The sequence below is a fragment of the Desulfonema magnum genome, from assembly GCF_017377395.1.
GTDB lineage: Bacteria > Desulfobacterota > Desulfobacteria > Desulfobacterales > 4be13 > Desulfonema_C > Desulfonema_C magnum.
Genome location: NZ_CP061800.1, coordinates 4,267,692 through 4,325,362 on the forward strand (window position 1 = coordinate 4,267,692; position 57,671 = coordinate 4,325,362).

The window sequence follows — 57,671 nt, forward strand, 5'->3', positions numbered from 1 at the left end:
TCTCATCCTGAACCCCGTCTCTGTCTCTGTCATACCAGACAAAATCACCGATGCTGGCAGGCTGAGTATTGGGAATAAACATGCCCGCATCAATGGTCATATTGTTCTCACCGGATAACAGCGTGACGGTCTGACTTCGCCCGGTGTCGGTATCCGCATCACTGTCCGAGGCATCATCCGTCTCCTGATTCTGCGAAGTAAATTCATAACCCGGGGGCAGCTTAAATTTTACCACATAATCACCCGGGGGCAGCCCGGTAAATTCGTAGAAACCATCGCCATCTGTGATACTTTCGGCGATGAGTTCGTTTGTCACAGGATCACGCAATTTTACTGTGACACCGGCAATGCCGCGTTCCTCCGCGTCCTGGATCCCGTCCTCATCAGCGTCATACCACACAAAATCGCCAATGCTGGCAGGCTCGGTATTTGGAATGAACATGCCCGCATCTGCCCGCATTTCTCTTTCACCCGGGGACAAGGTGATCACGTCGGTCTGACCTGTGAGAACATCCGCATCACTGTCAAACGCGTCCTGCAACAGGCCTTCACCTATGTTCCGAGCGGTGAACATATAGGCATCCGAAGGCAGCACAAAGTCAACAATATAGTCTCCCGGGGGCAGGTCTGCAAACTCGTAAAATCCTGAACCATCTGTGTTTGTCGAGGCAATGAGGTCGCCTGTAAGCGGGTCTCTTAATTTGACTTTCACACCGGCAATGCCTGACTCATCCGCATCCTGAATCCCGTCCTGGTCTGTGTCATACCACACATAATCTCCGAGGGACGCGTTTTCTGTCTGATAGCCAAAATCCACGTCAACATTGTCAATGATCTGGTCAATGACATCTGTGGCCGAATCTGGCACGCCGTCAGGGTCGAAGAAAGGCTTCGCACCCTGGGGCAAAGTCGCTGTATCCACCTCCGCACGATAATCTCCGGGCGGAAGATTCGGAAAACGGTAATTGCCGTTTGTGTCTGTTATTGTGGTTCCAAGCACATTCCCATCCCGGTCATACAGAAGCACCGTCACACCGGGCAGCCCCTCATCTTCGGAAGGTACGCCGTCGTTATTCGCATCCAGCCATACCAAATCTCCTAATGTGACGGAGGAAAGCGAATGCAGCCCCGCGTCCGCATCCCTGACAGCATCTCCCGCATTCAGAGAAATGACATGGGTTTGCCCGGTTGCCATGTTCGCATCACTGTCCAGATTGTCATTATCTCCCTGATTCTGGGCACTGAATCTGTAATTCCAGGGCCGTTCAAATTCCACCATATAGTCGCCCGGAGGCAGACCTTCAAATATATAGAACCCATTGGTATCTGTCTGGGTTGTTCCCAGCAGGGTCGTTCCTGCGGCGTCATACAGTTTTACCGTTACGCCGGAAACACCCGGCTCACCTGCATCCTGAATGCCGTCGTCATTGGCATCATACCACACAAAATCGCCGATGCTTGCAGGCGGAGTGTCAGGAATGAACATTCCCGCGTCCGCGTCCATGTGGTTCTCACCAGATGAAAGAGAAATAGTGTCGGTTTTGCCTGTGGCATCATCCGCGTCACTATCTGACGTATCATCGTCACCCTGGTTCTGCGGACTGAAACTGTATCCCGGAGGCAGCTTAAATTTGACGATATAATCATTTGGAGGCAATCCTGTAAAATTATAAAAACCGGAACCATCAGTCGTTGTTGTGGCGATGACTTCGTTTGTTATGGGATCACGCAGTTTTACCGTGACACCGGTGATTCCCTGTTCATTCGCGTCCTGAATGCCGTCATGATTCTCGTCATACCACACAAAATCCCCGAGGCTCGCAGGCTCGCTAGCAGGAAGGAACATGCCCGCGTCCGCCCGCATATTGTTCTCACCCGCTGAAAGGGCTATTATTTCAGTCCGGCCTGTGCTGACATCCGCGTCACTGTCAAACGCGTCCTGTAACGAATCGCTTTCCGCGTTCTGTGACGTAAATACATAAGCATCCGAGGGCTTAACAAACTCGACAATGTAATTTCCAGGAGCCAGGTCCGTAAATTCATAGAAACCGTTTCCGTCTGTGTTTGTTCTGGCGATAATGTCGCCTGTGACCGGATCAATCAGTTTCACTTTCACTCCGGCAATGCCTGATTCCTCGGCATCCTGAACGCCGTCCTCATTTGCGTCGAGCCACACAAAATCGCCAAGAGAAGCTGTGGCATTCCGATAGCCAAAATCCGCGTCAAAGTTATCCGCAGACTGGTCCGTCAGATCGGTAACTGAATCCGGAACACCGTCAGACTCTGAGAAAGGTTCCAGACCCTCTGGCAGTGTGGCAGTGTCCACCTCTACGCGATAATCACCCGGAGGCAGATCATCAAAGCCATAAATGCCGTTTTCATCTGTTTCTGTAGTCTCAAGGATGCCTCCCTCATCATCGTACAGCGTTACGGAAACACCGGACAAGCCTTCGCCCGGAGATGGCGCACCGTCATTGTTCGTGTCCAGCCATACTAAATCTCCCAGCGTGATGGGCTGTTCCGCGTCCCGCACAGATAATCCGGCATCTGTGCCTGTATTGTTCTCACCCGGAGAAAGGGAAATGGTCTCTGTCTGGCCTGTTGTCGTATTCGCGTCACTGTCCAGTGTGTCATCATTTCCCTGATTAAGCGGTGTAAAGCTGTATCCCGGGGGCGGATTAAACTGAACCACATAATTTATCGGGGGCAGACCTGTAAACGCATAAAAACCAGAATCATCTGTGGTCATTGTGGCAATCAGCTCTCCTGTAACCGGGTTTCGTAATTCCGCGTCCACACCGGGAATTCCGGACTCATTCGCATCCTGAATACCGTCCTGATCCGCGTCGTGCCACACATAATCACCGATGCTCGCCGGAGGTGTATCCGGTATAAACATTCCTGCATCGAGCGTTACATTGTTCTCTCCTGATGAAAGCGTGACCGTCTGACTCCGCCCTGTGTCAGTATCAGCGTCACTGTCCAGTGCGTCATCACCGCCCTGATTCTGCGAAGTAAAATCATATCCGTCCGGCGGATCAAATTCCACAGCATACTCTCCGGGAGGCAATCCGGTAAATTCATAGAAACCAATGCCGTTTGTGCGCGTGGTTCCGATCACGGTGTTTGTCGCGGGATCAAGCAGATTCACCGTGACACCTGCAATTCCCGGCTCGTCAGCGTCCTGAATTCCGTCCTGATCTGAGTCGTACCATACATAATCACCGAGGCTTGCCGGTTCTGTTTCCCGAATAAATATACCCGCGTCCATCTGTATGTTTCGCTCACCTTCGGAAAGCGTGATGATTTCAGTGCGGCCGGTGATCATGTCCGCGTCGCTGTCAAACGCATCCTGTAATGCGCCCACACCTGCGTCCTGAAACGTGAATGCGTAGTTCTCAGATGGCGGAACAAATTCAACGAGATAATCACCCGGAGAGAGATCGGTAAATTCGTAAAAACCTGAACCATCTGTCATCATGGTGTTGATAACCTCGTCTGAAACCGGATCAATGAGATTTACCGTGACACCGGAAACACCGGACTCATCCGCATCCTGGATGCCGTTCCGGTCTGAGTCATACCAGACATAATCACCAAGCGATGCCCTTGCGATATAATAGCCAAAATCAACATCAAGATTATCCTCGGACTGGTCAGTGAGCGTTGTTGCTGAATCCGGAACGCCGTCAACGTCCGAGAAGGGGCTTACACCATCCGGCAATGTATTGCTATCTATCTCCACCCGATAATCTCCCGGGGGCAGATACTCAAATCTGTAGTGACCGTTTTCATCTGTTGTCGTGTCAGAGAGCTTATTTCCATTGCCGTCATAAAGTATTACTGTTACTCCGGCCAGCCCTTCGCCTGAAGACATCTCGCCGTCTCTGTTTGCATCCAGCCACACCAAATCTCCCAGTGTAACAGGTGTTGGCACATAGAGACCTGCATCCACATCTCTGACAGAATCCCCGGCAGCAACACTGATGATATCGGTCTGCCCCGTGACGGTATTTGCATCACTGTCCCGCCGACCATCCTCATGCTGGTGTTGCGAAGTAAACTCGTAGCCCGGGCGCGGATTAAATTTGATGACATAGTCTCCCGGGGGCAAATCCGTGAACTCATAAAATCCCTCAGCGTCGGTTACGGTTGTGAGCAATAACGTGGTTCCCGCTGCGTCATACAGATTCACCACGACATTGGGAATCCCTGTCTCCTCTGCCTCCTGAACACCGTCCTGATTTGCGTCTTGCCATACAAAATTACCAATGCTTGCGGACGGAATGAACATGCCAGCGTCTGTTTCTGTGTTGTTTTCACCTGATAAAAGGGTAATGGTTCCGGTTTCTCCTGTGACGGTGTTCGCGTCGCTGTCCAGAGATTCATCTCCGCCCTGGTTCTGCGGGGTGAAATCGTAACCCGGAGGTAAGTCAAATTTTATGGCATAATCACCCGGAGCCAGACCGGTGAAATGGTAAAATCCGGAGTCATCTGTGGTGGTCTGGGTAATCACTTCTCCTGTCAGGGAATTGAGAAGGCTTACCTCCGCATTGCCAATGCCCGATTCGCCAGTATCCTGAACCCCGTCCTGATTTACGTCATACCAAACAAAATCACCGAGGCTCGCAGGTTCCGCATTTGGCATGAACATTCCCGCGTCCAGGGTCATGTTATTCTCACCTGGTAAAAGCGTGACCGTTTCAGTTTCCCCTGTGCCGATGTTTGCGTCACTGTCAGCGGAGTCATCATCTCCCTGATTTTGTGAGGTGAATTCAAACCCCTCCGGCAGTTCAAATTCTACGGAATAATCCGAGGGTATCAGATCCGTAAATTGATAAAATCCGGAACCGTCCGTGGTCTTCGTCGCTATCAGATTTTTCCCGCCATCATATAAATTCACCTTTACACCCGCGATTCCCGGTTCATCATTGTTCCGGATGCCGTCCTGATTTGCATCATACCACACAACATCACCGAGGCTTGCGAGGGCAGGAACATATATCCCCGCGTCCAGCGTCATGTTGTTCTCACCTGGTGAAAGGGTAACGGTTTCGGTTCGGCCTGTTGCGGAGTCAGCATCGCTGTCCAATGCGTCATCATTGCCCTGATTTTGTGAAGTGAACTCATAATGTTCCGGCAGCTCGAATTCCAGCAGATAATCTCCCGGAGTAAGCTCGTCAAATACATAAAACCCCGTGTCGTTTGTGGTGGTATTGGCAATTACGTCTCCCGAATCAGGATCAATCAGGTTCACCGTCACGCGAGAAATGCCTTGTTCATCCGGGTCCTGAACACCATTCTGGTTTGCGTCATACCAGACAAAATCACCCAGGGTCGCAGGCTCGGAAAAGAACAGACCTGCATCCACCGTCATGTTGTTCTCAGCCGGAGAGAGTGTAATGGTTTCGGTCCTGCCGGTTTCGGTATCTGCATTGCTGTCCAGCGAATTATCATCGCCCTGTTTCTTTGAAGTGAATTCGTAAGCCGATCCTGGTTCAAATTCAACAACATAGTCACCGGGGAGCAGGTCTGTAAAAACGTAAAATCCTGAATCGTCGGTGGTGGTCGTGCTAATCACAGTGTTTGTTGCCGGATCAATCAGGCTCACGGTTATGCCGGAAATACCGGGTTCATCAGAATTCTGAATGCCATCCTCATCATTGTCAAGCCACACATAATCACCAAGAGATGCCCTGACCCACTGGTACGAGAAATCCGTGTCAAGGTTATCCGAAGTCTGGTCAACAAGGTCTGTAACAGAGTCCTGAACATCGTCAGGATCGGAGAAAAGCTCAGTGCCTTCGGGCAAAGTGGCTGTATCCACTTCTATCCGGTAGTCCCCCGGAGGCAATTCTGCGAACTGATAATGGCCGTCCTCATTGGTTGTTGCCGTGGAAATGAGGCGTCCTTCTCCGTCATAAAGCGTTAGTGTCACTCCGGCAACACCTTCGCCCTCAGAGAGCGTACCGTCTCCGTTTGTATCCAGCCACACCGTATCTCCCAGCGTAATGGAATCTGACGCGTACAACCCCGCGTCCGCATCTGTCACAGACTCGCCTGCGTCCGCACTCACCAGATGGGTTCGTCCTGTGGCTGTGTCCGCGTCGCTGTCCAATGCGTTATCCCCGCCCTGACTTTGGGACGTAAAGTTGTAACCCGAGGGCTGTTCAAATTCCACGATGTAATCACCGGGCGGCAGACCGGCGAATTCATAGAATCCGTTTGCATCTGTAATGGCCTGGCCTATTTTTGAAGTGCCGGTGCTGTCGTACAGATTCACCGTGACATCAGATATCGGCGGCTCGTCACTGTCCTGCACGCCATCCTGATCCGCGTCGTACCAAACAAAATCACCGATGTTCGCAGGTTCCGTATCTGGAATAAAGATACCGGCATCCACTGTCATGTTGTTCTCATCTGCGGAAAGGGAGATGGTTTTTGTCCGTCCTGTCAAAGTGTCCGAGTCACTGTCCAGGGCATCATCTCCGCCCTGATTCTGCGGAGTGAACTCGTATGGATCAGGGAGTTGAAATTCCACAACATAGTCGCCCGGCGTCAAATTCGGGAAAACATAGAAACCAGAGCCGTTTGTGGTGGTGGTTCCAATCACCGTGTCCGTGGCGGCATTGATCAGGTTCACCGTGACCCCGACAACCCCCGACTCATCCGCGTCCTGAACCCCGTCATGGTCTGTGTCATACCAAACAAAATCACCGAGGCTCACCGGCTCGTTATCCGGCATAAACAGACCTGCATCGGCTGTCATGTTGTGTTCGCCTGCGGAAAGGGCAATGGTCCCGGTTCGGCCTGTGGCCTCATCCGCATCGCTGTCAAACGCGTCCTGCAAGGGGCCGGTTCCCTGGTTAGGAGAAGTGAACACATATTCGTCTGAGGGCGGTTCAAATTCCACGATATAATTCCCTGCCACCAAATTTGTAAATTCATAGAAACCGGAAGTGTCTGTGCTGGTTGCTGCGATGACGGTGTTGGTATCCGCATCCGTCAGTTTCACCGCCACACCGGAAACAGGTGATTCGCCCACATTCTGGATCCCGTCCTGATTTGCATCATACCAGACATAGTCCCCGAGAGAAGCAGTGCTGTCTCGGTAGCTAAAATCAGCGTCATTGTAGTCCTCGCCCTCTGCGAGGGTCACATCATGAGGTTCTGTGCCGCGAGTCGGTGTATAGCCGGTCAGCACGCCGTTGGTGTCAGTGACATTTACCAAATAATCGCCGGAGGGCAGTCCGATGAAATCATATGCGCCGTTGGTGTCAGTGGTCTGGACGCTGATAAGCGTATCCTCGGCATCAGTCACCCCGTCGTTGTTGTTGTCCCGGTATAATTCAATTGTGACGTTTGGAATTCCATTTTCTCCGTCATCCTGAACGCCGTCGCCATTCAGATCATGCCACACAACATCGCCGATGGAGGCATCGCCGCCATAATATCCGAAGTCCGCGTCATTGTAATCCTGTCCGTCCGCCAAAGTGACATCATGAGGATCCGTGCCACCGGTCAGAGTGTAGTCAGCCAGCACGCCGCTGGTGTCGGTCACATCCACGAGATAGTCGCCCGGAAGCAATCCCATGAAATCATACCCGCCGTTGGTATCGGTGGTCTGAACGCTGATAAGCGTGTCATTGCTGTCAATCACTCCGTCGTTGTTGTTGTCCTGGTATAATTCAACGGTAACATTTGGAATTCCGCTTTCTCCGTCATCCTGAACGCCGTCTCCATTCAGATCATGCCACACAACATCGCCAATGGAAGCGTCTCCGCCATAATATCCAAAATCAGCGTCTTTGTAGTCCTGATCAGTCGCCAGAGTAACATCATGAGGATCATCGCCGCCAGTGCGGGTGTATCCGTCAAGCACGCCGTTGGTGTCTGTGACATCTGCCAGATAGTCTCCCGAAGGCAGACCAACAAATTCATAGGCTCCGTTGGTATCCGTGGTCTGAGTTCCGATAAGCGTATCGCCACTGTCAACCACACCGTTATTGTTGTTGTCACGATACAGGTCAACAGTGACGTTTGGGATGCCAGTTTCGCTGCCGCTGTCCCGGATACCATCGCCATTCAGGTCACGCCATACAACATCGCCGATGGAAGCCTCGCCGCCATAATACCCAAAATCAGCGTCCTGGTAATTCTGATCGGTCGCCAGAGTGATATCATGAGGATCATCGCCGCGGGTGCGGGTGTAATCGGTGAGTACGCCATGAGTATCCGTGACGTCCGCGAGATAATTTCCGCCAGGCAGGCTGGTAAAGAGATAAGCCCCGTTGGTGTCAGTGGTCTGGGTTCCGATAAGCGTGTCGCCGCCATCAACCACACCGTCATTATTGTTGTCGCGGTATAAATCAACTGTCACGTTTCCAATTCCGCTTTCTCCCGCGTCCTGAACACCGTCACCGTTGAGATCATGCCATACAAAGTCGCCGATGGAGGCTTCAGGCTCACGATAGCCAAAATCTGCATCTGAATACGCATCACTTAAAGCCACGGTGATCGGTGATGTGGGGTCGGTGCCGCTGGTCAGAATGTAGCTGTTTAACGCATTGTCGGTGTCGGTGACATCAACAATGTATTCACCCGGTAAAACAGTCGTGAAAAGATAGGAACCGTTTTCATCTGTGGTGGCAGTGGCTTCCGGCACATCGTCAGCCGTGCCAAAGGTATCGTCAGGTCCCGCGCTGAGAAGATTCAGAGTGACCCCGGCAATGCCTGGTTCATCAGTATCCCGAACCCCGTCCCCGTTCTTGTCATTCCAGATCAAATCGCCGATGACAGCCTGTTTTTGATAGCCAAAATCAGCCTCCTGATAGTGTTGGCTTGCGGTGAGTGTCACTGTCAGGGGAATGTTTTCAGTGGTCTGTTTGTAACTCATTGGCAGCGTACTGGTATCCACTGCCACGGTGTGACTGCCTTCAGACAGTCCGCTAATATTGTACGCACCGGACCCATTTGTGGTGGCAAAGCCCTCTTCAGGATCACGGATTCCGTCGTTATCCTGATCAATAAACACGATGACACCGGAAAGACCAGGTTCCCCGGGATCCTGATTGCCGTCGCCGTTCAGGTCATCCCATACAACGTCGCCGATACTGGCACTCCCGGGATCTCTGTAGCCGAAATCCGCAGCATTGTAGTCCTGGGCCGCATGGATACGCACTGACAGGGGGTTGTTATTGGTCGTCAGGGTATAGCCTGCGGGTGCAGTACTGCTGTCCACCCTTACGATGTAGGAGCCTCCTGCCAATCCTCTGAAATCATAAGCTCCGGAACTGTTCGTGGTGGTGGCAGGCTCCCCCCCGTCCTGAGCCCCGTTGTTGTTCAGATCGAGCCAGACCGTCACGCCGGACAGACCCGGTTCCCCGCTGTCCTGAACCCCGTTGCCGTTCAGATCCTTCCATACCCGGTCTCCGATGCTCGCTGTTCGCGGGTCTCTGTAACCGTCTTTACCCGCGTCAACTGTGCTGTTGGCTGTCACATTGACGGACGTGGGATCAGAACCTGCTGTCTGAACGTAGCCCACAGGTAATGTTGATTCGACCACATCAGCAGTCACGCTGCCCACGGGAACAACTGCCGCGTAATCGCCATTGCCGTTGGTTCTGACCGTTCGAACGCCGCCCTGACTGTCGCTGATGGTCACGCTCACTCCGCTCAGACCAGGTTCGCCGGCATCTTGTGTGCCATTGCCGTTGCTGTCTATAAAGAGGCGGCCGGTGACAGTGCCTTGCTTTCGATAGCCAAAATCAGCATTTTCATAAGTCTGGTTCACGCCCAGGGGGATGCTTGTGCTGCCGCTGACCAGGGTGTAGTCGTCAAAGTCTGATATGCTGGTTATTTCTGCGCGATAACTGACCGCGGCCAGACCGGTAAACGCGCTATAAATACCCTCACTGTCTGTTGTCCGGGTGCCGATCTCAATGTCCGTACCGCTGTCGTACTCGCCATTATTGTTGAGGTCACGGTAGAGCCGGATGGTGGCATTCTCAAATCCGGATTCTCCGTCATCCTTTACTCCGTTCGCATTCAGGTCTTCCCATATGAGATCGGAAATACTGGACGTATGCGGATCTGTATAACGGAAGTCAGCATCGTCATGGTCATCACCAACGTCTAAGGTTACAGATATGGGATTCGTGGTTTGAGATATGTAACCCTCCGGAACCGTATCGCTATCCACTCTTACTTTATAGGTATCCGGCGATGTGATTAAAAAGTCATAGTAGCCGGAAGCGTCGGTGGCGGTGGAAGGCTCGTCAGGGTCCCGGATGCCGTCCTCATTCAGATCAAGGTAAACGACCACGCCAGACAGACCGATATCAGTATCATCCTGAGTGTTATTCGCGTCCAGATCAACCCAGACACGGTCCCCAAGATGGATTTGCGGAACCAGGCCCATGTCCCATGTTTCGTCAAATTCCCCCGAATCCAAGGTTGTGAAAGGCATCACACCGGTACTCGGGTCAGCATCAGAATCCTTATCATCATCGCCTGCGTCTCTGGGAGAGATGATATAATCTGCTGGCGGATAAAATTTGGCATAATAATCCCCGGGTGCCAGCCCGGGAAACAGGTAAAAACCGGGATCTCCGTTGAAATCCCTGGCAGTGAAAGCTGTGTAAACCGGATCGGAAACACCTTGCTGGTAAAGTTCCACCTTTACCCCGCTGATGCCGTTTTCGCCATCGTCCTGGATGCCGTTTGCATTTGTATCCATCCAGACATAATTACCGTAACTTGCAGTTGTCGGATCCGGGTTACCGATTTTAATCCCGACCTTAAATGGCTCCGCAGGCAGAAGAAAAGAACCGCTGCTCACTGATTTTGCCTTGAATCCGAAAGAGTTCCACGCTACATAATCTTTGGGGGTGCCAATGGGGGCACGCATGGGCCAACTGAGTTCAATGGATGCCAGCGGGTCAAGCACCAATGTATCACCAAAATCTATTTTAAGAGACTGCACCTGAGTGATGTCATCCGGCGTAGTTTCTGACCAATTGGGCGGGGAACAGCCGGCTGCCCCTGATGGCCTGATTCCGTCGGCAGTACGGCAGGGATTGCCTTCAACACTGTAATAAACTTTAGCACCCGCGGGTACTGTCACCGGTCCCATGAGCTGTGGCTGCCATTCACTGGCTCTGCTTTCTGCAACAGTGACGCCAGTGTCACCGATAAAAGGCAGAATATCAATCAGCATCACCTCAGTCATCTTGACGTTGCCTGTATTGGTGATGGTTACCCGATAATCCGCAGTGCCGCCAGGTATGGTATTCCCCTTGTCAGGGTATTTGTGCCATACATCATCCAACTGGCCTTTGACGGTTTTGACCGAATCCATCTGAGCGACCTCGTTCACTTTGACCGTGCGATTTTGGGAAAGACATACATTTTCCTCTTTGTCACCATCATCGTCTATGTCATCCTCATCCGCGGCTGAAGACACACAGTTGTAAAACTGAACATTGTCGCCGGTCCAACCAGCAAAACCGGCCTTGTTGCCAAAGTTCATGCCCGAGGTCCCGGGTTTGACTTTAACCTCAAACTCAATATACATATATTCCTGAGGTTCTAAATCATAGGCAGAAGACTCTTCCCATCGCCAGCGCAGCAATGTTCGTCCTGTCCCCTTGTAGTCATCCACTTGTTCAAAAATAGGAGCAGGGGCAACAGGATCCGTGGCATCTGTATTCCCCTTATCAAATGACCAGGAAACATACTCCAAATGCTCTTCCAACAGGTCTGCAACAACCGGGTTTACCAGGTTTGCCTGTTCTATGCCGGAACTGAAGCGGTTTTCCACCTTGAGTCTGTATGTGACGGAGTTTCCCGGATTGACAGAACTGCCGCTGGTGACCTCTTTTTCAATACGGGGTCTGGCATAGGGTTGAACGATTGTTGTATCTTTCGTGGAGTCAAGAGGATAAGTGGTACTGTCATGTTTATAAGTGGCGTTACCTGTATTCTTGATTACATCACCCACATCCACCGAATCGCCGTTACGATCATTTGCCAGTACGGTGGCAGTGAAACCACTGTTGCTGTTGGTGTCAGTGAAACCAATGGGTAGCTTTATCCATGTGGCGCCGTTGTAACCGTACTGCCATTGCAATTCCGTAATATATTCCCCGGCACCTAGCCCCATGGTTGATACATCCACGTCTTTATAAGGAGGAGCTAAAGCAGGACTGAGTCCCGGCACAAGTGTCCATGTGCTCTTTAAATTTGTCTTGTAACTGACGAATATGGGAAAGTCAGTGCCAGCGGGCTGGTTTGTTCTGCCTGCACGGATAGTTGTCACCTCAATTTCAATGGGAATGGTATCTGTGACGGTAAATTCTTCCAGAGGCACATTGCCGGTGTTATCTATATTAAAATAGTAATTCACCGCTTCCCCTATCATTGCATTTGAGGTTCCTTCCTTTTTAAAACCCGCTCCCGGGGTCGGAGTTTCCAGTGTAATGCTCTCCGGATCCGTGGGGATGACTTCGTCTGTTTCTCCAACAGGCGTACCTCTGATCATTGCTGTATTTTCAACTGTATCACCAGCATGAAAGCTATCTGAGGGATAACGGACAGTAACAGTGCGTCTGGTACATACTTCATTTTTATTAACCGTGTGAACTGGCAATAACCAAGTCACTTCACCAGTGCCTGAATCATAGGTTCCGCTGTCGCTGGCACTGACAAATTCAGCATTTGCCGGCAGGGTATCCACCATCGTGATATTGGTCAGGTTCAATCCGCCGATGTCACCATTGCTGGGAGGATTGCAGACTTCGACATGATAAATTGTGTCTTCGCCAACAGCACCGCCCGCTTTCTTGTATTTCTTAGCAACCATTTTGTTCGCTGCTGTGGCTGTAATTAAGGGCGCAGTACCGCTGGCCGGATCAGAGTTATCCGCGTCTATTGTGGCGATATTCGTAAATTGCGTGTCATTCGGGGTGGTGCCCGGCGCAAACTTGACCTTCAGTCTCACCTCACCGCTGGAGCCGGCCGGCAAAGGGTTTATGAAGTTCCAGGTAACCGTCCTTGTGTCCGCGTCATAACTCACATTCTCAATATGAGTAGTGTCAATTGTGCTGTCATAGAGCAATTCTGATGGCAGCACATCTGTGATAACGACATTCTGTCCATTTTCTGTTGTGCTGGACCAGCGGTACTGTAAAACATAGGTAAAAATATCTCCCGACTCCACCACCTTGTCAGAAACACCCTCCACGGTTTTAATGAGTTCCAGGTACTGCGCCCGGGCAAGCGGTCCTGTTATAAAGACTGACAACAGAATGAGTATTATGATAACACTTTTTTTCATATTTATTCTCCTTTAATTTTATCTACAAAAAAAATTAGGATATTTAAAAAATCTCTTTGTTTTCCCATTGCTGAAACATGTCGTTTCGGTGAGATTACCAGGGAGTTTTATAATTTTATGTATGATCTTTTTATGCTAATAAGAATAATCTCTTTCTTTTGCTGTTTAACGAGCCAGAAAGAGATATATTCGAGGAATCTGTTACATTCCAAATACAATTATTGGATAAGTTATTTACATTTCATTTCTGAAAAAGAATAATTTTGAATATCATGCCATAAAAATATCGTTTGTGCAATAAAAATATAACTTGTTATATCAAAGTACTATAAGATTTAAACAATACTGAAAATAAAATGAGATGTTTAATTTTATCATCAATAAAAACAGAAAGATATATTTTTTAACTCTTATAATAAGCCGCATAATATCAGACAGAATGAAAAAATAATTTTCTCTGAACTGCTAATCTTGACAATAATATGGCGTGTAAGCTATGGATGTATCTGTGTGTTAAAGGAAAAATATGTGATTATATTATTTTTTTCATCATACAGAAAATTATAACAACTACATGAATTTGATTTAATAAGGATTACAAAGCATTATAAAACCAAATCCCTGTGGTTCTAATCATATCGGAAAAATATCTTTGTCAGCAATGCTACAAAGATGCCGTCCCTACGGGACTTGAAAAAAACACGGGGGCATATCTCTGCTACAAAGATGCCGTCCCTACAGGACTTGGAGAAACACGGAGGAATATCTCCGCAAAAACGCCGTGCATAGGTGTGGGAGGGGACTCTGCGGAACTCGGAAACACTTGCTACTCGTTTTCAGGCGGTATTTATGCGAATCATCGGCTGTACAGTGACACATGAGGCAGAGCCTGGGAACAAGATTTTCCTCGTTTTTGAGAATGCGAGTTGGTGGATATCCGGTGACAATACATCAGATAAGAAATCACAAGTCACAAATCACAAATTACAAATCACAAATCACAAATCACAAATCACAGGAGATATTTATGAAAAAAATTCTTGGTATTATCGCTTCTCCCCGAAACCTTGGGAACAGCGAAATGATGGTTAAAGAGATAAGCAGCCACATTCCCCTTGCCCATGAACTGAACCTGCTGAGACTTTCCGATTTTAACATCCGGCACTGCACAGGATGTTATCAATGCCTGTTCAAAAAGGAAGGATGTGTCTTAGATGATGATCTTCATATCATACAGAATGCAATTCTGGATGCTGATGCGCTCATTGTGGCTGCCCCTGCCTACTTCCTTGGCGCAAATGCCGCTCTGAAACTCCTTTTGGACAGGGGGCTCAGTTTCCTGAACCATGTTGAAAAATTATGGGGCAAACCTGCTGTGGGAATCGCTGTGGCAGGTATTGAAGGCAAAGAGGGCAGCACACTTTTAGGAATAGAAAGCTTTCTGAAACTGACAATGACAGAAGTGAAAAAAACTGCAATCGCTTATGGTGCGCTCCCGGGAGAAGTATTTTTTAATGAACAAAACAAAAAAACGGCCGCGGAATTAGGCGAATCGCTTTTTGCCCCCGCACCTGAGAAAAAAGCGTATGCCTGTCCTTTATGTGGCGGAGATACGTTCCGTTTTCTCGGAGATAACAAAGTAAAATGTATGTTGTGCAGCAATTCCGGGACAATGCGCATGGAATCAGGCTCGCCTGTGTTTGAAATAAACAAAGGTGAACATGAACTGTTTTTAACCAAAGAGGAAACCATACAACACGGTGAATGGCTCCAAAAAATGAAAGGGCGGTTTAAAGAGCAGAAGAGCAGATTAAAAGAGATAAGCATGGCGTATAAAGAAGGGGGAAACTGGATTAAGCCCTGAAAGGATCGCTAAGAAGCATAAGAGAAGTCCGTCCCTCTACTGAGTCCCGTAGGAACGGCATTTTTGTAGTAATGATATGCTCCGTGTTTCTGAGTCCTGTGGGGACGGCATTTTTTATGGTAATGATCTGTGTACAGGACAACAAAAGAAACCCGGCTTTTTCCGGCACGAGGAAATCATTCTGTCCGAGAAAAAAGCCGGGTTTCTTCCCCTGTTCAACTTTTTCTCCTGTACACAGGGCAATGAAATTCCCCGTATTTTTGAGTCCTGTTTTACAGCCCGGATATGCCGTCCCTACGGGATTCAGGAGAGGGGCGGACTCTCTTATGCTATAAATATGCGGTCCCTACGGGACTTTTCATTTTCGACCACGCTATTTTAAAGAGGATACATATCATGGAAAAGGATTATTACCAGATTTTAGGGGTGGGGCAGAATGCTGAGACAAAGGAAATAAAAGAAGCCTATCGTCAAATGGCTTTTAAATACCATCCGGATCGAAATACGGAAAATCCGGACGCGGCTGAAAAAATGAAAGCCGTGAACGAAGCTTATGCAGTGCTTTCTGACCCGTCAAAAAAAAGAGAATATGATTCACTCAGACAGCAGTTCGGTAATTCCGCCTACAATCAGTTCAGAAAAACCTATTCTGATCAGGATATTTTCAGTGGTTCGGATATTAATCAAATTTTCGAGGAAATGGCAAAAGCCTTTGGTCTCCGAGGGTTTGATGATATTTTTAAGGAATTTTACGGCCAGGGATATCGGACAACCTTTGAATTTAAAAGTACGGGCCTTTTCAGCGGCGATTTTATCTTTTCCGGGAATTTTGGTAAAAAAGAAAACAAATCTGCGGAACAACCTCCCAAAATCAGCTACCTTAACAAGCTTTCCCGATTTGTTATAGAAAAAGTTACTGGTGTCGAACTTCCTGAGAACGGGGCCGATCTGACCGATATGATTCTCTTATCCCCTCAGCAGGCTCAGGAAGGAGGGCCTTACGCATACTTTCATAAGAAAAAGTCCAAAAAGCTGGTGGTGAAAATCCCCCCGGGTATCAGGGAAGGGCAACATATCCGCCTCTCCGGAATGGGAGAAGATGGGAAAGGCGGAGGAAATCCGGGAGATTTGTATCTGAAAGTTCAGATCAGAAAGCCTTTTATTCAGAAAGTACAGGATTTCATCTTTGGGCCTCACAAATAACAAAGTGTCAGACGTTTCGATGTCAGAGATAGAGCTGACGAATTATTTTTATAGCTAGTTTTATTATGTAAAATATTATAAAATATGGTTATAAGAGACCAATATCACAGATTAAAATATTTGTGCAATCCTCCCGAGCGTGCGAATTTAAGATTCGGACGCTTTTATTTTGCCTAAATAATTTGAACAATAAAAACAGAATTTTAATAATTAAAAACCGATTCCGAACTAAAAATTCGACATTATTTTTCGCTTTTAATGAGACAGCAAAGTGTAAGATATTACGATATAAGGGTGTAACAGTATTATTATAAATCATCAGATTTTTATGCCCTGTGAAGCTGCGGAATCTGACAGGTCATATTACTTCTAACTTATTTTTCAGGAGGAAATACGAATGACTGACAAAAAAGATAAATTATTACAAGGCGTATTCAATAAATCTTTGCCTTATCTGTTTCTTATTTTTTGGCGCGTGTGGCTTGTAATCCTATTCGCGGCAGGGGTTACAGGGGGCATATCTGCTTCACCTGCCTATGCGTTGCTTATTGAAAATGTCTCGCCTTCGCCAAATACCCTTAAAGTGAGTACCAGTGCCAACATTGTTGTGAGCTTTAACAAAGATATTTCACCCGCGACAGTTGACGGCAAATTGTTTATAAACGGTTCAGTTTCCGGCTCACACCAGACCACTGCCAAACCCTCAGGCAAAAAGGTTACTTTCGATCCTGTTACCAATTTTGTTATTGGTGAAATGGTGACAGTGACATTGACAACAGGTATAAAAAGCACGGCCGGTGATTCCCCGGAATCCGCCAAGACATGGCAATTTTTCACGACTGGCTCCCAAAATACAAATCCCTATTTTTTTGACAGCAGTCAAAGCCTGAATTCATCCGGTGGCGTGGCTTTCGGAGATGTTGACAATGACGAAGATATCGACGTTGTGCTTGCAAATACCGGAACGACCAGGGTATGGTTAAATAATAATGAGGGAATATTTGCTGACAGCGGCCAGAATTTGGACGCAGGCGCTGACGTCGTTCTCGGAGATGTTGACGGTGACGGTGATCTCGATGCCGTGCTTGCAGCGAGTCCGAACACAAAAATATGGCTGAATAATGAAGGAATATTCACAGACAGCGAGCAGACCCTGGGGCCGGGCATCCGTGTGGTTCTCGGAGATATTGACGGCGACGGCGATCCCGATGCTGTCATTGCAAATTCGAGTGAAGACAGCACGGTGTGGAAAAACAACGGAGGAAGCTTTACTGACAGCGGGCAGACACTGGCTTCGGTCAGTGACATAGCCCTGGGTGATGTGGATGATGACGGTGATCTTGATGCGGTGGTTGTAAATTCAGCCGGAGGCAGCACAGTCTGGATGAATCAGGGCGGAATATTTAGCGAGAGCGATGAAAACCTCGGTTCAGGCTCGGGAGTGGCTCTCGGCGATTTTGACGGGGACGGCGATCCTGATATTTTTGTGGCAAACAGCAGTGTCAGCAAAGTATGGTTAAATGACGGAGGAACCTTTGCAGACTCTGATCAGAGCCTGGGGTCATGCACTGATGTGGCACTGGGAGACCTTGACGGAGACGGATATCTTGATGCCGTGTCAGCGGGAAGTTCCGCCACCGTTTGGATAAACAATGGGGAAGGAATTTTTACCAAAATTGAAAACAGCAAAAGACCAAGCGAATCAGGCTCCGGGGCGGCAGTGGGAGATATTAGCGGTGACGGTCTTCTCGATATTATCCTAGCGAATTCGAGTTCTGCCAGAGTGTGGCTGAACAACACGCCTCCGAAAATTAAAGAAGGTGGAAACACCACAGAAGCCATGGAGGAAAACGGTCCTCCGATTATTGTGACGCTTAACGCCAGTGATTCTGATGGCAGCGCGCTGAGTTGGCAGATTATCACCTCTCCCCGGCATGGTACGGTCAGCGGGGGCGGTGCAGGTTCATCTGTTTCCGTGACCTATGACTCGGATACGGATTACACGGGAAATGATACGTTTGTGGTTCAGGTCAGTGACGGTCTTGACACCGCTGAAATTACTGTTACGGTGAATATCGGAACCATTCCGCCCGTGATTGAGCCGGATGAGGACTCTGTCAGCGTTGTGATGGATGAAGACAGTTTTCCCCAGGAATTCAGCCTGGAACTGAGAGCCAGCACACCCAGAAAGCCCGGGGACATGATGACTTGGAGTATTATCACAGTTCCCAGACATGGAACAGCCAGCATCATTGGTGGCAATACCGACAATCCTGTGAGTTTTGATTACAAGCCGGACGAAAATTTTGATAAAACAGACAGCTTTGTGGTTCAGGTTACAAATTCCAAGGGCGAAACCGACACGATCACTGTTTATGCTGATATTACGTCTTATAATGACTCGCCTAAGATTACCGGGCAGAAGATTCTGAAAACTGAGGAGAAAAGACCCCTGTCCATCGAATTGTATGATCTGATGGTAACGGATCCGGACAGCTTTTTTCCAGGCGATTTTACCCTGACGGTTCAGGACGGGGAAAATTATACCCGTTCAGGCAACACCATAACCCCTGTTGACGGCTTTGTTGACGATATTCTCTATGTGCCGGTGATCGTCAATGACAGCAAACTTGACAGCAATGTATTTGATCTCGAAGTTGATGTTCGTCCCTTTGGCGAACTCACGGCCGAGGAAAATGGAGATATAGATGGTAACGATAAAATTGAGATCAAAGATGCACTCCTGGCACTTTGGATTATGACGGAAACAGATCCAAATGACCCTGCCCTTGATCCTGATCTGAATTTGGATGCTGATATCAACGGAGATGGCAGAATCGGCTTAGAGGAGATCATCTTTATTTTAAATTCGCTTCGTCCCGGAGACATTAATGGGAGCGGACGAGTTGATGTGAAAGATGCTGTCCTGGCGCTTCAGATCCTGACAGGAACGGCCCCGGGTGATGTTTCTGTCAATCTGAACGCGGATGTCAACGGAGATGACAAGATCAGCATACAAGACGTTATTTTTATATTAAAATTAATAGGGATGTCAGATTCATGAACATCCGTTGTCACAGCTTTCTAATTATAACGGATTTGGGGGAGAACATAACTTTCTGAAATTATCAGATCAGAACATGCTGTTCTCTCCGAATGTCATTCCGGGAAAAACTGGTGCGTTGTTCGATTTGCAATGCCACGAAGGCACAAAAACACGAAGTCTCACAAAGGCTCTCTGTGTCTCCCTGTCTTTGCGGCGGCATTCTCTTTCCGGTTAAAAAAAAAGCCGCACACGGTCCGGCTTTCTGAGAATGTCACGGTTTTCCCCGGAATGGTGTGGCCTCCCCTGAATCCATTATAATCAGCAGTTTTTTTTTCAAGCCCACGAATTTTTTCCGGAGTGCAAAAATAGAGCGAAGCGGTTTTTTGCATAAGCCCACGAATTTTTTCCGGAGTGCAAAAATAGAGCGAAGCGGTTTTTTGCATAAGCTCACGAATTTTTTCCGGAGTGCAAAAATAGAGCGAAGCGGTTTTTTGCATAAGCTCACGAATTTTTTCCGGAGTGCAAAAACAGAGCGAAGCGGTTTTTTGCATAAGCTCACGAATTTTTTCCGGAGTGCAAAAACAAAGCGAAGCGGTTTTTTGCATAAGCTCACGAATTTTTTCCGGAGTGCAAAAACAGAGCGAAGCGGTTTTTTGCATAAGCCCACGAATTTTTTCCGGAGTGCAAAAAACAGAGCGAAGCGGTTTTTTGCATAAGATCACGAATTTTTTCCGGAGTGCAAAAAACAGAGCGAAGCGGTTTTTTGCATAAGCCCACGAATTTTTTCCGGAGTGCAAAAAACAGAGCGAAGCGGTTTTTTGCATAAGCCCACGAATTTTTTCCGGAGTGCAAAAATAGAGCGAAGCGGTTTTTTGCATAAGCCCACGAATTTTTTCCGGAGTGCAAAAACAGAGCGAAGCGGTTTTTTGCATAAGCTCACAGGCAAAAAATCAGACCAAAATTTTTTGGGAGAATGCCCAAAAACGCTTCGTTCTGTTTTTGCTCTTTTTTTTGTCCCAAAAATTTTTTAATATGCTGATAGTTCGAAATAATTTGCAAAATTATTCCCCAGGCAAAAAACCGTGAACTGCTTTTCAGATTCTGTGAAGAATGCTTGATTTTAAATAATTTTATGTTGTTTGAGGAGATGACTTTGAACCTGTCAGAAGCGTTGAATGTGACCCGGACAGCACATGGCTCACCTGTCTGAATCTTGACTAACAGATTAAAAAGATTATTATGATTCTTTCATTATGTAATCGGTCCCTGAATCAGATGAATCAGGGCTCGGATGACTGATGTCAGGGAAGCGATCCCCGGATAAAAGCGAAACTACTACACAACCAAATAAATTCTGAGGGGTAAGTACCGCCGAGGTTTTGGAAACCTCGGAGGTCTGATGTCCTGTTTATCCGTCAGAATTAATTTGGTCGGGTAACTACTACAACAACTTGGAAATCCGTCTCCCTCCGGCGCTTAATAAATTAAGGGGGTTATCCCCGGAACAGGGGGGGACGAACTTGTAAGTTGCTGTACTACGCTAAAGCGCATCACGATGGATTGAAGTGGGTTATGAGAAGATATGGAATAATGAAATATATTGAAGCTTGCATGAGTAAGGAGAATAAACACCGGATAAAAGAATTTTGAGAAATTGTCTTGACAATGTGGATTAAAGTAATTAAATTTCATCTTCTGAGTATAATCTCATAAAAGGAGAATTCATGGTAAGACCCAAAAAAAATCGTATTGTCGCGTTCAATCCGGAGATCAGTTATTTCAAGCCAAGAGGTATCCCGATGGTTGAACTGGAAGAAGTTCACCTTACTGTTGATGAGCGTGAAGCCATACGCCTTTCTGATCTTCTTGGCATGCCCTATGAAGAAGCAGGCCGTGAAATGGGAATATCCAGAGCCACTTTCGGACGGATTATCCAACATGCACGAAAAATTGTCGCGGATGCCCTGATCAACGGAAAGGCCATTAATATCGAAGGTGGAAATTATACCATTGCTGATGAAATGCGAATATTCATATGTGAAAAATGCAATCACAAATGGGTAGAAGCCTGGGGAACCGGAAGACCTCAGAAATGCCCTTCATGTAATCATGAATATTTTCAGCGTGTTCCGGAAAAAAAAACAGCTCAGACATAAGGTTTTAGTTAAAAAATTTTTGGGGTGTTGTTGAATTTTGCGGTTAAATATGTCCGCACGGCAACATATCCAAAACATTAGAACGGAGTTCTGTCCCGCTGTGAAGAAGAACGCTTTCCTGAATTTTACCTGAAAATCCAGGAATAATACAGATCAGACTGTCCAAGCCAAGTTTTTTTCAAGGAACTGGTTTCTCAAAAAATTATTAAAAAAATTAAGGAGATAAAATTATGAAAATTGGGATTACATCAACAGGCAAAGATTTGTCATCTGAACTGGACCCGCGATTTGGAAGAGCCAGCTATTTCCTTATCGTTGACCCTGAGACAATGGCTTTTGAGGTGATTGAAAACACACAGAATCTCAACCTTCCGCAAGGAGCGGGGATACAGGCAGGCAAAACCATTGTTGATAATCATGTGGATGTGCTGATTACAGGCAACTGCGGTCCCAAAGCGTTTATGGTATTGGAGAGCGCCGGTGTAAAAATCATAACCGGTGCAAAAGGCCGGGCTGAAGATGTTCTTTCATTATATAAAAAAGGCCAGTTAGAATCTGCCCGGGGAGCCAATGTGGAAGGACATTGGGTGTAGAAATTGAGAATTGAAAATTGAGAATTGAAAATTGAGAATTGAAAAATGAGAATTGAAAGTTTTTTCAATTCTCATTTTTAAATATAAGGGGGTATTATGGTAGAATTACAACAAGGGGGAACCTGTGATGCAGCCAAACAAAAAAAAATAGCTGATCAGGATGCTGCTGTAAAAGGTTCTTTGGAAAAAATTAAAAATAAATTCATTGTAATGAGCGGCAAAGGCGGGGTGGGAAAAACAAGCGTATCTGTTAATGTTGCCATTGCCTTGGCAAAAAAAGGGCATAAAGTGGGAATCATGGATGTTGATATTCATGGGCCTGATGTGCCAAGAATGCTGGGTATCCAGGGAATGCTCGGACTGAACGGAGACAGGAAACTTGTCCCTATGAAGTATTCGGAAAACCTGGGAGCAGTTTCAATTGAATCTCTCAGCGCAAGCAAAGATGACGCGATTATATGGCGAGGTCCCGTCAAGCATGGCGTGATCAAACAATTTATCGGGGATGTGGAATGGGGTCAGCTTGATTATCTGATTATTGACGCCCCTCCCGGCACAGGAGATGAGCCCCTTACCGTTGCCCAGGTCATTCCCGATGCAAAGGCAATTATTGTCACGACTCCCCAGGAAGTGGCCCTCGGAGATGTCAGGAAATCCATTAATTTCTGTAAAACTGTAAATATGGATATTTTCGGACTGATAGAGAATATGAGCGGTTTTTCCTGCCCTCACTGCGGCAAAGATATTAGGCTGTTCGGATCAGGCGGGGGAGAAAAAACAGCCTTGTCAGCAGGCGTGGTATTTTTGGGCAGAATTCCTTTTGATCCCAATGTGGTTGCATGCGGAGACTCCGGAACTTCTTTTCAGGAAACTTATACAGATTCACCGGTGACAAAAGCTTTTGCTCATACTGCGCAAAAAATGTCCGAACTCCTGTCATAACATGATTTTACAATGCCTTTGCCAAACAGAAAAGAGACTGCTACGGTTTTGTAAAAATTTGTAATATGGACTTTAATTCGTAGGGTGGGGTTCTGCCTGGGGTGATGAAAATGTTTCCAAGGCTCTGAAAAAGCTGATCCCGTTTTTGTTCCCCGCATTTTTTAACTGCCTGATTTTTAAGTCATAAAAAATTTGCGGAATAAAAATGGGATCGCAATTGTCAGCCCGGTTTGTGACATTTTCATCACCCCAGGTTCTACCCCACCACAGCTATGGCATGACTCATTTGATAAGATAGAAAAAAGGGTGTGTCCCACCTTTTACACAAAACGGGTCGTCTCCCGCCTTCGGTCGGAATGAGGATGCCGCAGGCGGAATATCAGCTCATTATGCCGAAAATGCTGACAAAAAATGCTTTCCGTCCGGCACCTGCGAAATCCGGTCTCCCCCGGCGGACAGATATGTGACATCCGCCTGTGCAAAAGGCGGGATATCATTTAAAAGTCTGAATATATTTCCAATTGTCATTTCCGAGTCACAGCGTGATCCGAAGCGGCAAAATCTGAAATCCGCTCTCTGTGTAAAAGGTGGGACACACCCGCAAAAAATGAATGGCTTATTTCCAATAAACAAAGCTTTAAGAAAATTTTTTTGTATCTCTTTAATCGGGTCAAGCCATAGGTATAAAAAAACTCAAACGGGCATCAAAATTTTTCATATTAACTCTTAATTTTACTAAAGTATAACAGGTTTTTATTTCTACCTATTGTGTTATCAATAAGTTACAGATCATATTTTAGACAGATTTACTTCAAGTTGCTGATAATATTTGTCTAAGGTTAGGTTTTAATTAAATCAGCCATGACATAATTCGGACATCTGAGAGAAATTTTTCGGTTTTCTGAGGGATTTCCATGATTACTTTTTGCGCTTATTTTCATATCATATATATCTTTAAATAAAAGATATTTTTATCAAAATCCGTATATTATAAGTAATACATAAGTAATTCGAAGTCCGCCGGACAAATAAAGACGGAGGAAAATCTCAGGATTTTCATCCGGGGCTGTTTCGATTTTAACTGTCCGTAAAATAAAATAATATTAATATATCATTTAAAATAAGCAACTTGCACTAAAATTACCCGAAATATGGTTCATAACCAATTGAAAATATAACATGTAGAATTATAAAGCCGATATACTTTAGTTGATTTTAGGGTTGCTTTATTAAAGCTCAACCCTAATTTTTAGATTTGATGATGTAACTACTCTCCGGGGTAGGGATTCTTTATTAATTTTTATAAATTTAGGAGGTTGTGTGAATTCTTTAGTTTTGGCTTTATTGGTCATGATAGGATACATAATTGCTTACCATACTTACGGAAAATTTATGGCACGCAAAATTTTCCAAATTAATCCCGATGCTATCTGTCCGAGTAAAGCACTCCAGGACAATCATGACTTTGTTCCCACTAAAAAGGAGATGCTTTTTGGTCATCATTTTACTTCTATCGCCGGCCTCGGCCCTATTGTCGGACCTGCCATTGCAGTTATTTGGGGATGGATTCCTGCTATGATCTGGATATTTGTAGGTTCCATTTTTTTCGGTGCCGTGCATGATTTTAGTTCCCTTATTATATCCATGAGGGCTGAGGGCAGATCAATTGGCGATGTAGCATCCGATATAGTTAATAAAAGGGTCAGAACTCTTTTTTTATTGATAATTTTTTTTGAGCTTTGGTTAGTGATAGCTGTTTTTGCCCTTATCATAGGTCTTCTTTTTAACATGTATCCGATAGCCGTAATTCCGGTATGGTTTGAAATTCCAATTGCTATTTATCTTGGTCATCTGTTTTATAAAAAGGGGGTAGATATTTTATGGCCGAGTATTGCTGCTGTATTTGTAATGTATATAACCGTGGCAATTGGGGCTTATTTACCCATTGACCTCCAAGCTATATTTGGTATGAGTAAGCAGGCTTCGATTATATTCTGGATACTTATGGTTCTTATTATTGATGCGTGGCTGGCTTCGAGTCTGCCTGTACAAACCCTGCTTCAACCCAGGGATTTTATAAACTCTCATCAACTTGTAATTGCCATGTTTCTGCTTGGTCTTGGTGTCGTTGTCGCTCATCCTGCGATTGTTGCCCCTGCTGTAAATGCTTCTCCTAAGGGCGCACCGGCACTATTGCCTTTTCTTTTTGTAGTACTGGCCTGTGGCGCTATTTCAGGATTCCACAGCGTTGTAAGTTCCGGAACTTCATCAAAACAATGTGATTCCGAAACAAACTCACTATTTATTGGTTATGGCAGTATGCTTTGGGAAGGCTTTCTTGCTACTCTGGCAGTGATAGCTGTAGCTGCCGGAATTGGCCTTGGAATGCCGTGCGGCGGAGAAACTTTATTCGGAGCCGAAGCTTTTAACTGCCATTACATAGACTGGCAAGCTGCCCAGGGACTGGGTTCAAAGCTCGGAGCTTTTGTGCAGGGTTCGGCTAACATGATTGAAAGCTATGGTATACCTGCAAAAATAGCACTTTCCGTAATGGCTGTATTTATTGTTTCATTTGCAGCTACAACAGTTGATACTGCTACCCGTATTCAGCGTTATGTTATCGTTGAACTTGCAAATGCCTATAATTTCAAGCCATTAAAAAAACGACAGGCTGGAACTGCATTTGCGGTTATTTCAGCAGGAATTTTGGCTTTTTATGATGGCAGCGGTAAAGGAGCTTTAAAACTTTGGCCTCTTTTTGGATCCGTAAATCAGCTTCTTGCCGGTCTGGCTCTTCTTGTTGCAACAATTTATCTTGCAAAGCGCAGGGTGAAAATTGCTTATACCGGAATTCCAATGATTTTTATGATTTTCATAACAGGATGGGCCATGATTCTCAATATTCAAAAATTCTTCAGTTCATCTAACTGGCTTCTTTTCATAATTGGAGTTCTCGTATTTATATTAGAAATTTGGATGATTATAGAAAGTGTGATTGTTCTGAAAGATGTTTATGGAAAATCAGAGGAAGAAAAATTTGTAACAGCAACAAGTGGGATTGATAATTAACCCTGCAACGCTATTTAATCAAAAACGACACCTTGGACCGTCTATCCTTAGAGCAGTAAGGATTTGCAAGGATATTTCGTTTTAACAATAGCTGAAGCAGGTTGGAAAAAATTGCTTCGAAATTCAGGAGCAACTTGCTGAAAATACAAGCCCTGATTTTTAAATCGAAACATCAGCGCAAACACACGGCTATATGAGTTTTGCGACAAGAAGGTGTTGCTTTTGAATATTTATAAATATTAGCTTGCTTTATAATGTATGGCATGCCAAACTATCTCAGAAATTCTTAAACAGAGGAGGAGTGCCATGCTACCCAACTACCTAAATTGAGCGATTCTCTGAGTTGAATGTAACTCTCATTCACTAATATCAATGAATCAGCAATTTTTACACAATCACCCAATGGGTGATAGCATGAAAATCGACAAAATCAAGCATATCAACGTATCAACAAATTTTGCTGAAAAGAATCGCTCAACTTACGGCATGGCTCATTTGATAAGATACAAAAAATGAATGGCTTATTTCCAATAAACAAAGCTTTAAGGAAATTTTCTTGTATCTCTTTAATCAGGTCAAGCCATAACTATGGTGGGGTAGAACCCCATATGCATCAGGCTAAGAATGCCGGACGGGGTTTGCAACCCCGTCCGAAACGTTTGTTTTCGGGGGTCGGAAAATATTTCGGACGGGGTTGCAAACCCCGTCCGGCAGATCACGGATTAATAAAAACAATGAGTTACGATCTTAGCCTGATGCATATGGGGTAGAACCCCACCCTACGAATTGCGGATTCGAAGACAGTTCTTTTTTAGCCCGTAACCTTTATGTCTTATTTAAATGATAAAGAAACAGCTTCAGATAACAACACTTTCCCTTGAAGAAACTCAGCTCCTGGGACAAAAAACAGGTGAACTGATCAATGGCGGGACCGTTATCGCGCTCACCGGGGACCTTGGCAGCGGAAAGACTTCTTTTATTCAGGGATTGGCCAAAGGGCTCGGAGTTCCGAATGAATATTATGTCACAAGCCCTAGTTATACGCTGATAAATGAATATCCGGGCAGATGCCCGCTGTTTCATGCTGATCTTTACCGTCTTGAACACGTTGAGGATATTGAAGAAATCGGCCTTTATGAAATCCTTGACAGTGAGGAGGGTGTGGTTGCTATCGAATGGGCGGACAAGTTCAGGGAAATCTTACCCGATCATATTGCCATACATCTTGAGATAGCAGATGATGAATCGCGAAAAATCTCTATTTCTGCGGACAGCCCTGAGAATATCACACTGACAGAACGTATTTCCGATATTTATAATCAGCAGATCGAAAAAATTTCGAGATCAAAAGGAGTGCAAAAATAGAGCGAAGCGGTTTTTTGCATACGCCGCAAAAGGTTTCTGCAAAAAACCGCTTCGCTCTATTTTTGCACTCCGGAAGGGTTTCTGCAAAAAACCGCTTCGCTCTATTTTTGCACTCCGGAAAAGGTTTTCGAGCTGCTGATAATGCGAAGCGGTTTTTTGCATACGCCGCAAAAGGTTTCTGCAAAAAACCGCTTCGCTCTATTTTTGCACTCCGGAAGGGTTTCTGCAAAAAACCGCTTCGCTCTATTTTTGCACTCCGGAAAAGGTTTTCGAGCTGCTGATAATGCGAAGCGGTTTTTTGCATACGCCGCAAAAGGTTTCTGCAAAAAACCGCTTCGCTCTATTTTTGCACTCCGGAAGGGTTTCTGCAAAAAACCGCTTCGCTCTATTTTTGCACTCCGGAAAAGCTTTTCGAGCTGCTGATAATGCGAAGCGGTTTTTTGCATACGCCGCAAAAGGTTTCTGCAAAAAACCGCTTCGCTCTATTTTTGCACTCCGGAAGGGTTTCTGCAAAAAACCGCTTCGCTCTATTTTTGCACTCCGGAAAAGGTTTTCGAGCTGCTGATAATGCGAATCGGTTTTTTGCATACGCCGCAAAAGGTTTCTGCAAAAAACCGCTTCGCTCTATTTTTGCACTCCGGAAGGGTTTCTGCAAAAAACCGCTTCGCTCTATTTTTGCACTCCGGAAGGGTTTCTGCAAAAAACCGCTTCGCTCTATTTTTGCACTCCGGAAGGGTTTCTGCAAAAAACCGCTTCGCTCTATTTTTGCACTCCGGAAAAGGTTTTCGAGCTGATGATAATGCGAAGCGGTTTTTTGCATACGCTGCAAAAGGTTTCTGCAAAAAACCGCTTCGCTCTATTTTTGCACTCCGGAAAAGCTTTTCGAGCTGCTGATAATGTTCTGATCAGGAATATCAAACAGTTCCCGCCTTTCATGTTATGTTCTTCCTATCCCAAATCCCGAATCCTGAATCCTGAATCCCAAACCCCGAATCCCAAATCCCAAATTTTCAAAACACGATTCCCACATACCCCACAAAGCTGTCTCCGGGATGTTTGTCATAGCTGCTGGCATAAGCAATGGATTCTGCCCGGTCCGCGCCCAGGTGTTTCGCAGTGGCAATGGCGGTTGCCGCGGCCCCGGCACAGCAGGCGTTCTGGCTTTTCAAGGCTTCGTTGATGACTCCCAAAGGATCCATAGCAAGCATTTTATCAATAATTCTGCGGTCATTTTCATTACGCACCCAGTCAATGGCTCCTGAACCTGTTCCTTTGGGCGTAAACCCATAATTAAGACCGTAATGAGTAAGGTCAGTGGAACCAATAACTTTCATTTGCAGACCCAGGCGGGTTGAAATCTCTGCAACCGCCCTTCCGATTTCAAGGGAACTTGCCGCGGGAGGCACGCCTATGGGAATGATTCTCACATCTTCAAAAAAATATTTTATAAACGGAAGCTGAAGTTCAATGGTATTGTCCTGGGTGAACCTCTGAGCGGTTTCAATTTTAAACGTAAATTTTTGGGTGAGTTCATCTGCCAGGGATTTTTCGATCTGAATCTCGCCGAACGGGGTTTCCCATGCGCCTTCTGTCATAATATAACAAGGAGAGCCCGGCCCAAGGTGCATTCCGAAAACAACAATAACATCCGGTGGTTCTTCTTCTGCAAGACAATGAATGACGTTGCAGGCGATACTGCCTGAAAAATACCATCCGGCATGAGGTACAATTCCTCCGCTCAGCGTTCTGTCTGAAGTGAGTCTGACTTCACCTGCTTTAAGGAAATTATTAATTTCCTTTTCACATTCAGCCGCGTTCCCCGGGTACCAGGTTCCTGCAAAAACTGATCTTCTTGCATTCATGGATATCCCTCCTTTTTTAAATGAGTTAAGACCTCTCAGGTTTTGAAGTTTCAGAAAAAAGAGATCGCCCGATATTACACAAATATACTGATTATAACGGATTTAGGGGAGGGCCGACCAAGCCCTGTAAGGGCGGCATATTTGTAGTAATTTAGGCAATTCCGAACGGATCCGGAGTGCAAAAATTTTATTTTTGCGCCTGCGAAAAAGCATTTTTCGCACTCCGGAGAAAATATCGGAAAACCCGCTTATGCTTAAGTCAGCCGTATTGCCCCCCCCTGCCAGGCCCCGTAAGGGCGGCATATTTTCAGCAAACCTGCTGTTGCAAATATGCCGCCCTTACGGGGTCTGGTCGGCCCGGCATGATGAATGCTACAAATATGTCGCGTCCACGGGGCTTTAACAGCCTCCCCTAAATCCGTTATAATCAAAAAATAAAATAGAAACATATCCAGTGGCTTTATTCAATATTTTTTTGGGAAACTGGAGGTTTCTCGTGAGTATTTATATGAAAATTAATAAAGTTAAGAGTTCTTTCATGTTTCGTTGTAAGCGAACCGCTCATGACCGTTTATTTGAACTTCCCTTTACTGAGGATATTTTTCTTGCATATAAGCTGATATTATAGTAAAAATTTTCTGTGTTTTTTCATACAGGTGTCAGGTGTCAGGCGTTAACTATCAGAAAAAACACTGAAAATTTCATATTTTCTTGCCACCGAAAAACCATGGCTGTCTGAAAAAAAGCGTCAGGAGGGATGTAAAGAATTTATCAGGTTGTTGTAATTAGAAACAAAGGGCTAATCTGTATGTTGACTCTCCTTTTTTGAGTTTCAACTGATTTTTATTAAGAAAGGGTGATTTGCAATGAGAGATAAAATAATAAAATTTATCATAGTGATGCTTGTTTGCGGCAGTGTATATTTCCTGCTGACCAATCATATCATATTTTATACAGGCGGCGAAGAACTCCAGTGGGAAATATTGCCAAAAACAACCATCAGTTTTGAAGAGACATTCGTAAGTTTGGAAACAGGTGAGTACGGAGGTCTTAAAAGCATTCTGGAAAAAGGCACATTACAGGAAGACGGTCTCGGAGCTATTCTTGTGGAATGGGAGCTTATATCTGAGGACGGGTTGCGTCGTTTGGAAGAAGAAATCGCTGCTGAAGAATAACTAAGTTTTTATTTTAATAATATCAGGAAAATTTCATACAAAGATTCTGTCTTTTAAAAAAGTCAGAATCTTTTTTTTTGGACATTCACTTTAAAAATATTTTTCGCCTGCGGAGCCATTCGGATATTTTTGAAATTGGAAACTGAAAAACTGAAACAAGCAGAGTGATGACAAGGCAAATCATGGCAAACAGATCTCCGAAACAGGTATAAAATGTTTTTTGGTTCAGCACCGGAACAGAACAAGTCATAACCGCATCTTCAAAAAGCGGGGTGGTGCTGATAACTCTGCCCGCAGGGTCGGCAAATCCGCTGATACCCGTGTTGGCTGACCGTATTAAGGACCGCTTGTTTTCCACTGCTCTGAATATGGTCATGGAAAAATGCTGATACGGCGCGCTGGTGTTGCCATACCATGCGTCATTGGTAATATTGATCAGCAATCCCGCGTTATTCTTTGCCATCATCCGGGAAAGATTTGGGAAAATAATTTCATAGCAGATTTGCAGACCCAGGCTGTAATTATCAAACGGAATTGTGTTACCCTCTTTTCCTTGTGTGAAATCACCGACATGCTCCACAATTTTACCCAGAAAAGGCAGCCACTTTTTTAATGGAACATATTCTCCGAACGGAACCAGATGGGTCTTGTCATATTGCCCGGAAATCGTTCCGTCCGGGTTTATCAGATAAACGCTGTTATAGTATTCTGTGTGATTTTTGTGCATAAAGGACGGGCTTCCGATCAGGAAGCCTGCCCCGGTTTTTTGCATGCCTTTTAAAACCATTTCAGTCAGTTTGACATTATACAGAAAATAAAAAGGTGTGGCAGTTTCAGGCCATACCACAAGGTCAGGATTATCTTTTCTGGCAGAAAAAGACAAATCAATATATTTTTGTATGGTCTCCATTCGAAATTCAGGGTCCCATTTTTTTGCCTGATCAATATTTCCCTGGACAATTGTAACCCGTGCGGACGGAGCATCAGAGATCATTTCATCAACGGAACTTACACGATATTTTCCATAAGACCAGACCACGCTGAAAACAAAGACAAATGTAAATGCTGATATGGCTGCAACACGTTTTGAAATTGTCATTCCCTGCCATTCTTTCCCTGTCAGACAAAGAAATATCAGAAAAATTGAGCTGTTGGATAAAATAATCAGAAAAGACACACCATATACGCCCAATATATCTGAAATCTGTATCAGATACAGATTGTTAAACTGGGAATATCCCATCAGTTCCCAAGGAAATCCTGAAAAAAGAAATGAGCGCACATATTCCAATGAGACCCATAAGACAGGGATCAAGGTAAAACCCGCAACAGGTTTGGAAAACAGCCTGATGATCCCTGTTGAAAAAACAGCCACATAAAGGGCAAGATACGCGGAGAAAAGGAACAGTACAGGCACACTCACATATAAAGGAAGGCCTCCATATGTTTTCATTGTATAAGCAAGCCAGTAAGTAAGGGTGAGATAATGGACAAGTCCTGTGACAAAGCCAAGACGAAATCCGTCCTTTAAAGAGACATTCTTTAATGCCAGCAGTAACGGAACAATGGCAAACCAGGCAAACCCGGCAATGCCGGTCTTGGGAAAAGCGCCGGTCAGCAGCAAACCGCTTGACACAGCTAAAATGAAATTGAAAATTGAAAATTGAAAATTGAAAATTGGTTTTGAATGCCAAATGTCGGGCCTATGTCCTGATTTTATTTTCATGTTTGGAATGTCCAATTTTAAATTTTCACCGTCTTTTTTACGGCCCTTATAATTTCATCAGGCTCGTCAGCAACTTGTAAGATATTCATATCCTGAGGAGATATCCGCTTTTCAGCGAGGGGGGCGGATTTAATCCACTCCATGAGCCCTGACCAATAATCAGAACCGACCAGGATGACCGGAAGCGGCTTTATGCAACGGATTTGAACAAATGCAACTGTTTCGAAAAGTTCATCCAGCGTTCCGAAGCCTCCCGGCATGATGATATAGGCCATTGCATATTTGATGAGCATCACTTTGCGGATAAAGAAGTAGTTAAAATCAAATCTGACATTGGCATATGGATTGGGTTCCTGTTCGACAATATTCAGGCCCACGGAAGTTCCTCCGGCTTGGGCCGCGCCTTTGTTTGCTGCCTCCATGATACCGCCTCCGCCACCGGTAAGAACGGTAAATCCGTTTTTTACCAAAAGCCCGGCCAGTTTTTCAGTTTTTTTATAAACAGGATCATCGGGTTGGATTTGGGCAGACCCGAAAATACTCACGGCCGGCCCCAATTCATGAAGCCTTTCAAAGCCTTTCAAAAATTCCCTCATAATTTTGAAAAGTTGCCATGCTTCGCCTTTTTTAAAGGCATTAATTAAAAATTGTTTTTTCATTCGCTCCCATATCACTTATCGTTTTTACATAAATAACTTACCGTAATTATAAAACATATCCAAATATAAAAAATATCACCTATTTGCTGTCTTGTCAATGATTTCACATTGACATCTGTGATGTTTTTTGATAAAAGTTTTTATTTTAAAATGTGAACATTTCCATTATTCAACAATTCTGATTCTGATGACTTTTATATCTTACCAGCAATTCTGATTTGAGAAATAATCAATGCAAAAATTCATGTAGCATAAGATATTATTGATCTTAATTTCAATATATTATGCTTTTATAGGTATTTGTTTACAATCAAAATCAGAATGCCAGTATGTTACGGTGTATTCCAAAACAGGATGTTGAACCGCCAGGAAGCGATTTTCACCTCTGTTGATTTTTCCCTTTATTTTATTTTAAATTTCTGCTGAAGTTATACTGGCGGGCAGTATATTGGAGCATTTTAGATATCCCGGGAATGAATAACATTTGTTTTTGGTCATCAGATTTCTGTCAAAATAACCCTAAAAAAACTGATTATCAAATTTTAACATTTATTTTTTAATTTTAAGGAGTGTTGAAAATACTGTCACAAAGCATTGAATACAGTTTTTCAGACAGACAAGTACCTCAAAATATGGACCGTTCATTTAAAGAATTTTCAAAAGATGTTGTTATCGTAAACGAATTGGGCCTTCATGCAAGATCAGCAGCCAGAATAGCGGAAATTGCGGGCAGTGCGAAATCAGAAGTACGAATCAGAAAAGGAGAGGAAGAGGTGGATGCGAAAAGCATTATTGACATGCTTACGCTCGGATGTGCAAAAAATTCAACGATAACAATAAAGATTGGCGATTATGACTCAGATATTAATATCCTGAACCGTATTGTCGAATTGGTTGAAAGCGGATTTGGAGAATAAAGGAATATGTCGGATACAGACCCCCGGGAAATCGTACTCAAAGGCATCGGGGCTTCTCCCGGTATATGCATTGGAAAAGCCTATCTGGTTGACAAAGAGGGCGTGGATGTTGTCAAAAAGTATTTTGTCCCAAAAGAGAATTTGCTGAATGAGAAAAATCGTTTCAAGACAGCCGTGAAAAAGGCGAGGGATAACCTTCATAAAGTCATTGAAGATACGCCTGAGGAGCTTAGGGATCATGCCAATATTCTTAAAACCCATGTGGCACTGCTCAGAGACAAAATGTTATATGGAAAAATTATTGAAATCATTGAAAAGGAAGAGGTAAACGCGGAATGGGCACTCAGAAAAGTCTCGGCAGACCTTCAGGCAACATTCAGGAAAATGGCCGATACTTATTTCAGAGAGCGGGCCACAGATATCGGTCAGGTTTCCGACCTTATTATGCAGAATCTGATGGGCACGGATCATGAGAATATCAAAGACATTGACAAGCGGGTTATCCTTGTGGCCGAGGACCTTTCCCCCGCGGAAACAAGCCAGATACAACTGGAAAAAATAATGGGATTTGTCACGGACCGCGGGGGGGTGACATCTCATACAGGTATTATTGCCCGGACACTTGAAATTCCCGCACTTCTGGGCATTGATCGTGCTACAAGCATTATCCGCAATGATGACCTTATCATTGTGGATGGTTCAACTGGTGAGCTGATTATCCATCCCAGTGAGCAGACCCTTGTACGATTTGTAAAACGCAGAATAGAATATGAAGCTCACAAGGCTAAAATTGCACGCGGTAATCATCTTCCCGCGAAAACCTCTGACGGCGCTGTTATTCATATTATGGGAAATATCGAGCTTCCCGAAGAAGTGGTATCTGTTAAAAATTACGGCGGGGACGGCATCGGTCTTTACAGAACGGAATTCCAATATTTAAGCCGTTCTGATTTTCCCAGCGAAGACGAGCTGTCTGATAAATACAGAGATGTCATAGAGGTCATGGCACCGAATCCGGTAACAATTCGCACCCTTGACATAAACGGAGACAAAGCCATCTCCCGGCATCCGGATTCTCTTGAACCGAACCCTGCTCTGGGACTTCGGGGCATCAGATACTGCCTGAAAAAGCCGGATGTTTTCCGGATCCAGTTGCGGGCCATCCTCAGAGCGGCCGCGGGATTTGATAATGTCAGAATCCTGTTCCCCATGGTGTCCGGCGAGGAAGAAATTCTTGAAGCCAAGGTGATACTGAATGAGGTCGCAGATTCTCTTGAGAAGGAAGGCTTTAATTTAAGCAGAAATATTAAAATCGGAGTCATGATTGAAGTGCCTTCCGCGGTGATCATGGCCGATACTATCTCAAAAGAAGTTGATTTTCTGAGTATCGGCACAAACGATCTCATCCAATATACGCTGGCAATAGACAGGGGAAACAAGGAGGTCGCGCATCTTTACCAACCGCTTCATCCTGCGATTATCCGTATGCTTAAACGAGTGTCGGACGCGGCAAGGGAGAATGATGTGAAGGTGTTTATGTGTGGCCAGATGGCGGGGGACCCTGTTTATCTCCCCATATTGTTAGGTCTGGGGATACGTGAACTGAGCATGAGTCCTCTGGGTATCCCCACCATAAAGCACGTGATAAGACAGCTTAAATTCGAAGATACAGAGCGTTTCGCAGAATCTGTTCTCAGACAGACAACCGCCGAGGCCATAATGAAATTGCTGAAAGATACTTACGGCGATATTCTTTTTCAGAAAAATAATATTCAGGCCACCGATCAACAGCCTCAGTAGTTGACCAGCATGGTCTTATCCGGAGTGCAAAAATTTTATTTTTGCATAATCTTATCCGGAGTGCAAAAATTTTATTTTTGCATAATCTTATCCGGAGTGCAAAAATTTTATTTTTGCATAATCTTATCCGGAGTGCAAAAATTTTATTTTTGCATAATCTTATCCGGAGTGCAAAAATTTTATTTTTGCATAATCTTATCCGGAGTGCAAAAATTTTATTTTTGCATGGTCTTATCCGGAGTGCAAAAATTTTATTTTTGCATAATCTTATCCGGAGTGCAAAAATTTTATTTTTGCATAATCTTATCCGGAGTGCAAAAATTTTATTTTTGCAAGTGCGAAAATAAAATTTTCGCACTCCGGACCGGAAAAATGCTGATTCTGCGAAAAAAGTTTTGCCCAAGCTGCTTATCCGATTTTTCCTGTCACACCTGCTTCCCCGGAAATAAGCAGGTTCGCGCCGGAGTCTGTTTAAAAAATGATCACCAGATGAGAATCTGACAATATAACCCTTTGTTATTATATACGGAATCTGGCGAGTCAAAAGGAGATACGAACATAATGGAAAAAAGAAATATAAAAATGGTAACTGAAAACCGAAAGGCCCGACATGACTATTCTGTCATAGATCAGTATGAAGCAGGGATGGTCCTTTCCGGAACCGAAGTCAAATCGCTCAGAGTTGGCCGCGCACATTTGAAAGATTCCTATGCTAAAATTAAAAATGGAGAAGTGTTTGTTCATCAGATGCATATCGGCCCCTATCCCTTTGCCTATTATGGGAATCATGATCCCCTGAGACCCAGAAAACTGTTGCTCCACAATCATGAAATCAAAAAATTGATTGGAAAAGTCAAAGAAAAAGGATTTTCGCTTATTCCTTTAAGGGTATATTTTAAAAATGGAAAGGCAAAAATGGCAATTGCGCTTGCAAAGGGTAAAAAAAGCCATGACAAAAGGGAAGCTATCAGAAGGCGCGATGAACAAAGATATCTGGAAAGGGAAAGAAAAGACTTCTGATCTGCCTGCCAATAACCGGCTATATTGAGCGATCAGCCCTCAGCTTTCGGTCATGCAGTTTCAAGCATGTCATAACGGAACAGCCTCTCATCCGGCAGGTGAGGAGATAAGTACCTAAGCAAAAGTTTTTTATATACTTTTTTTCCGTGAGCCGCGGAGAAACCCGGCTTTTTCCTTTATCCGGGACGCATCATTCCGGAAAAAAAGCCGGGTTTCTTCCTCAGGCAGATATTAAAAATTTATGGTTAGGTACTTAATAACGATACAGATGCTGTGAACTGACTGCTGTGAAAGCTGATCGTTCATCTGAGAAGGGGACATACACTCTTGAGTTTTCAAAAAAAAGACCTTACCGTCATCACAACCCATATTAATGCCGATTTCGACGCGATGGCTTCCATGCTTGCCGCGCATAAGCTGTATCCTGCCTCTCTTGTGGTTTTTCCCGGTTCCCATGAGAAAAACCTGAGAAATTTTTTTATCCAGTCCATGGTCTATCTTTTTAACATGGCAGACATCAGAGATGTTGACTTCTCAGATATAAAGCGGCTGGTTCTGGTGGACACAAGGCAGCCGGGCCGAATCGGAAAGTTTTCCTCCCTTTTGGAAAAGACTGATGTGGAAATCCACATCTATGATCATCACCCCCCCGCGGACAACGATATTATGGGGCATTACGAGATCATCCGGCCCACCGGAGCAACGGTCAGCATTCTCACGGAGATCATCAGGAAAGAGGAGATCACAGTTTCTTCTGACGAGGCAACGATCTTATGCCTGGGGATTTATGAAGACACGGGTTCTTTTACATTCCCATCCACCACTGAAAAAGATTTTATGGCTGCCGCGTTTCTCCTTTCAAAAGGAGCAAAGCTTGATATTATCTCAAATCTTATTGCAAGGGAACTGAGCTTGGAACAAGTCGGAATCTTAAATGACATGATCCAGGCAGCGATTCGTTACAATATTAACGGCGTTGAAATTGTGATGACAACGATCACCACGGAGAATTATGTTCCTGATTTCGCCTTCCTTGTTCATAAGATAATTAAGATGGAAAATATGAGTGTCATTTTGGCGTTGGCGAGAATGGGGAACAAAATTTACATCGTGGCGAGAAGTAAGACACCTGATGTTGATGTCGGTGCCATCCTCAGTCCGCTTGGGGGGGGAGGTCATGCGTATGCGGCTTCCGCAACAATTAAGGAAAAAGCCTTGGCTCAGACAGAGCATGAATTACTTGAAATCCTGCGTAAAAAAGTCAAGTCAAGCAAGCGCGCAAAAGACCTGATGTCTTCTCCGCCCATAAAAGTCAGACCTCATGTTTCATGCAGAGAAGCCAGAACATTGCTGACACGGTATAACATCAATGCGCTGCTGGTGATGGAAAACATTGAGGGAAAAGATCATATCCTGGGATATATCACACGCCAGGTGATCGAAAAAGCCCTTTACCACAAGCTGGATGCTGTTCCGATTCGGGAATACATGATGGCGAAACTCGGAACCGTCAGGCCCGATTCCGAGCTTCCGGAAATACAGCGGAAAATTATTGACAACAAACAGCGGCTTCTTCCTGTTGTGAACAAAGAGATGGTCATCGGCATTATTACCCGGACCGATCTTCTGAATATGCTTGTTCAGGAATCCCAATATACGAATCAGAACGAACCGGATCCGTTTAATGATCCGCTTCATGCCAGAACCAGAAATGTCACCCGGTTCATGAGGGAACGCCTCTCAAAGGATATGATTAATATCCTCAGAAATATCGGCAAAGTTGCCAGCGAACTTGAATGCGGGGCCTATGTCGTGGGAGGATTTGTACGTGATCTGTTTCTGTACAGAGCCAATGAAGATATGGACATTGTCATAGAAGGGGACGGCATTGCATTTGCAAAAAAATACGCGGCAATGCTGAACGCGAGGATTCACGCGCATGCAAAGTTCGGCACAGCAGTCATTATCTTCCCCCACGGCTTTAAGATAGATGTGGCTTCCGCGAGAATGGAATATTACAGGTTTCCCGCGGACCTCCCCACTGTTGAGATGAGTTCCATAAAACTGGATCTTTTTCGGAGAGATTTTACCATCAATACGCTGGCGATTCAGCTGAACCCTGACAAATTCGGCACACTGATTGACTTTTTTTCCGCACAAAAAGATATTAAGGAAAAAGCCATAAGGGTGCTTCATAATCTAAGTTTTGTGGAGGATCCTACGCGGATATTCCGTGCCATAAGATTCGAGCAGCGTTTTGGGTTTTCCATTGGAAAACTGACATCAAGACTGATTAAGAATGCTGTTAAAATGGATTTCTTCAAACAACTGAGCGGCAGGCGGGTGTTTACCGAACTGCGTCTGATTCTTCAGGAAGAAAACCCCACCCCTGCCATCAAACGACTTGATGATTATGATCTGCTGCAAGTCATTCATCCTTCCATAACGCCGAACCAGAAACTTATCTCTTTGTTTAACGCCGTCAAAAAGGTGTTATCCTGGCACGATCTGTTGTTTCTGGAAGAATCGTATATGAAATGGGTGGTTTATTTTTTGGCAATTACTCGCTATTGCAATGAAAAAATATCCAGGGATATTTGTGAAAAACTTGAACTGGCCCCCCGCCACAGTGTCATTTTCTGCAAGGAGCGTTTTGAAGCGGACAAACGCCTTTTCTGGCTGAAACAGAATTCTCCGCTGACAAATAGCAGCATTTACCGAAATCTTTTCAGCTTCAGAATCGAACTGATTTTGTATATGATGGCCACGACAAAACAGGAAAAAGTAAAAAAATCCATTTCCCAGTATGTCACCCAATTAAGGCATGTCAGGACATCACTGGCAGGCAGGGATTTGAAGAAAATGGGGATTGAGCCGGGGCCGATTTATCGGGAAATTCTCGAGGCAGTGCTGGATGCAAAGTTAAACGGATTGCTGAAAACGCGAAATGACGAACTTATTTTTGCCCGGAATTATGTGTTATGATTTATATGAAAGTGTTGGGTGTTGGGTGTTGGGTGTTGGGTTTTGGGTGTTAGGTGTTAGGTGTTAGGTGTTAGGTGTCAGGTGTCAGGAAAAAAAGTAAAATTTTCATTGTTCGTTGTGACTGGCAGGCCATGACTGTTTATATGAAAGTCCGGAGTGCAAAAATTAAGCGAAGCGGTTTTTTGCAGAGACCTTCATGCCTCGTTGTGACCGGCAGATCATGGCCGTTTATATGAATTGGAATTTGGAATTCATTTGGAGTTTGGTGTTTGCAATTTGTTATTGCCGCTTTATCCGGGTTAGAAGTTAGAAAAAAAACAGTGCCTGTTTTTTTAACTTCTCTGTTTTATTTTTTCCATTGCCTCTTCCGCGGCTTCTTTGATTTCTTCATGATACTGACCCGCTAAAATCATTTCCAGCTTCGGAACAATCTCATAACCCCCTGTCTCTCCTAAAATGTGGATAATGTCCCCCCGAATCTGATTTCGCTGATCCTGAAACCGCCTCCATAAAGGTCCGACAATTTTGGCAGCCAGTTTTTTATTTTGGTCGGCGATCTCTTCTGCTGCTGCCATTGCGCCCAGACGAACCGAAAACTGCTCATGCACGAGAACATCAGGAAATGCCGGGAAAATATCCTTTTTCTCAATCATCATCTCCGCGAGCTGAAACGCGTTTCCCTCCAATATCATTGTTTCCATAGACGCGGCCCCGAGCTTCGCAGGATCACGGCTTGCCATAATTTCTGCCAGTTCTTCAACTCGAACCGAACCTGTCCATCGGAAGTTTTCGTCAAGCAGAACCGCAGGCACGGCTCGAATATCATCTGATGCCGCCATTTCCGGGAAAAGGGCACCGTCTGTTATAGTCAGATGTACGAATTTATTTGCAAAAGCCAGCGGAATCAGTTGCCGTGCTGTTACGGGACAAAAAGGACATTGCGGAGAAACATATAATCTGAGCAAGGCAGGTATTCTGATTTTACTGAGAGGTTCCCGGATATGCTCGGGGATGGAAATCTCTTTCTTCTGAGACATGAAAATCGCCTCCAGAAATGGTTCCAGTTCAGTACCCAGCGGAATGGCATGATACTCGATATCGTCGCTTATTCGGATTGCCGGGAGATTGTTCGAGTCATCCTGTTCTTTGATGATACGAATCTTAAAAGCAATGCGAGACAAATCCTCACAAAAATCACCAAAGCCCGAGCTTCTTTCATCTTCGGTCAAAACAACACGGACCTGAATATCCTCGGACAGCTTATCATTCCATTTCCCAATCTGTTTTTCTTCCTGCGGCGTCATTCTTATTTTGTCATCCTAAGTTCATAAATGATTTTGTAACGATTTGATGAATAATTTTTTTAAATTATCAACGATTCCTTTTCCGTTTTTTTTTGACTACGCGTTTCACCGTGGATCTGCTGACTTTTTTACCTCGTTCAGCTTCGAGTGCAGTGATGATATTGTTCACCGAATGCGGTTCCTCTTTCGCCATTTTCTGAACAAATTCTTCCTCCTCTTTGGTCAGCGCACGGGGTCTGCCGGGACGCGGATTGTCGTACAATCCTCTGAGACCGCTCTGCTCCCAGTTGTCTATTGTGGCAGAAACTGTCTGACGGGTCATCTGACAGATATCCGCTATTTTTTTCAGCTGATAACCTTTATTACTGAGGATGATCACGTGGGATCTGTCACGTACTCTGGCGGACGGATGATTTTTGTGTGCGGATTGCAGGGTAATCAGTTCACGTTCCGTCAGTTCGCGAACATTTTTCATAACGCAGACTCCTTTCAGAAAATTCGGATTAATTTTTTCATGTTTGCCATAAATTATATATCATATTTTTTAATTGTCAAAAAATTATTGATCAAATTTCTGATCCTGAAGACTTTGTCGTATAATTCGGGTATAGGGACACCTGACACACCGCTGTTTTCTATCACTCGATAACCAAGTTTTTTTATCATTCCTGCGAAAGCAGGAATCCACTGCTCCCGGAAGCGTGGTTCCGTTGCCCGAACCCTGATTAAAGGATTGCGGGATTTTCAGGATTTCTGTCAGACGTCCGAAATCTGAAGTATTTCTGAGATCATTCCGAACAGCAGTGTAGAAATCCTGAACATCCTTTCATCCGGTGAATCAGGGTTCGGACATTTTTTTCTTTGCATTTCCTTTCAAAATATGACAGTTTTATGTCTGTATTGGGTAGTATATGACCAAATAAGTTCTGGGGTGCGGCAAAAAGTACAAGGAAAGCGTATAAGAAAGGGAAAATGGGCCTTCCCCTTCCCCTTCTTATCCTCTTTCCCTGTTACTTTTGGAAACAGATCAGCAAAATCCGTCAGAATCAGAAAAAAATCCGTGGAAATCCGAAAAATCTGTGAAAATCCGTGGTTCAGAGCCTACATAGGAGACTAAAAAACATGAAAAAACGAATTCTTACGATCATATTTGGCGTATTTATGGCATTGGTCTGGGCAGCGGGTGCGGTGGCAGAGCTTTCCGGAGAGGAATTTATCAGGCAATTTTTAGAGGCGGTAAAAAAGGAAGATAAGGCCGGGATGGAGAGGCTTTTTCAGGAGAACCCGGAAACAGCCAAACAGATAGTACAGGAAATGCGGAAAGAAGATGACCCGAATATAACTGAAATGGATCGTCTGAATGAAGAAGCCGAAAAATATTGGCTTGCATCAAGGTATCCCGAAGCCATTGCTAAATTGGAAGAAGGTCTGAAGCTTGCCAAAAAATCGAATGACAAAAAGTATATTGGCAGATTCCTTGGAAATATTGGCATAATGTATCAAAATCTTGGACAGTATGAGAAGGCATTGAGCCACTACGAGCAGGCTCTGGCGATTCATAAGGAAATCGGCGACAGAAGGGGCGAGGGTTCTGACCTCACCAACATCGGCGTGGTGTACAGAAATCTTGGACAGTATGAGAAGGCACTGAGCCACTACGAGCAGGCTCTGGCGATAGACCGGGAAATCGGCGACAGAAGGGGCGAGGGTTCTGACCTCACCAACATGGGCGTGGTGTATCAAAATCTTGGCCAGTATGAGAAGGCACTGAGCCACTACGAGCAGGCTCTGGCGATAGACCGGGAAATCGGCGACAGAAGGGGCGAGGGAAATGACTTGGGCAATATCGGAAATATATATCAGCAAACAGGTCAATACGAAAAATCTCTGGAGTATTATGAACAAACACTGGTCGTTATGAGAGAAATTGGAAACAGAAGGGGTGAGGGCGGTGTCCTGACCAACATCGGCGTGGTGTATGACGATCTTGGCCAGTATGAGAAGGCACTGAGCCACTACGAGCAGGCTCTGGCGATAGACCGGGAAATCGGCGACAGAAGGGGCGAGGGTTCTGACCTCACCAACATCGGCGTGGTGTTTCAAAATCTTGGCCAGTATGAGAAGGCATTGAGCCACTACGAGCAGGCTCTGGCGATAGACCGGGAAATCGGCGACAGAAGGGGCGAGGGTTCTGACCTCACCAACATCGGCGTGGTGTTTCAAAATCTTGGCCAGTATGAGAAGGCACTGAGCCACTACGAGCAGGCTCTGGCGATTCATAAGGAAATCGGCGACAGAAGGGGCGAGGGTTCTGACCTCACCAACATCGGCGTGGTGTACAGAAATCTTGGACAGTATGAGAAGGCACTGAGCCACTACGAGCAGGCTCTGGCGATTAAGAAGGAAATCGGCGACAGAAGGGGCGAGGGTTCTGACCTCACCAACATGGGCGTGGTGTATCAAAATCTTGGCCAGTATGAGAAGGCACTGAGCCACTACGAGCAGGCTCTGGCGATAGACCGGGAAATCGGCGACAGAAGGGGCGAGGGTTCAGACCTCACCAACATCGGCGTGGTGTTTCAAAATCTTGGCCAGTATGAGAAGGCACTGAGCCACTACGGGCAGGCTCTGGCGATTAGGAAGGAAATCGGCGACAGAAGGGGCGAGGGTTCAGACCTCACCAACATCGGCGTGGTGTTTCAAAATCTTGGCCAGTATGAGAAGGCACTGAGCCACTACGAGCAGGCTCTGGCGATTAAGAAGGAAATCGGCGACAGAAGGGGAGAGGCTAATGGTTTGGGCAACTTGGGAAGTGTGTATGGCAATCTTGGACAGTATGACAAGGCTCTCCTGTCCTTTGGTGAAAGTCAGAAAATCTTCTCCGAAATCAAGGCAAAAGATGTGCGTTGGAAGTCGCTTTGTGGACTTGCTCGGGTCGAAGGTAAACTGGGAAAACACAAAAAAGCTGTTGACCATTATTCTCAGAGTCTCGATATTATTGAAGAACTCCGATCCGGGATCACGAAAAAAGAATCCAAAACCTCCTTCATGCGAGGCAAACTCTATGTGTATGATGAATTCATCGAACTCCTGCAAACCCTGCACAAAGAACATCCGGGCAAAAAATACGACAAAAAATCCCTTGAAATCTTCGAGCGCAAGCAGGGCCGCATTTTTCTTGAGGAAATGGGAGAAAGTGGTTCGAAAAACTTTGCGGATTTTCCCGATGAAATCAGGCAGAAAGAGATCAGCACAGGAAATGCGCTCGCAAAAATCCGCTCCCAGATCACAGCAGAGCAATCCAAGCCTGCCAAAGACAGGGACAACAAACAGATCCGCACACTGGAAGCCAGAGAAAAGGAGATCAAGGCACAAGCAGAGGCATTGCAAAAAGAGATCAGAACCGAACATCCCGAATATTATGCCCTGAAATATCCGAAACCAGTCAGCCTTCCCGAACTTCGTCAGAAAGTTCTCAGACCGGGCCAAGTCATGCTGGTCTTCGGTGTCATGGAGAAAAGCGCCTGCCTGTGGGTCATCAGCAGGGAGGCGTTCAAATTCCTGACCATTGACATCAGCGAGGCGGCGCTCACAGAAAAAGTAAATGCCTTCAGACACGGCACGGACATGATACTGAAAGCATACAGAGAAAAAGCCCCGGGACTCAGGCTTGAACAAATTTACAGAAAATCAAAAAAACTCATGCAGCAGGCCGGATTCACCCTATACAATCTGCTCATGCCGGAAAACGTCAGAACGCTCATCTCCCGGACAGAGACCCTGTATGTCATCCCCACTTCGAGCCTGTACGGCCTGCCTTTTGAGGCATTGGTGACAAAAGAATCTGAGATCCGTTATCTCGCGGAAGATCATGCCGTGGCATATCTCTCCTCGGCCTCCCTTCTCAAAGTGCTGCGAGAGTCACAGGCAAGGAAAAAGAAACCCCCCCGGCATCCGTTTCTCGCATTTGCACATCCCGTGTATAAATCCGGCAAATCCGGCACATTGCGGAGCGGAATCTCTGAAATCAGCAAACTGCGTGCCAGTGCGTATCAGGATTTCATGGGCAGTCTCTCCGAACTCCCGGAAACCGAAGCCGAAGCAAGGGACATCATGAAAATCCTGGGCCCGCCTGCGGAATCCGACCCGCTGCAACTCAGGGAAAAAGCCTCCCGGAGCAATGTGTTCCGGTTCAGCAGGGAAAACCGCTTAGATGATTACCGCTATGTGCTGTTTGCCTGCCACGGACTCATCCCGGATCACAACATCACGAACCGGATATTGCAGCCTGCCCTGGCCCTGTCCCATCCTGACCCTGAAAACCAGGAAGCCGGATTTCTCACAATGGCGGACGCATTTGGCCTTAAACTGAACGCCGATCTTGTGGCACTCTCCGCATGCAACACCGGCAGACAGGACACAGCCGGCAATGTACGGAAAGGCGAAGGCGCAAGAGGGCTGACCCGTGCGTTCATGTATGCGGGAACCCCCGCAGTCTCAGTGACCCTGTGGTCTGTGGAATCCGAATCCGCAAAAGTGCTGAACACGGGCCTGTTCAGAAACCTCAGCGCCGGGAAAAACCGTGCCAAGGCACTCAGGGAGATCAAACAGCGCATGATCAGCGGCAAACAAGGCGCACTTTATCAGCATCCTTTTTTCTGGGCGCCCACGGTGATCTTCGGGTTGGCAGAGGAGGAGTAATAAATCTGCCTTATGAAGAAAATACTGCAAATAAACTGGACAGACCGAAAGAGACGCTTTATCCTGAATATCTTCTGGGGCATTGTGGTGTCTGTGCTGATCAATTTTGTTGCCCCTCACACAGATATGGGCCACACTGTCCTGAACGAGCTTTATGATTACCTGGTGATCAAAGATTTCAGACAGGCAGCGGAAAAAGGAGATTTTCCCATTTCCGACCGGATTCGCATGGTGACTTTTGACCGGGACACTTACAGGGCCAGCCACACCCGGGGGCTTTGGACTCCCCGGGATCTGGCAGGCGAGAGCATTCTCAAGAGCCTGGAACTGGGGGCAAGGGGGGTTGTGGCAGATATTGCCCTGAACATCCCCGCGCCCGTGTTCCGCAAATCCGATAAAAAAGATGAAAACGAGGAATTTCTCGAACTGCTGAAGGATGCGGCAGAATATGCCAGGTATGAGAGCAATGGTGCGGTGATCATTCTTGCCCGCGGGGACAGAGACACCCGAATGAACGATGAGGAGAAAAAATACTGCGATGATTTCGACAAGCTGATTGACACTTATAAGGATGTCATCAAAACAGGCAGCCCCGGGGCTTTCGAGCACGTGTCCGATTACCAGACCCGTCTTTTTCGCTTTTATGAACGGACAAAGCAGAATGAGATTTTCTTTTCCATTCAGATACTGGCGGTCACTTATCTCCTGACCAGTCGTGACGAGGGAAACCAGCTGATCAAAGACAAAAAAAAGGAAATCCTCAAAGGGAATGAAAATATCACCATGAACATCCCGGGCCGAAAGACCATACAAATCCTTGATCAGACAGACCTCAGCCGTGAATATCTCTCTGCCCGGTATATCTTTCGTGTTGCCCCGAGAGCGGTGCTTTCAGATCATGGAATAGAAGATGATCCGTTTATCAAATATCCGCAACTCAAGCTGTCTCCTGAAGCATTGCTTGATGAGGAAGGAAAGCCTTACAGGGACAAGGTCGTTCTGATCGGATCTGAGAATCCTGAAATCGGAGACATTCACCTCACGCCTCCGGGCAGGATGAACGGCATTTTCCTGGTTGCCAATGGAATCAACCTGTTTCTGGAAGGCTTGCAAATCCATGAGTTGTCAGTCGGGATCAAAATTCTTGTGGAGGTGGTCTGCATCCTTGTTTCAGCAGTGTTTTTTGTCTGGTGTCATCCGACAGTGGCGTTTTTTATTCTGGCCGGGATATTCTGGCTCATAAACTCGTCCTACAGCCTGGTGCTTTTCAGCAGGTACGGGCTGTTTGTGGATGTGTGGTTTCCCATTATCGGAATCGGTGTCAGCAGGATCATCGCAGACACCGACAACTTAGTTTTAAAATGGGTTTTTAAAAGCCCGGCCTGATTCCTCATTTCCTCGCTTCCTCGTTTCCTCGTTCCCACGCTTTGCGTGGGAATGCCTTCCGGACGCTTCGCGTCCCGTGCGGCAGGCGGATTCGTGACGCGAAGCGTCTCTCCTGCATTCCCACGCGAAGCGTGGGAACGAGATTGACGAGATTGGTGAGGGGTTTTTCCATCTACTGATAATGAAAAGAAAAGGAGGTTTTGTTATGATTCGTAAGGCATTGTTCATGGTATTTCTCGGAATACAGATTTGTTTTTTCATGGGGTTTGCGGCCCTGTCCTCTGCATCTGACGGGCATCTCGGAATGCTGAAGGTTCCCTCCGGGGTAAAACCCGTGAAATGCTACAAGCTCTTACGGGAAGGCAACCCGGTGAAGCCAAAGCATAATATGCCCGTGTTCGTGGGCGACGTGGTTGAGCCGCTTCCAAAGCAGCATGTCCGGCTGATTTACAGGCATCCGGGTTATGAAGAGGATATCTGCCAACGGAAAATAGTGGGAGTGCCGCAGAAATTTATCGAATCTGAAAATGGGAGGATAAGACCACGCGGGATAATTACCCCCAGAGGCGGTGATTCTGACGCTCCGTGCTTTCCGTCCCGTCCCCTGAACCTCTCGCCCTGGCCTGTGAACACCGCGACGGTTCTTGCCGGAGAACCCATTGTTTTCAGGTGGTACGACGCAAAAATTGATTTGTGTGATGAGGTCATGCTGGTGATTGTTCCCTCCGGCAAAAAGGCACCCCGTATTGAAGAGAAAATGCAAGCCGGAGAGCTGAAAACAGTGAATGCGGATCTCAACCCCGGGCAATCTTATGACTGGTTTGTGGAAAAGATAACATCTGCGGAGAAAGAAGAAAATGAACCTCGGGTGTCTGAAATCGGTCATTTCAAAGTATTGAGCGCAGAGGCATCTGAAAGCATCCGTAAGCAGTTGGACAAAGTCGGAAAACAGCATGAGGGACACTCTCCCCTGCTTTATCAGGCATTGTATCTGCAATTTATCAGCAATCCCGCAAAAGGAACAGACCTTTATGCGGACAGTCTGAGGCTTCTCAAAAAATATTTGGAAGAAAACCCCAGTCCGTATAACATAGTTGAAAATCTGCAAAAACATTGCTGGCCCCCGGAACAGGAATGAGAGAATGTCTGAACCCTGATTAAATGTCTGAACCCTGATTCAGCTAATTACACGAATTACACTGATTAAAAAGTGAATATAATCCGTGCAATCCGTGTAATCCGTATAAATCTGTGGTTCAGCCCCTTCTTTTCTGTATTACGTTGTCTGTCTGCTTATGACGCATAAATCGAACATTTCCGAACTGCCATTGCCGCTTCCTGAAACACCTCGGCAAAGGTGGGATGGCCGTGAATGGTGCAGGAGATATCTTCGGAACTCGCAACGAACTCCGCCGCAAGCACACATTCAGTGATCATGTCCGCGGCGCGCGGGCCGATAATATACACGCCGAGGATGCGGTCTGTTTTGGCATCGAAGAATTCCCATTTAAAAATTAAAAGAATTTTACAGCATTCTGAAACAAACGTATCCCCACAGTCACACCTGAATCCCCGGACCCGCCCTGACGTTTCATTTCTTCTTTGATGCGTGTCCAGTCCGGGTGGCTGGTCCAGTGGCTGAAGGCTTCAGGATGAGGCATAAGACCGAAAATTCTGCCTGTAGTGTCACATATTCCGGCAATATCAGATATGGACCCGTTGGGATTAAAAGGACGCCTGCAATCTGCAAGTTCCCCGTCCCGCGTGGCATATTGAAGCACAACCTGCTTATTGTCAAAAAGCCGCTTAATTGTAGATTCATCAGAATAAAATTTTCCCTCACCATGCCTTATCGGAAGCTCCATCTGATCCAGTCCGCGGGTGAAGACACAAGGAGAAGCCGCGTTGACCTTCAGATTTACCCAGTCGTCCCTGAAATTTCCACAGTCATTATATGTCAGCGCCACAGACCGGGTCTTGTAGTCTCCGTCAAAGCCAGGCAAAAGCCCCAGATTTACAAGGGTCTGGAATCCGTTGCAGATTCCAAGCACAAGATTTCCCTTTTCAATGAATTCAAGAATGTTATCCCCGATATTTGTTTTCAGACGGACCGCCTGAATCACACCGCCCCCATGATCATCTCCCCAACTGAATCCCCCCCCGAACACCATCATCTGAAAATCTTTAAGTTTTACAGATCCGTCAATAAGGGAATTGATATGAACCCGGGTGGCTGATGCCCCTGCGAGTTCAAGTGCATAAGCAGTCTCATGATCGCAGTTCAAGCCATACCCGGTTAAAACAAGTGCATGTACATCGCTCATATTATTTTCTCCACATGTATATCTTCTCAGGAAAATATTTTTCCATTAAAATCCTCTTTGTTCACTATTGCGGCCCCGCCCTCGTCACTCTGGGTCAGCACATAAAGCCCCGCGTCTTCCGCATAACGGGCGATCTCATCCTTCATCACCAGCGCACCGATACCTCCCAGCAGCCTGCGGTTTCCGTACTTTGGAAAAGCATTTTTGAATTTCGGGAGCTTTTTGCTGACAAAGCGGTCAATCATCCTGGTGTCCAGTTTGTTTTTGATTTCGATGACCAGCACGGATTTCTTGTCGGCTGCCACAATATCATATTCGGCTGTCCCCTTTTTTTTCAGATTTCGGATCACCCTGTCAAAAACAAAGGATCTGTCCCGGAACAGATATTTCACATTGCGGTAAAACAGATCCTCGGCAATTTCCCCTTGCACAAGTCCCATATCACCTAGCTGTTTCCCCACAGCATCCAGTTTTTTTATGGTCTTCTGAAGCAGCATTTCAGTTTTCTTCTGGAAGTTCTTCATATCCAGAATCTGCTCATCGGTTTTTTTCTGGGACTCTCTGAGTTCCGAAATCTGTTTATCCGTTTTCTTCTGGGAGTCCTTCAGATCCAGAAGCTGCTCGTCGGTTTTTTTCTGGGACTCTTTTAGTTCCAAAACTCCCTGGATGAATATATCCAGATTTCTTTCTATTCGATCTAAGCGGCTTTCGCCTGTGTCTTGCTCTTCCATTTTTTTCACCAATTCTTCATCATCTTGTAAAGCGCTTTCAGATCAGCCCGGCAAAAGGGGATTTCCATGCTGTTTTAAGCTGCTGAACAGGAACATTGAGAAGCGTCCTTTTATCAATTCCCTTTGCTATAAAATCAGATCCGTTGGTGATTTCTCCGATGCAGGCACAGGGCATCCCCTTAAAAATCGTTTCGAATTTTTTCCTGTTTGCAGGGTCAATGGTCACAATGAAGCGGCCCGCAGATTCTGAAAACAGAATCACATCATTCCGACTCACCTGTTCCGCAGGCACTAAGCTCAGATCAACATTCATCCCGATATTGCCGCCCATTGCCACCATTGCGAGATGGACACCCAGCCCGCCGCGATATATTCCATGAACTGAAGCCACAAGCTCCTCTTTTATGGCATGGCACAGCCCCTTATAAACAGGTATGAACTGATCCGGGAAAACTCCGGGAACATTTTTCCCGATATGCCCGAAATGTTCGTAATATTCAGAAGCCCCGAGCTCGTCGCGAGTTGCGCCCAGAACATACACCAGATCGCCCGGTATCTTAGCATCCATGGTGACACATTTGGTAATATCATCAATAACACCGATGCAGGAAAACTGAAGCGTCTCAGGCGCTGAAACTTTATGCGTTTCCCCGTATTTTCCCGGAAGATGGCCGTCAACATACATACTGTCCTTGCCTGACAAAAGAGGAATTTCATAAGCCATACACATATCCCGGAGTGCCCGGCATGAGCGCACCAACTGAGCAGCCTTGAATTTGCCATCCGGATTATTTTCAGGATGATACTGAATATTGGGCCAGCAGAAATTATCCACCCCGCCGATATGTTCCAAATTTCCTCCGACCGCAATCAGTCTGCGAACCGCCTCATCAATCGTACAGCTTGTCATATGATACGCATCAATCACCGAATAAGCAGGAAGCAGCGCCTGAGAAAAAGCAAGCCCTTTCCCCCCAGTTTCAAGTTTCAAGTTTCCAGTTTCAAGTTTCCAGTTTCCAGTTTCAAGTTTCGAAATCACGGCCGCGTCGCTGTTCACATCACGATCCTCACCCACAAGCGGCTTAATCACGCTGGTTCCCTGGACCTCATGATCATATTGCCGGGTGATCCATTCTTTGGAGCAGATATTGGGGCGTGAGAGCATATCCATGAGCAGACGGTCATAATCCCGGGGTTCACTGAGAACAGGCTCGGTCATTCCCCGGTCATGCGGGGAGAGCCACTCCGCATCAAACTCCCACTGGGGAAAACCGGATTTCAGCAGATCAAGATTCACATAAGCACAGGTTTTTCCGTTATAAGTAATATGAAGCTTGCCTGAATCCGCATACGTTCCGATCACCGTACTCTCGACCGCATGTTTTTCAGAAAGCGAAAGAAACCGCTGAATATCTTCGGGTCTTACGGCCACCGTCATACGTTCCTGAGATTCTGAAATCCAGATTTCCCACTGGTCAAGCCCTTCATATTTTAACGGCACTTTTTCCAGCTGAATCTCACACCCGTTGCTGAATAACGCAGATTCTCCGACAGAAGAGGAAAGTCCCCCGCCGCCATTGTCTGTGATAAATTGTATCAGTCCCTCATCCCGGGCTTCCAAAAGAAAATCGTGCATTTTTTTCTGGGTATAGGGGTCGCCGATCTGAACATGACCGGCCGGGGTGTTTTCGGAAAACACCTCGGACGAAGCCGTCACGCCATGAATACCGTCCTTGCCGACCCGTCCCCCGCACATGATCACCATTTCCCCCGGGGACGTTGTTTTCTGTTCCGCGGGTTTGCCGTCCACCGTGGCAGGCATTATCCCCACGGCCGTCACAAAAACCAGGCATTTTCCCATATATCCCTGATGAAAAAGAACCTGACCAAAAGGGGTGGGAATACCGCTCTTGTTGCCGCCATCCCGCACCCCTTCAATCACACCGTCCAGCAGACGCCTCGGATGGAGTTTCGGCCTGAGATCACCGTCATAATCCCGGGGTCCCACACAAAATCCGTAGCTCCCCATAACCAGTTTTGAGCCTTTGCCTGTTCCCAGGGGATCACGATAAACTCCCACAATGCCGGTGATGGCTCCGCCATAAGCTTCCATATTGGACGGAGAATTATGGGTTTCCCCGGTAATCACATAATAATGATCATCGTCAAACCGTCCTGCCCCGGCATTATCCCACAGCACCGACACCACCCACGGCTTTTTTTCTTTTAATTCAAGGGTCGGGGCTTTGATACAGGTTTCAAAAAGATTGTCAACAATCTCAACAGATCCGTCCGCGCCCTCCTTGTAGCGGAACAATCCCTGAAAGGTATTGTGATTGCAATGGTCGCTTCTGGCCTGGGAAATATATTCAAGTTCAATATCCGTAGGCTCGGAAAGGCCCGCAAGGGCACGTTCGGCCTGAACTTTTTTGTCCAGAAAATAAGCCCTGATAATGGGAATATCATTGGGATTCAGCGCCAGGTTCCGCTCATCGCTGATTTTTTTCAGGGTTGCATCGCTGTCAATGGGAACGGATGTCACTGTTGGTTCATGATTGAGGATGACTTTGGGAATGATCATTCCGGTCCCTTTTTTAGGATTCCACTGTTTTTGAGGAATAATCTTCCATTGCTGAATAAGATCATTTGCCAAAAGCTCACCCGCGATCATGTCCGCGTCTTTGGCGGTCAGCCCGTCCCCTTTCAGGCAGTAGCGTTTGGATGTGTAAATGGCTTCATCCGGCCCCGTTTTTATTCCCAGGATATCTTCAACAGCCTCCATGGCCGTACTTCCGGGATTATCTTTCACCCCTGGCCGGTATCCGACCCAGATTGTCCAGTCAAAGTCAACCGGAAGAGGCGCATATGAAGAAATATCTGTGACAGGATTTGTGAAAATTTCAGTTCGGATTTTTTCCAAGTGATCCGCAGACAGGTTCACATCAATGGTAAGCACACGGATGGTGCGGACCTGTGCAAGTTCAATTCCAAAATAGTTTTCTGCCTTTTGGCGGATTCCTTCGCCTTCGGCATCGAAAAGATCGGTTTTAAGCGTTATTTCAAGTTGATATGGCATAGTTTTTATTGATTAAAGATTGAGTTTCGGTTATTTGAATTTGTTTCGGATTTATCCTGTGTATTTTTTTAAAATATAAATAATAAACCTGAAAATCAACCAGAAAGTTGAAATTTTTATACAATCTGTATTGTTTCAGATATTATTCTGAATTTTCAGCGGGGCGGGAATTCTTGCAAAATGCTTCTGATTCTGATACAAAGCAAAAGTAAAGGATCACCGCGGATGAACATTTCGGACGGGGTTGCAAACTCCGTCCGGCAAAAAGGCAAAAAAGTTGAAGGATTGATTTATCATCCAATTCAATTATTCGGGAAAAGCTTGACTATCAAGTATGAAACTGTTCCGAGTTTCAAGTTTCGAGTTCCGAGTTTCAAGTTTCGATTTAGAAAGGAGGGTAAAATGTTTAAAAAAATATTAGCAGCAACAGACCTGATAACAGCTTCTGATGCGCTGGTTTTAACTGCATCGAAAATTGCTGAAAAAGATAATGCAAAACTATGTATCCTTCATGTGCTTGAATCCGCTTCTGTTGAAAATCGTTATCTTGTAAAGCATTTCATAACAGGACAGGAAATTATCGCAGGCCCGGAGTACGAGGAAACCGTCAGGGCGGAACTCAGCAAAACTTATGCTGACATTTTTAATTCCCATACAGATTATGAAATCAGAGTAACCCCTGGTTTTCCCTGGGAGGAAATTCTGAGATGGGCAAGGGAATTAAACACAGATATGATCGTTGTAGGCCCTCATTCCGGAAATGCTGAGGAAAAAGGCGTGGTCAGAGTGGTCGGAAAAATCGGAAGTACGGCAGAAGGCGTTATTACGAGAGAGAACTGTCCGGTGATGATTGTGAATTCATCTGTTTCAAATGAGAAGCTGAGGTTTAAAAGGGTGCTGGTGGGTATTGATTTTTCTAATTCCTGCGAATGTGCGCTCTGTTTTGCGGTCAAACTGGCTCAGAGATACGGCTCAGAACTTTTTCCCTTTCATATGCTGCCAGTGCCTCCCATTCCCAAATATTCCCGGGCAGATTATGAGGCAGATATTCGCACATCAGAGAAGAAATTTGAAAACTTCTGCCATGACTTCCTCGACGGAACAGATCACGAATATAATATATGGGGAGGTGCGTTGCCGCATTTGGAAATTTTAAAATGTGCTGAAAAAAATAATGCGGATCTGATTATAATGGGTTCCCACACTAAGGAAAAGGCCGGGAAATGGTACGCGGGAAGTGTGGTGGAACGGGTCAGCTTCAGAGCGAACTGTCCGGTTATCGTGATCAATGATCCTGAAGTGTTGTTCTCATGGAAGGACAGTCTGACCGAAAAAGTGAGAGCAGACAAGGAGAGGGACAGACGGATCCATGTCTATAGCAAAAATGAATAAGCCAGGGCTAACCCCTCCTGGCTGAAAGCAAAATCACCCTGAAGATCACCGGATATATTTTTTTACCGACTGTGTAAGAAAAAAGATGTTTGTGTGTATCTTAAAATCAAGAGGAAAATTTCAGGGATGCTTATTTAAGCGAAATGAACAACATCGGGTAATATGTAAATTTTTATATTGATCCAAATAAGTTAGTTTCGACTCTCACAATCAGGCGAATGAAAATTTTATTTTCGCATGGCATGACAGCGACGGGTTTATGCGAAAAATAAAATTTTCACACGCCTTCAGGCCCTGTCTTTATGCTGATGTTTATTTAGCTGAAAGTCGTCAGTTTCTCCCTGTGAATTCTCCTTTTTCTACCTCCTGAATACATTCCTCACCCTATTGACGCTTTCCTCCTTTTTATGAGATAAAACAATCAGACAACCGAGAGAGAACACAACATTCGTAAAAAACAAATTTTTTAGAAAGGAGGTCCTCAATGAATCCGATTTTATCTTCTCATGATGATAAAGTGACTGATTTCAAAGACAAATGGAATTCTGGCGTTTCATATCATAACCCAAAACTCGCAACGTCCGAATCACCTGACCATATGGAGTCAGATTTTTCCCTGAATGAGATCATAAACAACTTTTTTCCCAAACCAGATCAGTCTTCCTCCGAGTTATGCAGTAACGAAGAGAGGAGTGAAGATAAGTTTGCTCAGATCATTTACCTGAGGCCTTGGAAGTACGATCATAAAAAACTGGCTTCGCAGGTGCAGGACCTTCTTAACTGTCTGGCTCCGTTTACTTCAATAATTAATCTGAAAGGCTTGGAACGCTATGTTACCTATCTGAAAAAACAGCCTGCTCTGGCGGACCTGCCCTTTGATCTCTGTCCTGAAGTGATTCAGGGTGTCATCAACCAGGGGCTGCTTTGGCCTGATCCCGGGACATCTGTTCTCTTACATGCGGACCCCAAGCTCCCCTATTTTCTTAAAACCAGTCTTTATATGTTTGAGCGAAGCGAAAAACGCCAAGGTGTGGAAACCGCGTTTCGGGAATATTACGAGGACCTTGCGGTTGTCATGTATCAACTGATGGAATCGAACAAGGAAGATGAAAAAGAACTGGGAGAATTCCTGATCAGACCGGAATATGAAAATTTTGTCACCGCGCTGGAACTGTCGCTGAATGCCCGTGTATCCGTGATCAATATCTACAGATTGCTTTCCAATTACCTGAAGGCAAATGAAAATCATGAATCCGCACTTGCCTTGGGAAAAATGGTGCTGGACGGGCTGAACAGCTATCCCCGGGAGAAGTTAAGCGGCTCGTCCGGGGCTGAATTCGTTGCCATTGCGGATGATATTGCAAGGGATCAGTTGGCTGCTGAACAGTATTCGGAAGCGGAACGATCTTATCAGACAGCATTGGCAATCTGGTTGCAGAACCAAGACTGTGACGCGGATCAGATCAGACGAAAAAGCAGCTCCATTTATCATCAGCTGGGGAGAGTGGCCCTGGAACAGTGTCAGTGGGAGCGGGCCAGGGAATATTTTCTGAAGTCCCTGGAAATTTCTAAAAAATACAATGATCTGAGGGAAATGCCTGCCACATTGCGCAACCTGCATCGTTTATGGAAAGAAAGCGGGGATGAGGAACTGCCTGGCGATATTGCAATGGTTTTAGGATGGAATGCATGATCATGGTCTGCCTTACTCAAATTCAATGATCAAGTTTCTTGACCCGATTCGGACAAAAAGCAAATCACGTCGGGTCGGGAAAGCCCCTCGGGGGCGGCATATTTGCAGCAGCAGATTTGCAGGCCCCCGCCAGGCCCATATGCATCAGGCTAAGAATGCGGGACGGCTGCCGGACGGGGTTTGCAACCCCGTCCGAAACGTTTGCGGGCGGCGATTCGGAAAATATTCCGGACGGGGTTGCAAACCCCGTCCGGCAAAATAATTCCGAACGGATCCGGAGTGCAAAAATTTTATTTTTGCGCCTGCAATTCCGAACGGATCCGGAGTGCAAAAATTTTATTTTTGCGCCTGCAATTCCGAACGGATCCGGAGTGCAAAAATTTTATTTTTGCGCCTGCAATTCCGAACGGATCCGGAGTGCAAAAATTTTATTTTTGCGCCTGCGAAAAAGCATTTTTCGCACTCCGGAGAAAACACCGGAAAACTCGCTTACGCCTAAGTCAACAGTATTGACTGCGGGGCTTTCCCGGTCTCCCCTGAATCCGTTATAATCAGAATAAACGCTCATGAAAAAGCCGGGTTTTTCGCCCCCTGGTCATAAAAATATTTTGGGTGTGTCCCACCTTTTACACATCCGAAAAAATCAGCCACAGAGACACAAAGGAACCGCAAAGAGACTTCGTGAAACTTTGTGTCTTCGTGCCTTCGTGGCAAAAAAACCGGATGGGTCCCGCCTTTTATCCAAAAAAATCAGCCACAGAGACACAGAGGAACCGCAAAGAGACTTCGTGAGACTTTGTGTCTTCGTGCCTTCGTGGCAAAAAAACCGGATGGGTCCCGCCTTTCACACATAAAACCTGTCCTTGTGTAAAAGGTGGGACCCACCCAATATTTTCGGATAAAAAACCCGGCTTTTCAGAATGTATTTTCACGGTAAGAATTAAAGAGCCTTCCTGATTTTTAACTCTCAATTATCTGATATTAAATATTATAATATCACACTGACATGAATCTGACAGTGTCGGAAAATTTTACACTGAATTGTATAATATCCTAAAATTAAAAATAATTTTTTTAAAAAAATAACATAGGGACGATAAAAACAATTTTATACGTTTAACTTGTTGAAGCAAAACGCTATAATTTATTTTATGCCGTTTCTGTGTCTGTTGTTTTTTTCAATCTCTGACGAAAAAAGTGTCAAGTTTTCCGACACCTTTTTTGTTGTTTTTTACTCCTGCCAGTTCCTTAAAAAAATATTTTTTATTTTAATTTCAGATTGTTAATAAATAAAACAGTTTTTAAAGACAGAAAAAAGGTGTCGGAAAATTTTATACCAGTCCTGT

General features: G+C 45.6%; 33 protein-coding genes (1 of these 33 only partly in view). 21 read left to right on the forward strand and 12 right to left on the reverse strand.

Translation table 11 applies throughout. The annotated features are described in order from the left end of the window. Positions 1-13,336, reverse strand: the 5' portion of a protein-coding gene (locus dnm_RS16420; RefSeq protein ID WP_207677999.1) for an SdrD B-like domain-containing protein. 8,918 nt of this gene lie to the left of the window's left edge; the window shows 13,336 of its 22,254 coding nt (coding positions 1-13,336); it begins with the start codon at positions 13,334-13,336; the stop codon falls past the left edge of the window. Between the two features lie 623 nt (positions 13,337-13,959). Here dnm_RS16420 and dnm_RS16425 point away from each other — a divergent pair. The 4 genes from dnm_RS16425 to dnm_RS16440 all read left to right on the forward strand — a co-directional run bounded on the left by dnm_RS16425 (position 13,960) and on the right by dnm_RS16440 (position 19,467). Then, positions 13,960-14,217, forward strand: a complete 258-nt coding sequence (locus dnm_RS16425) for a hypothetical protein (protein WP_207678000.1) — start codon at positions 13,960-13,962, stop codon at positions 14,215-14,217. Between the two features lie 146 nt (positions 14,218-14,363). Then, a complete protein-coding gene (locus dnm_RS16430) occupies positions 14,364-15,200 on the forward strand; it encodes a flavodoxin family protein (RefSeq protein WP_207678001.1) in 837 nt (278 codons plus the stop codon). Positions 15,201-15,596: 396 nt separating this feature from the next. Further along, positions 15,597-16,403 carry a DnaJ domain-containing protein gene (locus tag dnm_RS31315; RefSeq protein ID WP_207678002.1) on the forward strand — a complete coding sequence of 269 codons (807 nt, stop codon included), beginning with the start codon at positions 15,597-15,599 and terminating at the stop codon, positions 16,401-16,403. Positions 16,404-16,800: 397 nt separating this feature from the next. After that, positions 16,801-19,467 (forward strand): FG-GAP-like repeat-containing protein, encoded by a 2,667-nt coding sequence (locus dnm_RS16440; RefSeq protein WP_207678003.1) that lies wholly within the window; start codon positions 16,801-16,803, stop codon positions 19,465-19,467. Positions 19,468-19,628: 161 nt separating this feature from the next. On the opposite strand, the gene dnm_RS16445 is transcribed toward dnm_RS16440, so the two are convergent. Beyond that, positions 19,629-20,381: a hypothetical protein gene (locus tag dnm_RS16445; RefSeq protein ID WP_207678004.1), complete on the reverse strand. Its 753-nt coding sequence runs from the start codon at positions 20,379-20,381 to the stop codon at positions 19,629-19,631. Positions 20,382-21,173: 792 nt separating this feature from the next. Between dnm_RS16445 and dnm_RS16450 the strand changes: the two genes are divergently transcribed. The 6 genes from dnm_RS16450 (at position 21,174) to dnm_RS16475 (ending at position 28,468) form a co-directional block, all read left to right on the forward strand. Then, positions 21,174-21,605, forward strand: a complete 432-nt coding sequence (locus dnm_RS16450; protein WP_207678005.1) for a DUF134 domain-containing protein — start codon at positions 21,174-21,176, stop codon at positions 21,603-21,605. Between the two features lie 230 nt (positions 21,606-21,835). Next, complete coding sequence (locus dnm_RS16455) at positions 21,836-22,198, forward strand: NifB/NifX family molybdenum-iron cluster-binding protein (protein WP_207678006.1); 363 nt, start codon at positions 21,836-21,838, stop codon at positions 22,196-22,198. Between the two features lie 96 nt (positions 22,199-22,294). Further along, on the forward strand, positions 22,295-23,140 hold the full coding sequence (locus dnm_RS16460) for an Mrp/NBP35 family ATP-binding protein (RefSeq protein WP_207678007.1): 846 nt from the start codon (positions 22,295-22,297) through the stop codon (positions 23,138-23,140). A gap of 1,320 nt (positions 23,141-24,460) precedes the next feature. Beyond that, positions 24,461-26,209 (forward strand): carbon starvation CstA family protein, encoded by a 1,749-nt coding sequence (locus dnm_RS16465; RefSeq protein WP_207678008.1) that lies wholly within the window; start codon positions 24,461-24,463, stop codon positions 26,207-26,209. 840 nt (positions 26,210-27,049) lie between these two features. After that, positions 27,050-27,574: a tRNA (adenosine(37)-N6)-threonylcarbamoyltransferase complex ATPase subunit type 1 TsaE gene (tsaE, locus tag dnm_RS16470; protein ID WP_207678009.1), complete on the forward strand. Its 525-nt coding sequence runs from the start codon at positions 27,050-27,052 to the stop codon at positions 27,572-27,574. A gap of 567 nt (positions 27,575-28,141) precedes the next feature. Beyond that, positions 28,142-28,468 (forward strand): hypothetical protein, encoded by a 327-nt coding sequence (locus dnm_RS16475; RefSeq protein ID WP_207678010.1) that lies wholly within the window; start codon positions 28,142-28,144, stop codon positions 28,466-28,468. A gap of 116 nt (positions 28,469-28,584) precedes the next feature. Here the strand turns inward: dnm_RS16475 and amrB are convergent, their stop codons facing one another. Then, positions 28,585-29,436 (reverse strand): AmmeMemoRadiSam system protein B, encoded by an 852-nt coding sequence (amrB, locus tag dnm_RS16480; RefSeq protein WP_207678011.1) that lies wholly within the window; start codon positions 29,434-29,436, stop codon positions 28,585-28,587. 250 nt (positions 29,437-29,686) lie between these two features. Here amrB and dnm_RS16485 point away from each other — a divergent pair, with 250 nt between their 5' ends. Continuing rightward, complete coding sequence (locus dnm_RS16485) at positions 29,687-29,839, forward strand: hypothetical protein (RefSeq protein ID WP_207678012.1); 153 nt, start codon at positions 29,687-29,689, stop codon at positions 29,837-29,839. Between the two features lie 463 nt (positions 29,840-30,302). After that, the gene (locus dnm_RS16490; protein ID WP_207678013.1) at positions 30,303-30,611 is read left to right on the forward strand and encodes a hypothetical protein; all 309 of its coding nucleotides are present in this window, start codon (positions 30,303-30,305) and stop codon (positions 30,609-30,611) included. Between the two features lie 85 nt (positions 30,612-30,696). On the opposite strand, the gene lnt is transcribed toward dnm_RS16490, so the two are convergent. Together lnt and dnm_RS16500 are read right to left on the reverse strand one after the other, a co-directional pair. Continuing rightward, positions 30,697-32,337 (reverse strand): apolipoprotein N-acyltransferase, encoded by a 1,641-nt coding sequence (gene lnt / locus dnm_RS16495; RefSeq protein WP_207678014.1) that lies wholly within the window; start codon positions 32,335-32,337, stop codon positions 30,697-30,699. Positions 32,338-32,354: 17 nt separating this feature from the next. Then, a complete protein-coding gene (locus dnm_RS16500; protein ID WP_207678015.1) occupies positions 32,355-32,996 on the reverse strand; it encodes an LOG family protein in 642 nt (213 codons plus the stop codon). Positions 32,997-33,628: 632 nt separating this feature from the next. Here dnm_RS16500 and dnm_RS16505 point away from each other — a divergent pair. The 4 genes from dnm_RS16505 (at position 33,629) to dnm_RS16520 (ending at position 39,718) form a co-directional block, all read left to right on the forward strand. Next, positions 33,629-33,913 (forward strand): HPr family phosphocarrier protein, encoded by a 285-nt coding sequence (locus dnm_RS16505; protein ID WP_207678016.1) that lies wholly within the window; start codon positions 33,629-33,631, stop codon positions 33,911-33,913. A gap of 6 nt (positions 33,914-33,919) precedes the next feature. Next, positions 33,920-35,713 carry a phosphoenolpyruvate--protein phosphotransferase gene (ptsP, locus tag dnm_RS16510; RefSeq protein WP_207678017.1) on the forward strand — a complete coding sequence of 598 codons (1,794 nt, stop codon included), beginning with the start codon at positions 33,920-33,922 and terminating at the stop codon, positions 35,711-35,713. Positions 35,714-36,274: 561 nt separating this feature from the next. Continuing rightward, positions 36,275-36,733: an SsrA-binding protein SmpB gene (gene smpB, locus dnm_RS16515; RefSeq protein ID WP_207678018.1), complete on the forward strand. Its 459-nt coding sequence runs from the start codon at positions 36,275-36,277 to the stop codon at positions 36,731-36,733. A gap of 327 nt (positions 36,734-37,060) precedes the next feature. Next, positions 37,061-39,718, forward strand: coding sequence for a CBS domain-containing protein (locus dnm_RS16520; RefSeq protein ID WP_246556007.1), 2,658 nt, complete (start codon positions 37,061-37,063; stop codon positions 39,716-39,718). A 332-nt stretch (positions 39,719-40,050) separates the two neighbouring features. Here the strand turns inward: dnm_RS16520 and dnm_RS16525 are convergent, their stop codons facing one another. Then, the gene (locus tag dnm_RS16525) at positions 40,051-41,022 is read right to left on the reverse strand and encodes a thioredoxin family protein (protein ID WP_207678019.1); all 972 of its coding nucleotides are present in this window, start codon (positions 41,020-41,022) and stop codon (positions 40,051-40,053) included. Positions 41,023-41,089: 67 nt separating this feature from the next. Then, positions 41,090-41,497: a helix-turn-helix domain-containing protein gene (locus dnm_RS16530; RefSeq protein ID WP_207678020.1), complete on the reverse strand. Its 408-nt coding sequence runs from the start codon at positions 41,495-41,497 to the stop codon at positions 41,090-41,092. A gap of 647 nt (positions 41,498-42,144) precedes the next feature. Here dnm_RS16530 and dnm_RS16535 point away from each other — a divergent pair. Continuing rightward, a complete protein-coding gene (locus dnm_RS16535) occupies positions 42,145-45,723 on the forward strand; it encodes a CHAT domain-containing protein (RefSeq protein ID WP_207678021.1) in 3,579 nt (1,192 codons plus the stop codon). Positions 45,724-45,735: 12 nt separating this feature from the next. Beyond that, positions 45,736-47,109: a CHASE2 domain-containing protein gene (locus dnm_RS16540; protein WP_207678022.1), complete on the forward strand. Its 1,374-nt coding sequence runs from the start codon at positions 45,736-45,738 to the stop codon at positions 47,107-47,109. 4 nt (positions 47,110-47,113) lie between these two features. On the opposite strand, the gene dnm_RS16545 is transcribed toward dnm_RS16540, so the two are convergent. Further along, entirely contained in the window at positions 47,114-47,281 is a 168-nt protein-coding gene (locus dnm_RS16545) for a hypothetical protein (RefSeq protein ID WP_207678023.1), read from the reverse strand. Between the two features lie 33 nt (positions 47,282-47,314). Here dnm_RS16545 and dnm_RS16550 point away from each other — a divergent pair, with 33 nt between their 5' ends. Beyond that, positions 47,315-48,247 carry a hypothetical protein gene (locus dnm_RS16550; RefSeq protein WP_207678024.1) on the forward strand — a complete coding sequence of 311 codons (933 nt, stop codon included), beginning with the start codon at positions 47,315-47,317 and terminating at the stop codon, positions 48,245-48,247. 155 nt (positions 48,248-48,402) lie between these two features. On the opposite strand, the gene dnm_RS31320 is transcribed toward dnm_RS16550, so the two are convergent. The 4 genes from dnm_RS31320 to dnm_RS16570 are packed head-to-tail and all read right to left on the reverse strand — an operon-like array spanning position 48,403 to position 53,240. Then, positions 48,403-48,726 carry an oxidoreductase dimerization domain-containing protein gene (locus dnm_RS31320; RefSeq protein ID WP_337833617.1) on the reverse strand — a complete coding sequence of 108 codons (324 nt, stop codon included), beginning with the start codon at positions 48,724-48,726 and terminating at the stop codon, positions 48,403-48,405. Continuing rightward, the gene (gene purQ, locus dnm_RS16560; RefSeq protein ID WP_207678026.1) at positions 48,624-49,433 is read right to left on the reverse strand and encodes a phosphoribosylformylglycinamidine synthase I; all 810 of its coding nucleotides are present in this window, start codon (positions 49,431-49,433) and stop codon (positions 48,624-48,626) included. The genes dnm_RS31320 and purQ overlap by 103 nt, the downstream gene beginning before the upstream one ends. A gap of 26 nt (positions 49,434-49,459) precedes the next feature. Next, positions 49,460-50,164 carry a hypothetical protein gene (locus dnm_RS16565; RefSeq protein WP_207678027.1) on the reverse strand — a complete coding sequence of 235 codons (705 nt, stop codon included), beginning with the start codon at positions 50,162-50,164 and terminating at the stop codon, positions 49,460-49,462. Between the two features lie 37 nt (positions 50,165-50,201). Continuing rightward, on the reverse strand, positions 50,202-53,240 hold the full coding sequence (locus tag dnm_RS16570; protein ID WP_207678028.1) for an AIR synthase-related protein: 3,039 nt from the start codon (positions 53,238-53,240) through the stop codon (positions 50,202-50,204). Positions 53,241-53,642: 402 nt separating this feature from the next. On the opposite strand from dnm_RS16570, the gene dnm_RS16575 reads away from it, so the two are divergent. Both dnm_RS16575 and dnm_RS16580 read left to right on the forward strand, forming a co-directional pair. Then, positions 53,643-54,632, forward strand: a complete 990-nt coding sequence (locus dnm_RS16575; protein ID WP_207678029.1) for a universal stress protein — start codon at positions 53,643-53,645, stop codon at positions 54,630-54,632. Positions 54,633-55,116: 484 nt separating this feature from the next. Continuing rightward, positions 55,117-56,325, forward strand: a complete 1,209-nt coding sequence (locus dnm_RS16580; protein WP_207678030.1) for a tetratricopeptide repeat protein — start codon at positions 55,117-55,119, stop codon at positions 56,323-56,325. Positions 56,326-57,671: the final 1,346 nt, after the last annotated feature.

Coding starts and splice junctions, on each gene's coding strand:
- dnm_RS16430 (WP_207678001.1), top strand. CDS start 14,364: ATGAAAAAAATTCTTGGTATTATCGCTTCTCCCCGAAACCTTGGGAAC.
- dnm_RS31315 (WP_207678002.1), top strand. CDS start 15,597: ATGGAAAAGGATTATTACCAGATTTTAGGGGTGGGGCAGAATGCTGAG.
- dnm_RS16440 (WP_207678003.1), top strand. CDS start 16,801: ATGACTGACAAAAAAGATAAATTATTACAAGGCGTATTCAATAAATCT.
- dnm_RS16445 (WP_207678004.1), bottom strand. CDS start 20,381: ATGCAAAAAACCGCTTCGCTCTGTTTTTGCACTCCGGAAAAAATTCGT.
- dnm_RS16450 (WP_207678005.1), top strand. CDS start 21,174: ATGGTAAGACCCAAAAAAAATCGTATTGTCGCGTTCAATCCGGAGATC.
- dnm_RS16455 (WP_207678006.1), top strand. CDS start 21,836: ATGAAAATTGGGATTACATCAACAGGCAAAGATTTGTCATCTGAACTG.
- dnm_RS16460 (WP_207678007.1), top strand. CDS start 22,295: ATGGTAGAATTACAACAAGGGGGAACCTGTGATGCAGCCAAACAAAAA.
- tsaE (WP_207678009.1), top strand. CDS start 27,050: ATGATAAAGAAACAGCTTCAGATAACAACACTTTCCCTTGAAGAAACT.
- dnm_RS16475 (WP_207678010.1), top strand. CDS start 28,142: ATGCGAATCGGTTTTTTGCATACGCCGCAAAAGGTTTCTGCAAAAAAC.
- amrB (WP_207678011.1), bottom strand. CDS start 29,436: ATGAATGCAAGAAGATCAGTTTTTGCAGGAACCTGGTACCCGGGGAAC.
- dnm_RS16485 (WP_207678012.1), top strand. CDS start 29,687: ATGCTTAAGTCAGCCGTATTGCCCCCCCCTGCCAGGCCCCGTAAGGGC.
- dnm_RS16490 (WP_207678013.1), top strand. CDS start 30,303: ATGAGAGATAAAATAATAAAATTTATCATAGTGATGCTTGTTTGCGGC.
- lnt (WP_207678014.1), bottom strand. CDS start 32,337: ATGAAAATAAAATCAGGACATAGGCCCGACATTTGGCATTCAAAACCA.
- dnm_RS16500 (WP_207678015.1), bottom strand. CDS start 32,996: ATGAAAAAACAATTTTTAATTAATGCCTTTAAAAAAGGCGAAGCATGG.
- dnm_RS16505 (WP_207678016.1), top strand. CDS start 33,629: ATGGACCGTTCATTTAAAGAATTTTCAAAAGATGTTGTTATCGTAAAC.
- ptsP (WP_207678017.1), top strand. CDS start 33,920: ATGTCGGATACAGACCCCCGGGAAATCGTACTCAAAGGCATCGGGGCT.
- smpB (WP_207678018.1), top strand. CDS start 36,275: ATGGAAAAAAGAAATATAAAAATGGTAACTGAAAACCGAAAGGCCCGA.
- dnm_RS16525 (WP_207678019.1), bottom strand. CDS start 41,022: ATGACGCCGCAGGAAGAAAAACAGATTGGGAAATGGAATGATAAGCTG.
- dnm_RS16530 (WP_207678020.1), bottom strand. CDS start 41,497: ATGAAAAATGTTCGCGAACTGACGGAACGTGAACTGATTACCCTGCAA.
- dnm_RS16535 (WP_207678021.1), top strand. CDS start 42,145: ATGAAAAAACGAATTCTTACGATCATATTTGGCGTATTTATGGCATTG.
- dnm_RS16540 (WP_207678022.1), top strand. CDS start 45,736: ATGAAGAAAATACTGCAAATAAACTGGACAGACCGAAAGAGACGCTTT.
- dnm_RS16545 (WP_207678023.1), bottom strand. CDS start 47,281: ATGGAAAAACCCCTCACCAATCTCGTCAATCTCGTTCCCACGCTTCGC.
- dnm_RS16550 (WP_207678024.1), top strand. CDS start 47,315: ATGATTCGTAAGGCATTGTTCATGGTATTTCTCGGAATACAGATTTGT.
- purQ (WP_207678026.1), bottom strand. CDS start 49,433: ATGAGCGATGTACATGCACTTGTTTTAACCGGGTATGGCTTGAACTGC.
- dnm_RS16565 (WP_207678027.1), bottom strand. CDS start 50,164: ATGGAAGAGCAAGACACAGGCGAAAGCCGCTTAGATCGAATAGAAAGA.
- dnm_RS16570 (WP_207678028.1), bottom strand. CDS start 53,240: ATGCCATATCAACTTGAAATAACGCTTAAAACCGATCTTTTCGATGCC.
- dnm_RS16575 (WP_207678029.1), top strand. CDS start 53,643: ATGTTTAAAAAAATATTAGCAGCAACAGACCTGATAACAGCTTCTGAT.
- dnm_RS16580 (WP_207678030.1), top strand. CDS start 55,117: ATGAATCCGATTTTATCTTCTCATGATGATAAAGTGACTGATTTCAAA.